At 66.7% G+C, this 55757-nt stretch carries 55 protein-coding genes and 2 tRNA genes (1 of these 57 running past the window's edge); 24 read left to right on the top strand and 33 right to left on the bottom strand.

The genetic code is table 11. The features are described from left to right. The 8 genes from KUV62_RS21665 to KUV62_RS21630 all read right to left on the bottom strand — a co-directional run. Nucleotides 1–1018 carry the 5' portion of a DUF4297 family anti-phage-associated protein gene (locus KUV62_RS21665; RefSeq protein WP_222605841.1) on the bottom strand. It extends 230 nt beyond the left edge of the window, so only the first 1018 of its 1248 coding nucleotides appear in the window; it begins with the start codon at nt 1016–1018; the stop codon falls past the left edge of the window. 1285 nt (nt 1019–2303) lie between these two features. Continuing rightward, the gene (locus tag KUV62_RS21660; RefSeq protein ID WP_222605840.1) at nt 2304–3671 is read right to left on the bottom strand and encodes a methyl-accepting chemotaxis protein; all 1368 of its coding nucleotides are present in this window, start codon (nt 3669–3671) and stop codon (nt 2304–2306) included. A 77-nt stretch (nt 3672–3748) separates the two neighbouring features. Then, nucleotides 3749–4747, bottom strand: coding sequence for an LLM class flavin-dependent oxidoreductase (locus tag KUV62_RS21655; RefSeq protein ID WP_222605839.1), 999 nt, complete (start codon nt 4745–4747; stop codon nt 3749–3751). A gap of 116 nt (nt 4748–4863) precedes the next feature. Then, on the bottom strand, nt 4864–5652 hold the full coding sequence (locus KUV62_RS21650) for an FAD binding domain-containing protein (protein WP_222605838.1): 789 nt from the start codon (nt 5650–5652) through the stop codon (nt 4864–4866). Nucleotides 5653–5761: 109 nt separating this feature from the next. Then, nucleotides 5762–8125 (bottom strand): xanthine dehydrogenase family protein molybdopterin-binding subunit, encoded by a 2364-nt coding sequence (locus KUV62_RS21645; protein ID WP_222605837.1) that lies wholly within the window; start codon nt 8123–8125, stop codon nt 5762–5764. 114 nt (nt 8126–8239) lie between these two features. Next, nucleotides 8240–8725, bottom strand: a complete 486-nt coding sequence (locus tag KUV62_RS21640) for a (2Fe-2S)-binding protein (RefSeq protein ID WP_222605836.1) — start codon at nt 8723–8725, stop codon at nt 8240–8242. A gap of 98 nt (nt 8726–8823) precedes the next feature. Further along, nucleotides 8824–9357 carry a CoxG family protein gene (locus KUV62_RS21635; protein ID WP_222605835.1) on the bottom strand — a complete coding sequence of 178 codons (534 nt, stop codon included), beginning with the start codon at nt 9355–9357 and terminating at the stop codon, nt 8824–8826. Nucleotides 9358–9561: 204 nt separating this feature from the next. Further along, entirely contained in the window at nt 9562–10044 is a 483-nt protein-coding gene (locus KUV62_RS21630; RefSeq protein WP_222605834.1) for a hypothetical protein, read from the bottom strand. A gap of 82 nt (nt 10045–10126) precedes the next feature. On the opposite strand from KUV62_RS21630, the gene moaA reads away from it, so the two are divergent. The 6 genes from moaA (at nt 10127) to KUV62_RS21600 (ending at nt 15629) form a co-directional block, all read left to right on the top strand. Then, nucleotides 10127–11131, top strand: coding sequence for a GTP 3',8-cyclase MoaA (gene moaA / locus KUV62_RS21625; protein ID WP_222605833.1), 1005 nt, complete (start codon nt 10127–10129; stop codon nt 11129–11131). 270 nt (nt 11132–11401) lie between these two features. After that, complete coding sequence (locus tag KUV62_RS21620) at nt 11402–11854, top strand: GNAT family N-acetyltransferase (RefSeq protein ID WP_222605832.1); 453 nt, start codon at nt 11402–11404, stop codon at nt 11852–11854. After that, nucleotides 11854–13233: a DUF2927 domain-containing protein gene (locus tag KUV62_RS21615; RefSeq protein WP_222605831.1), complete on the top strand. Its 1380-nt coding sequence runs from the start codon at nt 11854–11856 to the stop codon at nt 13231–13233. The genes KUV62_RS21620 and KUV62_RS21615 overlap by 1 nt, the downstream gene beginning before the upstream one ends. Further along, nucleotides 13230–13397, top strand: a complete 168-nt coding sequence (locus KUV62_RS21610) for an apolipoprotein acyltransferase (RefSeq protein WP_222605830.1) — start codon at nt 13230–13232, stop codon at nt 13395–13397. The genes KUV62_RS21615 and KUV62_RS21610 overlap by 4 nt, the downstream gene beginning before the upstream one ends. 208 nt (nt 13398–13605) lie before the next feature. After that, nucleotides 13606–14790: a vWA domain-containing protein gene (locus KUV62_RS21605; RefSeq protein WP_222605829.1), complete on the top strand. Its 1185-nt coding sequence runs from the start codon at nt 13606–13608 to the stop codon at nt 14788–14790. Next, entirely contained in the window at nt 14787–15629 is an 843-nt protein-coding gene (locus KUV62_RS21600) for a BadF/BadG/BcrA/BcrD ATPase family protein (protein WP_222605828.1), read from the top strand. The genes KUV62_RS21605 and KUV62_RS21600 overlap by 4 nt, the downstream gene beginning before the upstream one ends. 80 nt (nt 15630–15709) lie before the next feature. On the opposite strand, the gene KUV62_RS21595 is transcribed toward KUV62_RS21600, so the two are convergent. Beyond that, nucleotides 15710–16363, bottom strand: coding sequence for a glutathione S-transferase family protein (locus KUV62_RS21595; protein ID WP_222605827.1), 654 nt, complete (start codon nt 16361–16363; stop codon nt 15710–15712). A 103-nt stretch (nt 16364–16466) separates the two neighbouring features. Here KUV62_RS21595 and KUV62_RS21590 point away from each other — a divergent pair, with 103 nt between their 5' ends. Next, nucleotides 16467–17678 carry a polyhydroxyalkanoate depolymerase gene (locus KUV62_RS21590; protein WP_222605826.1) on the top strand — a complete coding sequence of 404 codons (1212 nt, stop codon included), beginning with the start codon at nt 16467–16469 and terminating at the stop codon, nt 17676–17678. A gap of 236 nt (nt 17679–17914) precedes the next feature. Here KUV62_RS21590 and KUV62_RS21585 read toward each other — a convergent pair. Together KUV62_RS21585 and soxR are read right to left on the bottom strand one after the other, a co-directional pair. Beyond that, nucleotides 17915–17990: transfer RNA gene (locus KUV62_RS21585), tRNA-Val, on the bottom strand. A 34-nt stretch (nt 17991–18024) separates the two neighbouring features. Continuing rightward, nucleotides 18025–18522 carry a redox-sensitive transcriptional activator SoxR gene (gene soxR / locus KUV62_RS21580; protein ID WP_261395827.1) on the bottom strand — a complete coding sequence of 166 codons (498 nt, stop codon included), beginning with the start codon at nt 18520–18522 and terminating at the stop codon, nt 18025–18027. A gap of 73 nt (nt 18523–18595) precedes the next feature. Between soxR and KUV62_RS21575 the strand changes: the two genes are divergently transcribed. After that, entirely contained in the window at nt 18596–18814 is a 219-nt protein-coding gene (locus KUV62_RS21575; RefSeq protein WP_222605825.1) for a hypothetical protein, read from the top strand. 2 nt (nt 18815–18816) lie between these two features. Next, a complete protein-coding gene (locus KUV62_RS22760; protein WP_261395826.1) occupies nt 18817–18939 on the top strand; it encodes a hypothetical protein in 123 nt (40 codons plus the stop codon). A gap of 56 nt (nt 18940–18995) precedes the next feature. On the opposite strand, the gene KUV62_RS21570 is transcribed toward KUV62_RS22760, so the two are convergent. Both KUV62_RS21570 and KUV62_RS21565 read right to left on the bottom strand, forming a co-directional pair. Beyond that, nucleotides 18996–19070: transfer RNA gene (locus tag KUV62_RS21570), tRNA-Val, on the bottom strand. A gap of 109 nt (nt 19071–19179) precedes the next feature. Beyond that, on the bottom strand, nt 19180–19662 hold the full coding sequence (locus KUV62_RS21565; RefSeq protein ID WP_222605824.1) for an HU family DNA-binding protein: 483 nt from the start codon (nt 19660–19662) through the stop codon (nt 19180–19182). A 177-nt stretch (nt 19663–19839) separates the two neighbouring features. Between KUV62_RS21565 and KUV62_RS21560 the strand changes: the two genes are divergently transcribed. The 8 genes from KUV62_RS21560 (at nt 19840) to KUV62_RS21525 (ending at nt 28012) form a co-directional block, all read left to right on the top strand. Then, nucleotides 19840–20535 (top strand): HAD family hydrolase, encoded by a 696-nt coding sequence (locus KUV62_RS21560; RefSeq protein WP_222605823.1) that lies wholly within the window; start codon nt 19840–19842, stop codon nt 20533–20535. Then, nucleotides 20532–21479, top strand: coding sequence for a sugar-binding transcriptional regulator (locus KUV62_RS21555; RefSeq protein ID WP_222605822.1), 948 nt, complete (start codon nt 20532–20534; stop codon nt 21477–21479). The genes KUV62_RS21560 and KUV62_RS21555 overlap by 4 nt, the downstream gene beginning before the upstream one ends. Nucleotides 21480–21585: 106 nt before the next feature. Beyond that, nucleotides 21586–22890, top strand: coding sequence for an ABC transporter substrate-binding protein (locus KUV62_RS21550; RefSeq protein WP_222605821.1), 1305 nt, complete (start codon nt 21586–21588; stop codon nt 22888–22890). Nucleotides 22891–23030: 140 nt separating this feature from the next. Then, the gene (locus tag KUV62_RS21545; protein ID WP_222605820.1) at nt 23031–23897 is read left to right on the top strand and encodes a carbohydrate ABC transporter permease; all 867 of its coding nucleotides are present in this window, start codon (nt 23031–23033) and stop codon (nt 23895–23897) included. Between the two features lie 13 nt (nt 23898–23910). After that, nucleotides 23911–24741, top strand: a complete 831-nt coding sequence (locus KUV62_RS21540) for a carbohydrate ABC transporter permease (RefSeq protein ID WP_222605819.1) — start codon at nt 23911–23913, stop codon at nt 24739–24741. A gap of 18 nt (nt 24742–24759) precedes the next feature. Further along, nucleotides 24760–25761, top strand: coding sequence for an ABC transporter ATP-binding protein (locus KUV62_RS21535; protein WP_222605818.1), 1002 nt, complete (start codon nt 24760–24762; stop codon nt 25759–25761). Further along, nucleotides 25758–26531 (top strand): L-iditol 2-dehydrogenase, encoded by a 774-nt coding sequence (locus tag KUV62_RS21530; RefSeq protein WP_222605817.1) that lies wholly within the window; start codon nt 25758–25760, stop codon nt 26529–26531. The genes KUV62_RS21535 and KUV62_RS21530 overlap by 4 nt, the downstream gene beginning before the upstream one ends. A gap of 14 nt (nt 26532–26545) precedes the next feature. Next, a complete protein-coding gene (locus tag KUV62_RS21525) occupies nt 26546–28012 on the top strand; it encodes a mannitol dehydrogenase family protein (RefSeq protein WP_222605816.1) in 1467 nt (488 codons plus the stop codon). Between the two features lie 329 nt (nt 28013–28341). Here the strand turns inward: KUV62_RS21525 and KUV62_RS21520 are convergent, their stop codons facing one another. The 8 genes from KUV62_RS21520 to KUV62_RS21485 are packed head-to-tail and all read right to left on the bottom strand — an operon-like array spanning nt 28342 to nt 34288. After that, nucleotides 28342–29415 (bottom strand): DUF1513 domain-containing protein, encoded by a 1074-nt coding sequence (locus tag KUV62_RS21520; RefSeq protein WP_222605815.1) that lies wholly within the window; start codon nt 29413–29415, stop codon nt 28342–28344. A gap of 4 nt (nt 29416–29419) precedes the next feature. Next, entirely contained in the window at nt 29420–30403 is a 984-nt protein-coding gene (locus tag KUV62_RS21515) for an imelysin family protein (RefSeq protein ID WP_222605814.1), read from the bottom strand. Then, nucleotides 30404–31948 carry a di-heme oxidoredictase family protein gene (locus KUV62_RS21510; protein ID WP_222605813.1) on the bottom strand — a complete coding sequence of 515 codons (1545 nt, stop codon included), beginning with the start codon at nt 31946–31948 and terminating at the stop codon, nt 30404–30406. Then, nucleotides 31920–32405: a bacterioferritin gene (gene bfr / locus KUV62_RS21505; protein ID WP_222605812.1), complete on the bottom strand. Its 486-nt coding sequence runs from the start codon at nt 32403–32405 to the stop codon at nt 31920–31922. Before bfr ends, KUV62_RS21510 begins: the two co-directional genes overlap by 29 nt. Next, on the bottom strand, nt 32371–32649 hold the full coding sequence (locus KUV62_RS21500) for a bacterioferritin-associated ferredoxin (RefSeq protein ID WP_222605811.1): 279 nt from the start codon (nt 32647–32649) through the stop codon (nt 32371–32373). The genes bfr and KUV62_RS21500 overlap by 35 nt, the downstream gene beginning before the upstream one ends. 14 nt (nt 32650–32663) lie before the next feature. After that, on the bottom strand, nt 32664–33923 hold the full coding sequence (locus KUV62_RS21495; protein WP_222605810.1) for an imelysin family protein: 1260 nt from the start codon (nt 33921–33923) through the stop codon (nt 32664–32666). A 57-nt stretch (nt 33924–33980) separates the two neighbouring features. Further along, complete coding sequence (gene hemP, locus KUV62_RS21490) at nt 33981–34142, bottom strand: hemin uptake protein HemP (protein ID WP_222605809.1); 162 nt, start codon at nt 34140–34142, stop codon at nt 33981–33983. Next, complete coding sequence (locus tag KUV62_RS21485; RefSeq protein ID WP_222605808.1) at nt 34139–34288, bottom strand: hypothetical protein; 150 nt, start codon at nt 34286–34288, stop codon at nt 34139–34141. The genes hemP and KUV62_RS21485 overlap by 4 nt, the downstream gene beginning before the upstream one ends. A gap of 517 nt (nt 34289–34805) precedes the next feature. Here KUV62_RS21485 and KUV62_RS21480 point away from each other — a divergent pair. Next, nucleotides 34806–35489, top strand: coding sequence for a PRC-barrel domain-containing protein (locus KUV62_RS21480; protein WP_222605807.1), 684 nt, complete (start codon nt 34806–34808; stop codon nt 35487–35489). 46 nt (nt 35490–35535) lie between these two features. On the opposite strand, the gene KUV62_RS21475 is transcribed toward KUV62_RS21480, so the two are convergent. Beyond that, complete coding sequence (locus KUV62_RS21475; protein ID WP_222605806.1) at nt 35536–36036, bottom strand: hypothetical protein; 501 nt, start codon at nt 36034–36036, stop codon at nt 35536–35538. Then, nucleotides 36023–36715: a helix-turn-helix transcriptional regulator gene (locus KUV62_RS21470; protein WP_222605805.1), complete on the bottom strand. Its 693-nt coding sequence runs from the start codon at nt 36713–36715 to the stop codon at nt 36023–36025. The genes KUV62_RS21475 and KUV62_RS21470 overlap by 14 nt, the downstream gene beginning before the upstream one ends. 765 nt (nt 36716–37480) lie before the next feature. On the opposite strand from KUV62_RS21470, the gene KUV62_RS21465 reads away from it, so the two are divergent. From KUV62_RS21465 to KUV62_RS21450, 4 genes are all read left to right on the top strand, one after another. Beyond that, the gene (locus KUV62_RS21465; protein WP_222605804.1) at nt 37481–39733 is read left to right on the top strand and encodes an MSCRAMM family adhesin SdrC; all 2253 of its coding nucleotides are present in this window, start codon (nt 37481–37483) and stop codon (nt 39731–39733) included. A gap of 123 nt (nt 39734–39856) precedes the next feature. Then, entirely contained in the window at nt 39857–42148 is a 2292-nt protein-coding gene (locus KUV62_RS21460; protein ID WP_222605803.1) for a hypothetical protein, read from the top strand. Nucleotides 42149–42164: 16 nt separating this feature from the next. Further along, nucleotides 42165–44471 (top strand): type I secretion system permease/ATPase, encoded by a 2307-nt coding sequence (locus KUV62_RS21455; RefSeq protein ID WP_261395824.1) that lies wholly within the window; start codon nt 42165–42167, stop codon nt 44469–44471. Continuing rightward, nucleotides 44464–45807 carry an HlyD family type I secretion periplasmic adaptor subunit gene (locus KUV62_RS21450; protein ID WP_222605802.1) on the top strand — a complete coding sequence of 448 codons (1344 nt, stop codon included), beginning with the start codon at nt 44464–44466 and terminating at the stop codon, nt 45805–45807. Before KUV62_RS21455 ends, KUV62_RS21450 begins: the two co-directional genes overlap by 8 nt. Nucleotides 45808–45823: 16 nt before the next feature. On the opposite strand, the gene KUV62_RS21445 is transcribed toward KUV62_RS21450, so the two are convergent. The 5 genes from KUV62_RS21445 to KUV62_RS21425 all read right to left on the bottom strand — a co-directional run bounded on the left by KUV62_RS21445 (nt 45824) and on the right by KUV62_RS21425 (nt 50106). Then, entirely contained in the window at nt 45824–46558 is a 735-nt protein-coding gene (locus tag KUV62_RS21445; protein WP_222605801.1) for a gamma-glutamyl-gamma-aminobutyrate hydrolase family protein, read from the bottom strand. Next, on the bottom strand, nt 46555–47526 hold the full coding sequence (locus tag KUV62_RS21440) for an amidoligase family protein (RefSeq protein ID WP_222605800.1): 972 nt from the start codon (nt 47524–47526) through the stop codon (nt 46555–46557). Before KUV62_RS21440 ends, KUV62_RS21445 begins: the two co-directional genes overlap by 4 nt. Further along, the gene (locus KUV62_RS21435; protein ID WP_222605799.1) at nt 47510–49285 is read right to left on the bottom strand and encodes a sensor histidine kinase; all 1776 of its coding nucleotides are present in this window, start codon (nt 49283–49285) and stop codon (nt 47510–47512) included. The genes KUV62_RS21440 and KUV62_RS21435 overlap by 17 nt, the downstream gene beginning before the upstream one ends. A gap of 63 nt (nt 49286–49348) precedes the next feature. Then, nucleotides 49349–49903 (bottom strand): RNA polymerase sigma factor, encoded by a 555-nt coding sequence (locus KUV62_RS21430; RefSeq protein WP_222605798.1) that lies wholly within the window; start codon nt 49901–49903, stop codon nt 49349–49351. After that, complete coding sequence (locus KUV62_RS21425; protein ID WP_410000885.1) at nt 49900–50106, bottom strand: NepR family anti-sigma factor; 207 nt, start codon at nt 50104–50106, stop codon at nt 49900–49902. The genes KUV62_RS21430 and KUV62_RS21425 overlap by 4 nt, the downstream gene beginning before the upstream one ends. 78 nt (nt 50107–50184) lie before the next feature. Between KUV62_RS21425 and KUV62_RS21420 the strand changes: the two genes are divergently transcribed. Beyond that, nucleotides 50185–50985 carry a response regulator gene (locus KUV62_RS21420; protein ID WP_222605797.1) on the top strand — a complete coding sequence of 267 codons (801 nt, stop codon included), beginning with the start codon at nt 50185–50187 and terminating at the stop codon, nt 50983–50985. Nucleotides 50986–51168: 183 nt separating this feature from the next. On the opposite strand, the gene KUV62_RS21415 is transcribed toward KUV62_RS21420, so the two are convergent. The 5 genes from KUV62_RS21415 to KUV62_RS21395 all read right to left on the bottom strand — a co-directional run bounded on the left by KUV62_RS21415 (nt 51169) and on the right by KUV62_RS21395 (nt 55134). Beyond that, a complete protein-coding gene (locus KUV62_RS21415) occupies nt 51169–51333 on the bottom strand; it encodes a DUF1328 domain-containing protein (RefSeq protein ID WP_222605796.1) in 165 nt (54 codons plus the stop codon). 80 nt (nt 51334–51413) lie between these two features. Then, nucleotides 51414–51602: a PLDc N-terminal domain-containing protein gene (locus KUV62_RS21410; RefSeq protein WP_222605795.1), complete on the bottom strand. Its 189-nt coding sequence runs from the start codon at nt 51600–51602 to the stop codon at nt 51414–51416. Nucleotides 51603–52002: 400 nt separating this feature from the next. Beyond that, on the bottom strand, nt 52003–53400 hold the full coding sequence (locus KUV62_RS21405) for a TRAP transporter large permease (protein ID WP_222605794.1): 1398 nt from the start codon (nt 53398–53400) through the stop codon (nt 52003–52005). Then, nucleotides 53400–54032: a TRAP transporter small permease subunit gene (locus KUV62_RS21400; RefSeq protein ID WP_222605793.1), complete on the bottom strand. Its 633-nt coding sequence runs from the start codon at nt 54030–54032 to the stop codon at nt 53400–53402. Before KUV62_RS21400 ends, KUV62_RS21405 begins: the two co-directional genes overlap by 1 nt. Before the next feature lie 88 nt (nt 54033–54120). Beyond that, nucleotides 54121–55134 (bottom strand): C4-dicarboxylate TRAP transporter substrate-binding protein, encoded by a 1014-nt coding sequence (locus KUV62_RS21395; RefSeq protein WP_222605792.1) that lies wholly within the window; start codon nt 55132–55134, stop codon nt 54121–54123. Nucleotides 55135–55560: 426 nt separating this feature from the next. Here KUV62_RS21395 and KUV62_RS21390 point away from each other — a divergent pair. Beyond that, the coding region (locus tag KUV62_RS21390) for an acetyl-coenzyme A synthetase N-terminal domain-containing protein (protein ID WP_222605791.1) at nt 55561–55757 on the top strand (197 nt) is incomplete at its 3' end.

Below are 55757 nucleotides of genomic sequence, written 5' to 3'. Positions count from 1 at the left end.
AGGGCGATCCGCGGTATGGGTAACCATCTACGAAAACGGTTCCAGTATCAAAAAGCTCATTCTTCACTTGCAAGATGAGTTTTTCATCCGCGCCGCGTAGCAGGATGAATGGCGCGTAGCGCTCGGAATTCTGGATACGGCGCTTTTTAGCAGAACTCCAATTATTACCAATTGCTCTGAGCTGGTCGCAGACGACCGAGCCGTCAGTCGCCCCATCGCATTCGATGCAGAAAACACGGACGACTCCTGCACCGTTTGTAGGCGAGAAATAGAGGTGTTTCATGTGCTTCGCATATTCGCTTGCTTCCTTCTCTCGGAGAAGCCAACGATTATGGACAGCTTGGGAGCCTTTCAGCCGTTCCTGCAGATCACGACGGGTGGTCTTGCGGTCGTTGTGATCTTTTTTCGTCGCTAGTGTCGCAATGTAATCGAGGGCCGCTGGATAATGAAAGCCTTCGGCCTCAAACGCTGAGACGCCTTGGTTTTTCCGTATTGCTTCGATGACAATGTTGCGATGCTCAGAAAATTCCGTCGAGATTTGTATGCTGAAGCTTTTGCAGAACGCCTCAATCAAATCGTCAGGCGCTATCGTACCGTCGAGTAGCGACTTTTTCTCATATGTTTTCGTGCCGTCAGCAGCTTTCACTTCCTTCCGGTATTCCATCACCGATTTGAAGCGCTCGACGGAAAGCTCACCAATTGCGATCTTAACTTCTGAAAAGTGCCCGTACAGAAGGTATTTTCGGCCCGCCCGCTGTGCTTCTTCGAGCCCATGGAAATGAACAAAGAGCTTATGCAGCGGATCACGTAGTACCGAGTCTGTCAGGTTCTGCTCCGCGTAGTATTTTACTTGGCCGTAAATCACGCCTTCATCGGTATAGCGGTCGAAATCTTCAATGCCCTCTACGACAACAATCTCGTCTAGGCCCGCGTTCAGGATTTCGAGCAACGCTGCGTCAAGCTGGTAGAAATACCCCCTAATTGAAGCTGTTGCTTCGCGTTTTTTGTCGACTTCCAACATCCCAATCCCGAATCGGCCCCTCAATTGACGTTATAGGGTTATAGGAGAGAAGAAGCGAGGGTGCGAGTGATCAGAATTGCCCCAACGGGACTGGTCCGAATATCGTGAAGGCGTCAATTGTGGCCGGGAGCTTCTCGGGTGGCGAGCCGAGCAGCGCATTGCCATCAATCGAAGAACCAAAGGCCGGTCATACACCAACTTTTAAAGTGGACCGCTCCGGTGGGGCTGATCACCCGAGGTGTTTGATCCCACGGTTTGATGGTGCGATCCTATCTTTGGATTGGAAGGATGCCGTGTGGGACAAGTTCGTCATGGAAGCGCCACGACAACACAGGCTGTCCGAGTAGCAAAACAGCGATCGCATGCTTCGCTCGCGCACCTGAGCCGAGAACTGGGGTTAACCCCAAGGCCGTCGCAAAGTGGCGGAAACGGGCAACGGTCGAAGACATGAAGACAGGACCATGCCAGCATGAATGGCTGCTCTGCTGTGTTTGCTGCGACGGCAAGGCTGTATTCTCACTGACTGCTCTCCTCCAGTAGCACCATCATGCGATGGTCTCTACTGCCTCTCGTGCTGCACCCGCAAACGGCGGCAATGTCCGCGAAGTATGACTTAGCCCATGCCTCGGCTTCGCAACCGCGGAGAATGGCCGTTCTTGGGAAGCTGCGCCGCAGCGGATGACGGTGGGACGGGCGTCTGGAAAGGGCCGGAACCAGACTTGCCTCGCGCCAGGCACGAAGGTCGGCTCTGGGCCGGGAACGACGGATGCTGCTTCCTGGTAGGTGTACGGATCGCTGCGGTGCCACAGGTCCGCTTCGAGCTCATGCCTCCCATTCTGTGTTATCCGAGATGCGCGCCTCGGGCCGAAGTTAGGCGGCGAACGTCGCGCGGAGATGCGGTAAATCCCAACGAAAATGTGGTCCACTTCGGTGCTAACCCATTGATCTCAATGGCGGCAACTCTCTCATGCCGTGGTCCACACTACCATTGTTTTTAAAAGGTTTTTCGAAATTTCTGGCATCCCTGCCGGGCCTACCAGATAGTTCTGCCTCAGGCGCTTCGGTCAAGACGCAGCGAGCAGGCATCCTGTATCACATCGGCCTTCGGTTTCGGCAAGCCCGCTGTCCCACGAGAACCAGTTCCGGGCCCCGTCCCCGCCCGCCTGTTCCGGATCCGGAGCCACGAGCTCAACGGCTCGCTGAGACGCTTAGAATGCGCGGCCCGCCAGCCCAGGACTGCAAATGCAAGGATCGGGCGACGCCGTGCGGCGCCGACGCGCCGCTACCAGCCCGCATTGGCCACCTTCGGTTCCACGGCGCGCTGCGGCATCGGCTCGGCCTCGAGACCGGCGATCCGGAAGACGCGCACCCCTTCCGACAGCGTCCGGCTGTTTTGCGTCAAGCTGCGAATGGCGCTGGCGGTCTGGTTGACCATCGCGGCGTTCTGCTGGGTCACCGTGTCGAGCTGCGAGATTGCGGTGTTGATCTCGCCCAGCGTCATGGTCTGCTCGTTGAGCCCGTGGACCACCTCGCGGATACGGTCGGAAATCCGGTCGACCCCGGAGAAGATATTGCCCAGCTCGCCGCTGGCGCGGCCCACCAGCTCGACCCCGGCCTTCACATGGATGCCGCTTTCGCTGATCAGCGCCTTGATCTCCTGCGCCGATTCCGCCGAACGCTGCGCAAGGGTTCGGACCTCGGAGGCGACCACCGCGAAGCCGCGCCCGGCCTCGCCCGCCCGCGCCGCCTCGACCCCGGCATTGAGCGCCAGAAGGTTGGTCTGGAAGGCGATGTCGTCGATCACCGAGATGATCTGAGAGATCGAATCCGACGAGGTCTCGATCCGTTTCATCGCCTCGGTCACGTCCTCGACCACCTTGCTGCTGCCCTCGGCCGCGCTCTTGGTCTCCTCCGCCTCGCGACCGACCTCGGTGGCGTAATCCGCGGCGGACTTGGCGTTGGCGTTGAGCTCCTCGACCGCGGCGGCGGTCTCTTCCAGGGTCGCCGCCTGTGTCTCGGTGCGCTGCGACAGCTCGTCGGAATTGTCACCGATCTCGGTGGCTGTGCTGTCGATCTCGCCCGACACGGTCTGCACCTGCCGGATCAGGCCGGAGATATGCTCGGCTGCGGCGTTGAAGGCATCGGCAAGCTCGCGCAGGCGATCCTGCGCGGTCAGCTTGACCCGGTGCGACAGATCCCCCGCGCTCAGCGCCTCGAGCCCGTCGGCAATGGCGCGGATCGCTTCGCGCTGGCCGGTGATCTCGGTGGCGATCTTGGTGATCCGCACCACCTCGCCCGCCTCGTCATAGACCGGCGCATAGGTGGCGCTGATCCAGATCACCTTGTCATCCTTGGTGATGCGCGGAAATTCGTCGGAGAAGAACTTGCCGGCGCGCAGATCCTCCCAGAATTTCTCGTAGGCCTCCGACTCCCGGTATTTCTTCTGCACGAAGATGCTGTGGTGCTTGCCGATCACCTCGCTCTCGTCGGGATATCCCAGAGCGTTCAGAAAATTCTCGTTGGCGCGCAGGATCGTGCCGTCAGGGGCAAAATGGATCACCGCCTGCGTCCGTTCGACAATCTGCAAGATGGCCTCGTCGCCCGTTACCTCGTGTTGGACCTTGTTCTTCGACGTGCGGGAAAACCACATCCCAGCGCTCCTTCAGGCAACTCCTGCAAGAGCCAATACCCACAAGACCTTTCCAGAGCCTGAACGGGCGCGCGGTTTTACGCTGCCCGCGCCGCCAGCCCCTGCAACGCGTCCATCGCGATGGCATAGCTCAGCTGCCGCGCCTTCGGATCATGCATCGCGCTCGACAGGATCAGCTCGTCAGGCCGGTAGCGCTCGATCAGCCGCTCGAGCCCCGCCGCCACCTGCGCCCGGTCGCCTGTCGCGCTGACGCTCAACGCCTGCTCGACCATCGCCACGTAGCGTGGATCGGCAACGGAATTGATGTCGTCGACCGGGTGCGGCAGCTTGCCGGGACGGCCGCTGCGCAGGTTGATGAAGGCCTGCTGCTGCGAGGTCTTGAGCCGCAGCGCCTCGGCCTCGGTCTCGGCCGCCCAGACATTGGCAGCGAGCATGAAGCGCGGCCTGTCGGTGATGCCGGGCTGGAAGCGGTCGCGGTAGATCTCGACCGCCTGATCCAGCGCGTCGGGGGCGAAATGCGAGGCGAAGGCGTAAGGAAGCCCGAGATGCGCCGCGAGCTGGGCGCCGTAGAGCGACGAGCCGAGGATCCAGACGGGCACATGGGTGCCCTCGCCCGGCACCGCGCGCACCGGCTGGCCCTCGCTGGCCTCCTGAAACAAGCCGATCAGCTCGACCACGTCCTCGGGGAAGCGATCCGACGAGGTGTGGTTGCGGCGCAGCGCCATGGCGGTGATCTGGTCGGAGCCCGGCGCCCGCCCGAGCCCGAGGTCGATGCGGTCGGGGAACAGCGTGGCCAGGGTGCCGAACTGCTCGGCGATCACCAGCGGCGAGTGGTTGGGCAGCATGATGCCGCCGGCGCCGACGCGGATCTTGCTGGTGGCGGCGGCCACCTGCCCGATCACCACCGAGGTCGCCGCCGAGGCGATGCCGACCATGTTGTGATGCTCGGCCAGCCAGAAGCGGTGATAGCCCAGCCGCTCCACATGGCGCGCCAGATCGAGCGTGTTGTTCAGCGCGTCGGCGACGGTGCCGCCTTCGGGCACCATCGAGAGATCGAGAACGGATGCGGGGATCATGTGCGGCCTTTCTGCTGCGTGTCCTCCCGCATATAGGCATGCCTTGTTTCGCTTAAAGATGCAAAGACCCCCGACATGCGCATGCCGGGGGCCAATTCGCTTGAATTTATCGCGGTTTACGCGGCTGCCTTCACCGCCCGCTTGGTCAGCACCGCGATCAGGTGGGCGCGGTAGTCGCCGGAGCCGTGCAGGTCCGAGATCATGCCGTCACCCGAGAGCGACAGCCCGTCGAGCGCGTCGGCGCTGAACTTCGACGTGAGCGCCGTCTCGGCCTCGGACCAGCGGAACACGCCATCCTCGGAGGCGCCGGTCACCGCCACGCGCACGCCATCGGCGTATTTCGCCACGAACACGCCGACCAGCGCGAAGCGCGAGGCGGGCTGCTCGAACTTGATATAGGCCGCGGCCTCCGGCACCGGGAACCTGACCGCGGTGACGATCTCGCCCTCTTCCAGCGCGGTGGTGAACATGCCCTCGAAGTAATCGTCCGCCGCGATCTCGCGGGTGTTGGTGACGATGGTCGCGCCCGAGGCCAGCGCCGCCGCCGGGTAGCAGGCGGAGGGGTCGTTGTTGGCGAGGCTGCCGCCGATGGTGCCGCGGTTGCGCACCGCCGGGTCGCCGATATTCACCGCCAGATCGGCCAGCGCCGGGTAGGCGCCGCCCACCTCCGCCGCCACCGTGGCATGGGTGGTGCCGCCGCCGATGGTGATCGTGCCGCCATCGACGGAGACCCCCTTGATCTCGTCGATATTCTTCAGGCTCACCAGCACCGACGGCGCCGCGAGCCGCGCCTTCAGCGAGGGGATCAGCGTCTGCCCGCCGCCCAGCGCCTGCGCCTCTTCCTTGCCCAGCGCGGCCACCGCGTCGGCGACGCTGGTCGGGCTTTCGATCTCGAAGCTGTACATCTTCAATCCTCCTGTCGAAGGGTCTCCGGGCGCAGCGCCCTGCCCTTCTTCACGTTCCAAATACTCAACGATCCGGCGGCGCCGTCAAGCGATGCCGCCGGTAAGAGGCTCAGCCCTGCATCGCTTTCCACACCCGGTGCGGCGAAACCGGCATGTCGATGTGTTCGACATGGGTGTAACCGCCCGAATGCAGCGCATCGATCACCGCGTTGACCACCGCCGGCGGCGAGCCGATGGCGCCGGCCTCGCCGCAGCCCTTCACCCCGAGCGGGTTGTGGGTGCAGGGCGTGGCGCAGGAATGGTCGACCATGTAGAACGGCACGTCCTCGGCGCGCGGCATGGCGTAGTCCATGTAGGAAGCCGAGAGCAGCTGGCCGTTCTCGTCATAGACGCAGTTCTCGAGCAGCGCCTGCCCGATGCCCTGCGCCAGGCCGCCATGGACCTGCCCCTCGACGATCATCGGGTTCACCACGTTGCCGAAATCGTCGGCGGCGGCAAAGCGCTCGATGGTGACGCGGCCGGTCTCGGGATCGAGCTCGAGCTCGCAGGCATAGGCGCCCGAGGGATAGGTGAAGTTGGCCGGGTCGTAGAAGGCCGTCTCCTCCAACCCCGGCTCGATATCCTCGAGCGGGTAGTTGTGCGGCACGTAGGCGGCCAGCGTGACATCGCCCCAGGCCACCGACTTGTCGGTGCCCGCGACGGTGAACTGGCCGTCCTTGAGCTCGATATCGGCATCGGATGCCTCGAGCAGATGGCCGGCGATCTTCTTGGCCTTGTTGATGATCTTCTCGGTGGCGCGGACCATGGCCGAGCCACAGACCGCGAGGCTGCGCGAGCCGTAGGTGCCCATGCCGAAGGGGATCTTCGAGCTGTCGCCATGCACGATGTCGATCATGCTCTCGTCGATGCCAAGCATCTCGGCCACCACCTGCGGGAAGGCGGTCTCGTGGCCCTGACCGTGGGAATGCGCCCCCACCATGACCGAGATCGACCCGGTGGCGTTCACCCGCACCGTGGCGGCGTCATAGAGACCGGCGCGCGCCCCGAGCTGGCCCACGAGGTTCGACGGCGCGATGCCGCAGGCCTCGATATAGCAGTTGATGCCGAGTCCGCGGAGCTTGCCCTTGGCCTCGCTCTCCTTGCGGCGGGCTGCAAAGCCCTCGCGGTCGATCATCTCCTCGAGCTTGTCCATGGTCGCGGTGTAATCGCCGGTGTCGTATTCCACCGCTACCGGGGTCGCGTAGGGGAAGCTGTCGATGAAGTTCTGACGGCGCAGCGCGATCGGGTCGACGCCGAGCTCGCGCGCCGCCTTGTCGACAAGCCGCTCGAGCTGGAAGGTCGCCTCCGGGCGGCCCGCGCCGCGATAGGCATCGACCGGCACGGTGTTGGTAAACACCGCCTTCACGTTCACCTGGATCGCCGGGGTCTTGTAGTTGCCGGCCATCAGCGTGCCGTGCAGCCAGGTCGGCACCGAAGAAGAGAAGGTCGACAGATAGGCGCCCATGTTGGCCAGCGTGTCGGTGCGCAGGCCGATGAAGTTGTTGTCGGCATCGAGCGCCAGCTCGATCTTGGTCACGTGATCGCGGCCATGGGCATCGGACATGAACGCCTCGGAGCGGGTCGAGGTCCACTTCACGGGGCGGTTGATCTGCCGCGACGCGAAGGTGACGAAGGCCTCCTCGGCGTAGTGGAAGATCTTGGTGCCGAAGCCGCCGCCCACATCCGGGGCCACCACGCGCAGCTTGTGCTCGGGGATGCCGAGCACGAAGGCGCCCATCAGCAGCCGGATCACGTGCGGGTTCTGCGAGGTGGTGTAGAGCGTGCTCTCGTCATTGGCGCGGTTGTACTCGCCCAGCGCGACTCGCGGCTCCATCGGGTTGGCCACGAGGCGGTTGTTCACCAGCTCCAGCGTGGTCACATGCGCGGCGCTCGAGAAGGCCTCGTCGATGGCCGCCTGGTCGGAGCCGAACTGCCAGTCGTAGCAGAGGTTGTCGCTCAGGTCGTCATGCACCTTGGCGGCACCGGCCTCAAGCGCGGCCTTCATGTCGACCACCGCCGGAAGCTCGGCAATGTCGTAGACGATGGCCTCGGCGGCGTTGCGCGCCTCCTCGAGGCTCTCGGCCACCACCGCGGCGATGGGATCGCCCACGTGGCGCACCTTGCCCTGGGCCAGCACCGGGTGGGCCGGCTCCTTCATCGGCTCGCCGTGCTTGTCGGTCACCTGCCAGCCGCAGGGCAGACCGCCGATCCCCTCGAAATCCTTGCCGGTGAAGATCCGCACCACGCCGGGCATCGCCTCGGCATCGCTCGTATCGAGACTGTTGATGGTCCCGTGCGCCACGTCCGAGCGCAGGAACACGCAATAGGTCTGGCCGTAGGTGTTGATGTCGTCGGTGTACTGACCGGCGCCTGTCAGGAAACGCACGTCCTCGCGGCGTTTCTGCGAGGCTCCGATGCCATGATCCTTGGGCATGAAAACTCCTCCCTGGGTGTGGCGGGCAGCCCCCGCCTTGGCAAATCCCTGCCGGACGCCGCGCCCCGGCGGGTCCTCCACCCGCCGATCCGGCCTTTCCGGTCGTTCGCTAACTTACTCGGCGGCGATACCGCTCACGTCCTGCCCGCTCGCCGCCAGGATCGCCTTGACGATGTTGTGGTAGCCGGTGCAGCGGCAGATATTGCCCTCGAGGTAATCGCGCACCTCGTGCTCGCTGGGCTTGGGGTTCTCCTTCAGGAGCGCTGCCGCGGTCATCACCATGCCCGGCGTGCAGAAGCCGCATTGCAGGCCGTGATGGTCTTGGAACGCCTGCTGGATCACCGACAGCGAGCCATCGGCATTCGCCATGCCCTCGATCGTGGCCACCGAAGCGCCTTCGGCCTCGGCTGCAAACATCGTGCAGGCCTTCACGCTCTTGCCATCCACGTGAATCACGCAGGCACCGCACTGGCTGGTGTCACAGCCCACGTGGGTGCCCGTCAGGTGCAGTTCGTCGCGCAGAAATTCGGTCATGAGCGTGTTGCCCGAGACCTCTTTCGAGACGGCCTTGCCATTCACCGTCATCGTCACCTTGGTCATCAAGTCCTCCCTGGGTGTCCCTGTCTGTTGTCCTTTGGTGGTCGCGGGCTCCTTGCCTGCCCGCGGTGTCGTATCGAATGCGCTTCAGGCAACCGGCCTCAGTTCGAGACCATTCGCTTGAACCAGCCCTTCTTCTTGCCCTCTTCCGCGGCCTCGCCTTCGGCTTCCGGTGCGGCATCGGGATCGGCCGGCCCTTCGACCGCGTCCTGAAGGTTGGTGAAGAACTGGTCCGCCATCTTCTTGGCGAAGCCGTCGATGATGCGGCTGCCGAGCTGTGCCAGCTTACCGCCGACCTTGGCTTCGACCTCGTAATGCAGCTCGGTGATGCCATCGCCCTTGTCGGTCAGGGTGACGTCGGCGCCGCCCTTGGCGAAGCCCGCCGCGCCGCCCTTGCCCTCGCCCGACAGCGTCAGGCTCTCGGGCTCGTTGCGGTTCGACAGCGCAACCTGTCCCTTGAAGGTCGCCTTCACCGGGCCGACCTTCTGCACCACGGTGGCCTCGAAGCCCTCTTCCGGCGAGCCGGTCATCTCGGTGCAGCCCGGGACGCATTGCTTGAGAACCTCCGGGTCCAGGATCGCGGCCCAGACAACCTCGCGGGGCGCCTTGATCTCGCGCGTGTCGCTCATGTGCATGGTGGGGTCCTCCCTTCCTCTCCGGGCCCCACAGTACACGTTGCCTGTCGGGGGCATATAAGACCAATGGCTAAGACCATCGGCATGTCTCGCGCCGGCCCCTTCCGCGGGGGTCCGGCCCTGTGCCGGCAGCATGGACAATGGCCTTCTCGCTGCCAAGCGGATTCGTGAAATCTGCCGGGGGCTTGCTCCCCGCAGGCGCGGTCAGCCTCCGGCGTAGACCTCGACCGTGGGCAGATCGGTCAGCGGTGCCTCGATCAGCCGCATGGCGGCCAGCGAGATGCGGCTGCCGGCGGTGGCAGGGCCGTCGATGGGGCGCAGGGTGACCTGGGCCGACTTGCCGCTACCCGGAAACACCACGCGGCCGTCGCGCTCGCTGCTGACCAGCGGCGTCTCGAGCCAGAAGCCCGGCTTCGAGGGATCGCCAAGCGAGACCACGGTTGTGCCGAGACGGCTCTCTCCACCCGAAGACGGCGCCGCCGCAGCGGCACGCTCCTCGGCGCTGGTGGTGTCGAACTCTTCCTCGGTGCGGGCCCCGACGGGCGGGGCGATGCCGCCGGCGGGACGCGCTTCGGGACGGGCGGCCTCGGTCGAGGCGGCGGCGACGGGCTCTTCCTGCTGGGCCGGGGACATGGTCTGGCCACAGGCGGCGAGGAGCAGGACGGGGAGAAGGGAATACGCTTTCATACCGGCAGCCTAGGACCAATATCCGGGGCTGACAATCGCGTCCGTCCTTGCCGAGCGGCGCAATCGCGCCTAGGTTTCGCGGATGGAAAAGCTCATCGATCCCTTCGCGCGCCCGATCTCCTATCTGCGGGTCTCGGTCACCGACCGCTGCGACTTCCGCTGCGTCTACTGCATGTCCGAGAACATGAGCTTCCTGCCCAAGAAGGAGCTGCTGACGCTGGAAGAGCTCGACCGGCTGTGCTCGGCCTTCATCGGCATGGGGGTCGAGAAGCTACGCATCACCGGCGGCGAGCCGCTGGTGCGGCGCGATATCCTGAAATTCTTCCAGTCGATGACTCGGCATCTCGACTCCGGTGCCCTGCGCGAGCTGACGCTGACCACCAACGGCTCGCAGCTCGAGAAATTCGCCAAGCCGCTCTACGAGGCCGGCGTGCGGCGGGTGAACATCTCCGCCGACACGCTGAACGAGGAGAAGTTCGCCGAGATCACCCGCTGGGGCCGCCTGCCCCAGGTGCTGCGCGGCATCGACGCAGCGCAGGAGGCGGGGATGCGGGTCAAGCTCAACGCGGTGGCGCTCAAGGGCTTCAACGAGGACGAGCTGTTCTCGATGACCGAATGGTGCGCCGAACGCGACATGGACATGACCTGGATCGAGGTCATGCCGATGGGCGACATCGGCAACGAGGACCGGCTCGACCAGTACTGGAAGCTGACCGACCTGCGGGCGCGGCTGGCCGAGCAGTACACCCTCACCGACCTGCCCGAGAGCACCGGCGGCCCGGCGCGCTACGTGCGGCTCGAGGAGACCGGGCAGAAGATCGGTTTCATCACCCCGCTCACGCATAATTTCTGCGAGAGCTGCAACCGGGTGCGCCTGACCTGCACCGGCGAGCTCTTCATGTGCCTGGGCCAGGAAGACAATGCCGACCTGCGCAGCGCCCTGCGCAACCACCCTGGCAGCGATGCACCGCTCGAAGAGGCGATCCGCGCCGCCATCGAACGCAAGCCCAAGGGCCACGATTTCGACTACTCGCGCCAGAGCGTCGACGGCCGCGTCTCGCGCCACATGAGCCACACCGGCGGCTGATTCCCGCGCCCGAAAAATCTTCGCAGGAAGATTTTCCACGCCCCCCGTCGTGACAGATTTTTCGTCCGAAGGATCTTGGTCCCCGGTCTCGGCGCGCGCGCCCGGGGACTGCCCCTCTTTCAGCTTCGCTCCCTTCGGTCACACGAGCGGCGAAATCCGCCGGCCCCGCGGAAGGGCGTTGGGTCGCGCGGCGCTTTGTGCCTATACTCGACACAATCCGGGCGCGAGACCCGCACCCGAGCAGTGATCAAAGACAGGCAAGACCCACAGATGACCCAAGACACGGTGACCGTGCGACCGCTCCGGGCGGCTGACGAAGACAGCTGGCGCAAGCTCTGGACCGGCTACCTGACCTTCTACGAATCCTCGGTGAGCGAGGAGGTCTACCAGACCACCTTCGCCCGCCTGCTCGACGATGACGACCACGAGTTCCACGCGCTGGTGGCCGAGAGCGACGGCGAGCTGGTCGGGCTGGTGCACTACCTCTTCCACCGGCATTGCTGGCGGGTCGAGAATGTCTGCTACCTGCAGGATCTCTTCGCCGCCCCCGAGGCGCGCGGCAAGGGCGTCGGCCGGGCGCTGATCGAGGCGGTCTATGCCGAGGCCGACAAGGCCGGATCGCCGAGCGTCTACTGGCTGACGCAGGACTTCAACCACACCGCCCGGCAGCTCTATGACCGGATCGGCACCCTGACCCCCTTCATCAAGTACCAGAGGCCCTGATGCGCCGGCTGCTGTTTCCGGTGCTGATGTGGCTGGCCTCCTGCATGCCGGTCGCGTCTCCGGAGACGGCGAGCCGTGCCGCCGCCTCGCTGGGCGATCTCGGCCCCCTGCCCGCGATGAAGAGCTTCGCCCAGGCCCATCCGGCGCCGCCGGCGATCTCGAATGCCGATCTCGGCCGCGACGTGCTGGAACTGGCCTTCGCGCTGGAATCTGGCCGCGCGCTGGAGCAGTTCTCGCGCTTCGAGACGCCGGTCACCGTCGCCGTGCAGGGTAAGGCCCCACCGACGCTGGGGCCGGATCTCGACCGGCTGCTGCAGCGCCTGCGCCGCGAGGCCGGGATCGAGATCTCCCGTGTCAGCGGCACCGAGGCCAACATCACCCTCGTCCCCGTGCCGCGTGACGAGATCCGCCGCCACCTGCCGCAGGCCGCCTGCTTCGTGGTGCCGAATGTCGGCTCGCTGAAGGAATACCTCTCCGCGCGCAACAGCCGTCGGGTGAGCTGGACCGCCGTCACCCGCCGCGAACGCGTGGCGATCTTCCTGCCCGCCGATGCCGCGCCGCAGGAGCTGCGCGATTGCCTGCACGAGGAGATCGCGCAGGCGCTCGGTCCTCTCAACGATCTCTACCGGCTCGGCGACAGCGTGTTCAACGACGACAATGTCCACAACGTGCTGACCGGCTACGACATGACCGTGCTGCGGGTGTTCTACGATCCCGCCCTGCGCTCGGGCATGCGCCGCGACGAGGTCGCCGCGCGGCTGCCGGCGATCCTCGCCCGCGCCAATCCCGGCGGCGCGCGCCAGCAGGCCCGCCGGCTCTCCGCCACGCCGCGCGACTGGAGCGCCGCGATCCAGACCGCGCTCGGCCCCGGCGCGGGCTATGGCGCGCGGCTCAAGGCGGCCTCGACGGCGCTGGCGATCGCCGAGCGCGAAGGCTGGACCGATCACCGGCTGGGCTTTTCCTTCTATGCCAAGGGACGGCTGTTGCAGGGCAGCGATGCCGAGGCGGGGCGGCGCGCCTTCCTGCGCGCGCAGCAGGCCTTCGAGCGCGCCCCGGACACGGCGCTGCACCAGGCCTACGTGGCCGCCCAGCTCGCCGCGTACGAGATCCACGACAACCGCCCCGAGGCGGCGCTGGCGCTGACCGCGCCGCATCTCGACACCGCCATGCGGCACGAGAACGCGGCGCTGCTCTCGACGCTGCTCCTGCTGCGCAGCGAGGCGCTCGACCTCGCCGGGCGGGCCTCCGAAAGCCGGCTGGTCAAGCTGGACTCCCTGGCCTGGGCACGATACGGCTTCGGCCCGGACTGGGCCGTGGGCGCCAAGGCGCGCGAGATCGGCTCTCTCAATCCGCTTAAGGGAGGCAGGGGCGCAGGATGATCGTGATAGCCGGGGTTCTGATCGGGGCCATCATCGGCGGGCTGACCGCCAAGCGCCGCAAGGGCGATCTCGCCGATATCGCGCAGTTCGTCGTGGTCTACGGCATTGCCTTCGGCCTGGCCGGGTTGATCGTGACCATCGTGATCGAGAAACTCGCGACCTGAGCGGGGCGGCCTGCATCGCTCTCAGGGGCGCTGCCCCTCTGACGCCTGCGGCGCCATTCACCCCGGGATATTTCTGGCCAGAAGAAGCTGCAGGGAGCGCGCTGTTTCTGAGGTGCGGCGCGGGAGCGCGTTTTTCCGCGGGGCGGCGAGGCGGTGGTTGCGACCGGGGCCGCTTCGCGTAGGATGAGCGCAGACCAGCGGAGCCCCCATGTTCGTACCGTTCTTCGAAACCCTTCGCGCCGCGCAGGTGCCGGTCTCGCTACGCGAGTACCTGACCTTTCTCGAGGCCATGAAAGCGGGCCTGGCGACCTATGACGTGGAGGGGTTCTACTACCTCGCGCGCAGCGCCATGGTGAAGGACGAGCGCCATCTCGACCGCTTCGACCAGGCCTTTGCCCACAGTTTCAAGGGGCTCGAGGAGATTGGGCTGGAGCAGATGCTCGAGGCGGTGGAACTGCCCGAGGACTGGCTGCGCAAGATGGCCGAGAAGCACCTCACCGAGGAAGAGAAGCGCGAGATCGAGGCGCTGGGCGGGTTCGACAAGTTGATGGAGACGCTGCAGGAGCGCCTGCGCGAACAGCAGGGCCGGCACCAGGGCGGCAACAAATGGGTCGGCACTGCCGGCACCTCGCCTTTCGGCGCCTATGGCTACAACCCGGAGGGCGTGCGCATCGGCCAGCACGAGAGCCGCCACAAGCGCGCGGTCAAGGTCTGGGACAAGCGCGAATTCCGCAATCTCGACGACAGCGTCGAACTCGGCACGCGCAACATCAAGGTGGCGCTGAAGCGGCTGCGCCGCTGGGCCCGCGACGGCGCGCAGGAGGAGCTCGATCTCGACGGCACCATCCGCGCCACCGCCGAGCACGGCTATCTCGACGTCAAGACAAGGCCCGAGCGCCGCAACGCCGTCAAGCTGCTGCTGTTCTTCGACATCGGCGGATCGATGGATCCGCATATCAAGGTGGTCGAGGAGCTGTTCTCCGCGGCGCGCACGGAGTTCAAGCATCTCGAGCATTACTACTTCCACAACTGCCTCTACGAGGGCGTGTGGCGCGACAACCGGCGGCGCTGGGACCAGCAGACCGCGACCTGGGACGTGCTCAACACCTACGGCTCCGACTACAAGTGCATCTTCGTGGGTGACGCCTCGATGAGCCCCTACGAGATCGCCTATCCCGGCGGTGCCAACGAGCACTGGAACCAGGAGGCCGGGCAGGTCTGGCTCGAGCGGGCGCGGGCGCAATGGCCCGATCACCTCTGGATCAACCCGGTGCCCGAGCGGCACTGGCCCTATACCCAGAGCATCGGCATGATCCGCGAGATCTTCGAGGAGCGCATGGTGCCGATGACCCTGGAGGGGATCAGCCGCGGCATGAAGGAGCTGTCGCGATGATCCTTGCGGTGGATGGCGGCGGCTCGACCTGCCGGGTGGCGCTCGAACACGCCGGCAGCCGGCACGTGGTGAGCCTCGGCGCCGCCAACGTGACCAGCGATTTCGATGGCGCGGTGGCGCGCATCTCCGAAGGGCTGCAGGCGGTGGCGCAGGCAGCGGGGCTGAGCCCGGAGGCGCTGCGCGCCTGCCCGGCCTATCTCGCGCTGGCCGGGGTCACCGGCGAGGCGCTGGCGCAGCGGGTGGCGCGCGCCCTGCCCCTCGATCACGCGGTGGTCGAGGAGGATCGCCGCGCATCGGTGGTGGGCGCGCTTGGGCGGGCCACGGGCTGCGTCGCCGGGCTCGGCACCGGCAGCTTCCTCGCCCGCCAGGACGGCGACAGCTTCCGCAGCATCGGCGGCTACGGGCTGGTCCTGGGCGACGAGGCCTCGGCGGCCTGGCTCGGCCGGGAGATCCTGATCTACACGCTGCGCGCCCATGACCGGCTCGAGGCGCAGACCCCGGTGACCGAGGCGCTGCTCGAGGATCTCGGCGGTGCGCCGGGGGTCATCGCCTTCGCCGCGAGCGCCACGCCGGAGCGCTTCGGCCAGCTCGCGCCGCGGGTGACGCAGGCGCCGGAGGATCCGGCAGCGGCGCTGCAGATGCGTCGCGGCACCGCCTACGTGGCGACCGGGCTCAACGCGCTGGGTTGGCGCCCCGAGGAGCCGATCTGCCTGATCGGAGGGGTCGCGGCGGCCTATGCGGACTGGCTGCCGCGCGAGATGGCCGAGGCGCTGCGAGCGCCCGAAGGCAGCGGGCTCGACGGCGCTCTGGCGCTGGCGCGGCGGCTGACCCCGGCCTGAGGCACCGGACATCTTCCATCAGGGAGAGAGAAACAAGACCGCCCGTGCCGGAGACCCGAAAGCGTGCGCCCCCGCGCGCCTCAGAACTCGACCTCGAGCTCCTCGATCTCTTCCGGCTCGGCCAGTGCGCCGGCGATCCAGTCCTGCATCGGGGCCCAGTCGAGCACCGTGTCGATATAGGCTTCGAGCCGGTCATCCAGCGTCACCGCGTAAGTGCGGAAGCGGGTGCAGACCGGCGCATACATCGCATCCGCCACGGTGGGACGGCCGAACAGGAACGGTCCGCCATAGGTGTCGAGGCAATCGTGCCAGATCGCCTTCACCCGCTCCACATCAGGGCGCGCGCCGGAGAAGATCTTGAAACGCTCGTGTCGGGCCTTGAGGTTCATCGGCAGCGCCGAGCGCAGGTTGTAGAAGCCCGAATGCATCTCGCCGGCGATCGCCCGGCAATGGGCCCGCCGCACCACGTCTTCGGGATAGAGCTTCGCCTCCGGAAAACACTCGTTGAGATATTCCGCGATCGCCAGCGTGTCCCAGACCTGGACCTTGCCGTGGGTCAGGCGCGGCACCCGCACGGTGGGTGAAAGCAAAAGCAATTCCTGCCGCATCTCGGCATCGGTTGGATCGACCGGCGCCTCGTCGAAATCGAGCCCCGACATCTTGCACAACAGCCAGCCGCGCAACGACCAGGAGGAATAGTTCTTCGATGAAATCGTGAGCGTTGCCGTGACCATGCTCCCCCCGTTCCTGACGTGATGCTGCACTGCGTCATGATTTTTGTCGCATGGCCCCCGGGTTCTGGCTAGCGTTTTTGCAACGAAGGAGGGTCAGACTGCCGTGCTCTACGCCACCTACCAGGGACTTGATGATTTTATCGCCCCTTTTCGCACCGCCGCGCTCACCGCGCTGGCCTTCGCCCCCAGAGGCGCCGGCCCCTTCGCCGATCTGATCCGCAAGAACGCCGCGCTGGCCGAGATGGTCTCGCGCTTCCAGCTCACCCACGAGCGGCCGGGCTTCGGCATCTCCTCGGTCCGGGTGGAGAACCGCGACGTGCCGGTGACCGAGGAGGTGGCGCTCGACCTGCCCTTCGGCAACCTGCTGCACTTCCGCAAGGATATCGACACAGCGCAGCCGAAGGTGCTGGTCACGGCGCCGCTCTCGGGGCATTTCGCCACCCTGCTGGCGGGCACCGTGAAGACCCTGCTGCGCGACCACGACGTCTATATCACCGACTGGAAGAACGCCCGCGACGTGCCGCGCGATGCCGGCGATTTCGGCGTCGAGGATTACATCGACTACGTCATCCGCTTCATGGAGACCATCGGCCCCGGCGGCCACGTGCTGGCGGTCTGCCAGCCCTGCGTGCAGGCGCTGGCCGCGGTGGCGGTGATGTCGGAGGATCGCAACCCGGCGACGCCGCGCTCGATGACGCTGATGGCGGGCCCTGTGGATGTGCGCGAGAGCCCGACCACGGTCAACGAGCTGGCGCAGGAGAAACCGCTGGGCTGGTTCGAGCGCAACGTGATCTCGACGGTGCCGTTCCGCTACCCGGGCGCCGGGCGGCGGGTCTATCCGGGCTTCGTGCAGCTCACCGCCTTCATGTCGATGAACATGGAGCGCCACCAGTCACAGCACCGCAAGCTCTACGATCATCTCGCCGCAGGCGAGGACACCGAGGCGCGCCGGATCAAGGAGTTCTACGACGAGTATTTCGCGGTGCTCGACCTGACCGAGGAATTCTACATCGAGACCATCGACCGCGTGTTCCAGCGCGCCGAGCTGGCCACCGGCGATTTCAGCTTCCGCGGCCGCAAGGTCGATCCGTCGAAGATCCGCAACACCGCGCTGCTCACCGTCGAGGGCGGGCGCGACGACATCTGCGGGCTCGGCCAGACCACCGCGGCGCATGATCTCTGCTCGACGCTGCGGCCGCATCTCAAGCGCCATCACCTTCAGGCCAACGTCGGGCACTACGGTGTCTTCAACGGCCGCCGCTGGGAAAACGAGATCTACCCGGTCGTACGCAACATGATCCTCGCGATGGAGTGAGCCTCTTGCGGTTTGCGCCGGAGCAAGCGCATCGGGCGGTATGGGTGTGAGCGATGGCCGCTGCAGAGGCAGCATGGCCACTGTGCGACTGCGCCTGGCGATGCGCCTGCTCAGATCGCGCCGCGCGCCTCCCGCCGGAACGTGGCGCCCTGCGACTGCGGAGGGCGGCGCACCCGATTCATCTGACCGCATGCGCCCAGAAGGGCGAGCGTCAGGGGCCGGTGCATCGGAGGGAATGGTGGGTGATGAGAGACTCGAACTCCCGACATCTTCGGTGTAAACGAAGCGCTCTACCAACTGAGCTAATCACCCGGCCCGCGCGGTTTAGCCAAGCGCGCGGCGCAGTTCAAGTCGCTTTGCGCCGCCGGCGCTCACGCGCGATCCAGGTGCGCGGCCCCGGCCCCTCGCGGCCCTTGGCATCGCCGGGATTGTAGAGCGGACAGGTCTCCATCGACAGACAGCCGCATCCGATGCAGCCGTCAAGATCGTCGCGCAGCGCCTCGAGCCGGGCGATGCGGGCGTCGAGCTCGCTGCGCCAGTCCTCCGAGACCGCCTGCCATTCCGCCTTGTTCGGCGCCCTGCCCTTCGGCAGCCGTGCCAGCATGGTACGAATCTCCGCGAGCGGAATGCCCAGCGATTGCGCCACCCGGATCACCGCCACCCGGCGCAGCTCTCGGCGGTCGTAACGACGGTGATTGGCGGGGGTGCGCCAGCTCTCGATCAGCCCCTCGGATTCGTAGAAATGCAGCGTCGAGACCGCGACACCGGCGCGGGCGGCCATCTCTCCGACCGAGAGATCATTGGGGCGGACGGGCGCGGCGCGACCGCGGGCAGATGACGACATGGGCGCTTGACCTCAAGTGAACTTGAGGAAGCACAGTGATCGATATCGACCGAATCTGCAAGGAGACCCGCCCATGACGACCCCGACCCGCATCATCGGCCTGCGTCCGATCCGCCTGCGCTTGCGCCTGCTCGCCCCGCTCCAGACACGGCTGCGCGCCCGCCGCGCCCGCAGACGGCTGGCGCAGCTGCGCCGGAGCCCGGCCCTGGCCCGCGACATCGGTCTGCCGTCCGAGCCGCCGCCCAACACCCCGCACCGCACCATGCCCCGTGACCTGAGAGAAAGGTGGTAACCATGCCCAGCATCCTGAAACGGCTCGCCGCGCTCTACCGCGCCCCCACGCGCTGCGGCGCGCTCTGCCGCGAGGTCGCGGAGGAAACCGCCCTGATCGCGCGCGATGCCGCACGAAACGCCTGAGCCAAAATGAAAAAGGGCGCGCTCGATCCGATCGGAGAGCGCGCCCTTCAGAAGAATGGTGGGTGATAAGAGATTTGAACTCCTGACATCTTCGATGTGAACGAAGCGCTCTACCACTGAGCTAATCACCCGGTAGCGGGTCTAATAAGAGAAGCCGCCGAGAGGTGCAAGAGGGCAATTTCAGGATTTTCGGCGAAAGTCCCTCCGCCCGCCCGATGCCGTCGCGGCAGGGCACGAGGCTCAGTCCCCGGCGTCCTGCGCGGCCTCGCCTTGGGGCCCGACTCCGCTGCTCTCGGGGCAGCACGGCGCGTTCTGCCGCAGCCTGGCATGGATCACCCGCTTGCCGCCGCGTGTCTTCACGTTGGCGACCTTGAGCTTGCCGAGCGGCTCGAGCCGCAGATCCCGGCCCTCGGCGAGTGCGCTGCCCAGAATCGCCAGCGCCGCCTCCACCGCCGGCTTGGCGTCGCGCCTCCTGACACCGCTGCGCGCGACCACCCGGTCGAGCAGCTCCTTCTTCTCGAGCACCTCTGGCGCCTCGGCGGACGTGGCCTCATCAGGGTCGGACGGCTCCGAGACCGGCTCCGGCCGCGCTGCCCCACGCGCTGCGCCGGCCCCGGCCCCCGACGTGACCTCCCGGACCAGTTCCGGCACGAACTCCGGCGGGAACTCGGACACCCGCTCAGGCTCGGGCGGGGTGAGAGGCGGTCTGCTGCTGCGTGTCATGGCGGATCCCGTGAGGCTTGAGTTGACGCACCCATAAAACTCTCGATCTGAGAATCTTATCCAACTCCACGCCGCATGAACAGGGCGCCCCGCCGCCTTGCGCGCCCCGGCGCCCCGGCACGCGCGCTCTGGCGCCGGTCGCGGCGCTCGGCTACACCCCGGACAAGGGGGAGCACGATGCCAGAGATCCAACTCGTCATCTTCGATTTCGACGGCGTGGTCGTCGACAGCGAGGTCATCAGCGCGCGGATGCTGGTGGCGGAACTGGCCGAATACGGCGTCGAGATCGACCTGCCCTACGTGGCGCAGCATTTCCTCGGCCGAAGCTACCCGGTGGTGCTCGAGCAGATCCGCCGCGAATTCGCCATCACCCTGCCCCAGGGCTTCGAGGCCGATTACCGCGCCCGGCTGGTGGCGGCCTTCGGCAAGGAGCTCAAGGTCATGCCCGGTCTGACCGAGACGCTGGAGGCGCTCACCGTGCCCTATGTCATCGCGACGAGTTCGAGCCCCGCGCGGGTGGCGCAATCGATGGAGATCGTCGGGCTGACGCGGTATTTCGAGGGGCGCATCACCACCGCTGCCGAGGTGACCCATGGCAAGCCGGCCCCCGATCTACCGCTCAGGGCGGCGGAAAAGGCCGGTGTCGCGCCGGAGAATTGCCTGCTCCTGGAGGACTCGCTGGCCGGGATCCGCGCCGGCCTGGCGGCGGGCATGATGGTCTGGCAATTCACCGGCGGCAGCCATTTCAAGGGCATGGAGCCGCCTTCGGCGCCGGATGCCCAGCCACATCAGGCATTTGCCAAATTCGCCGAGCTCGCGCATCTTGCCCCGCAGCTTCTGAAAATCGGTGCAGACGGAGGGACCGGCGCATGAGTGACGACAGCGAGGCATCCGCCGACGACATCGCCGCCCGCGCCGGCTGGCTCTACTATGTGGGCGGCCTGCGGCAGGACCAGATCGCGCAGGAGCTGGGCATCTCGCGGCAGCGGGCGCAGCGCCTCGTGGCGCGCGCCATGGCCGAGGGGCTGGTGCGGGTGCGCATCGACCACCCGATTGCGGAATGCCTCGAACTGGAGCGGGCGCTGCGCCGGAAATACGGGCTCGACCGGGTCCGCGTCGCGCCCGGCATCGGCTCGGATCAGGATGCGCCGCGCGCCATCGCCCCCTTCGCCGCGCCCGAGCTCGAGCGGGTGTTCCGCGATCCCGAGCCCAAGCTCGTGGCGCTCGGCACCGGGCGGATGCTGCGCGCGGTGATCGAGGAAATGCAGGTGATCCCCGCCAGCCACCACCGGGTGGTTTCGCTGATCGGCAACGTCTCGCCCGACGGCTCGGCCTCGTTCTACGAGGTCATCATGCGCATCGCCGACAAGACCGGCGCACCGCACTACCCGATGTCGGTGCCGGTGATGGCCCGCGATGCCGAGCATTTCGAAATCTACCGCAACCTGCCCCATGTGAAGAGCTCGCGCGCCCTCGGTGCGCAGGCCGACCTGACCATCGTGGGAATCGGCCAGATGGCCGAGGACGCGCCGCTCTATGTCGACGGGTTCATCACCGCCGAGGAGCTTCAGGCGGTGCAGGAGGCCGGCGCTGCGGGCGAGATCTGCGGCCATATCTTCGATTCGGACGGAACCTATATCGACCATCCCGTCAACAATTTCATGGTCGGCTCGCGGGTGCCGGTGAACGGCAATCCGGTGATCTGCATTGCCGGCGGCCCCAGCAAGATCAAGGCCTTGGCCGCGGCCCTCAAGGGCCGACTGATCCAAGGACTGATCACCGACGAGCACACTGCCGCCGCTTTGCTCAGCAGATAAGCCATGCACTGCACGCAAATCAGGCTTGACAAGACTCACCCCCTCATGTGAGCTTTTACTCACTTCTTGAGCATATGCTCATCTTGAAGGTTTTGGGAGGACTACCATGTCTAATTCGTTCCGCGCCCTGATGGGCGCGTGCGCCATTGGTGCGCTTGCGACCGCCGCCTCGGCGGAAACGATCACCGTCGCGACCGTGAACAACGGCGACATGATCCGGATGCAGGGGCTGATGGATGAATTCAACGCCCAGTACCCCGACATCGAGGTCGAGTGGGTGACCCTGGAAGAGAACGTGCTGCGCCAGCGCGTGACCCAGGACGTTGCCGCCAAGGGCGGCCAGTTCGACGTCATGACGATCGGCACCTACGAGGTTCCGATCTGGGGCGCGCAGGGCTGGCTGGTGTCGCTGAACGACCTGCCCGCCGAGTGGGACGCGGATGACATCCTGCCCGCGATCCGCGGCGGCCTGACCGTCGACGGCGAGCTCTATGCCGCACCGTTCTACGGCGAGAGCTCGATGGTCATGTATCGCAAGGACCTGATGGACGCCGCCGGCATGGAAATGCCCGACGCGCCGACCTGGGACGACATCGCCAAGGCCGCCGAGGCGATGACCGACAAGGACAACGAGATCTACGGCATCTGCCTGCGCGGCAAGGCCGGCTGGGGCGAGAACATGGCCTTCCTGACCGCCATGTCGAATTCCTTCGGCGCGCGCTGGTTCGACGAGAACTGGACCCCGCAATTCGACAGCGAGGCCTGGGCCACCACCATCAACACCTACATGGACCTGATGAACAACTACGGTCCTCCGGGCGCCTCGACCAACGGCTTCAACGAGAACCTCTCGCTGTTCCAGCAAGGCAAGTGCGGCATGTGGATCGACGCCACCGTGGCGGCCTCCTTCGTGACCAACCCCAACGACTCCACCGTCGCCGAGCACGTGGGCTTCGCCCTCGCCCCCGACAACGGCCTCGGCAAGCGCGGCAACTGGCTCTGGGCCTGGTCGCTGGGCATCCCTGCCGGCACCGATGCCGAGGACGCGGCGAAGAAGTTCGTCGCCTGGGCAACCTCGAAGGAATACACCCAGCTCGTCGCCTCGAAAGAGGGCTGGGCCAACGTTCCTCCGGGCACCCGCACCTCGCTCTACGAGAACGAAGAGTACCAGAAGGTCCCGTTCGCCGAGATGACCCTCAACAGCATCAACGAGGCTGACCCGAACCAGCCGACCGTGGACCCGGTGCCCTATACCGGCGTGCAGTTCGTCGCGATCCCCGAGTTCGCCGGCATCGGCACCCAGGTCGGCCAGGAGTTCTCGGCCGCGCTCGCCGGCCAGCAGTCGGTCGAGCAGGCGCTGGAGAACGCCCAGGCGATCACCACCGACGAGATGGAAGCTGCCGGCTACTGATCCTTCCCCAAGGTAGCCTGCACAGGGAGGCGGCACCCGACTGCCGCCTCCCACTTTCCCCAACCAAGACCGCGTGACCGGCATGTCCTGCCGTGTCCCGCCCCGGCGGACCCGCTGTCCGCGCTCCAAGGAGGTATGCCATGGCGACCCAGCACGCTCGATCTGCCGCCCGATTGATGTTGGCGCCCGCCGTGATCCTGCTGCTTGGCTGGATGCTGGTGCCGCTGACCATGACGCTGGTCTTCTCGTTCAAGAAATACCTGCCGCTGCGCGGCGGCGACCTCGGGTGGGTCGGCTTCGAGAACTACGTCCGCTTCGTCACCTCCTCGGCCTTCTGGCCCAGCATCTGGGCCACGCTGATCATCGTCGGCGGCGTTCTCGTGATCACCATCGCCTTCGGCATCGCGCTGGCGCTGCTGCTCGACCAGCCGATGTGGGGCCAAGGCATCGTCCGCATCCTGGTGATCGCGCCGTTCTTCGTCATGCCCACCGTCTCGGCGCTGGTCTGGAAAAACATGTTCATGGACCCGGTGAACGGCCTCTTCGCGCATCTGTGGCAATTCTTCGGGGCCGAGCCGATCCAGTGGCTGAGCCAGGCCTCCCTGCCCTCGATCATCATGATCGTGTCGTGGCAGTGGCTGCCCTTCGCCACCCTGATCCTGCTTACCGCGATCCAGTCGCTCGACAGCGAGCAGATCGAGGCCGCGGAGATGGACGGCGCGCCGTGGACCTCGCGCTTCATCTACATCATCCTGCCGCACCTGAGCCGCGCGGTGACCATCGTGCTGCTGATCCAGACGATCTTCCTGCTGGGCATCTTCGCCGAGATCTTCGTCACCACGCAGGGCAGCTTCGGCACCCGCACGCTCACCTACCTGATCTACCAGCGCGTCCTCGAGAGCCAGAACGTTGGCCTCGGCAGCGCCGGCGGCATCTACGCCGTGATCCTAGCAAACATCATCGCGATCTTCCTGATGCGGATCGTCGGCAAGAACTTGGACGCCTGAGGAGGGACCAGACATGGCACGCGCAGTCACCACCCAACGCAAGGCGCTCAACACGCTCGCCGCCTGGACCGTTGGTCTGCTGATCTTCTTCCCGATCCTGTGGACCATCCTCACCAGCTTCAAGACCGAGGCCACCGCCATCGCAGACCCGCCGGTCTTCCTGTTCTTCGACTGGACGACCGAGAACTACTCGGCGGTGATGCAGCGCTCGGACTATGCGGAGTTCCTGTGGAACTCGATCGTCATCGCCGGCGGCTCGACCATCCTTGGCCTGATCGTCGCGATCCCGGCGGCCTGGTCGATGGCCTTCGTACCGTCGCGGCGCACCAAGGACATCCTGCTCTGGATGCTCAGCACCAAGATGCTCCCGGCGGTCGGCGTGCTCTATCCGATCTACCTGATGTTCATCAAGCTGGGCCTGCTCGACACCAAAATCGGCCTGACCCTCGTGCTGATGCTGATCAACCTGCCGATCATCGTGTGGATGCTCTACACCTACTTCCGGGAAATCCCCGGCGAGATCCTCGAAGCGGCCCGCATGGATGGTGCCTCGCTGCGCGACGAGATCCTCTATGTCCTGACGCCGATGGCGGTCCCGGGCATTGCCTCGACGCTGCTGCTCAACTTCATCCTCGCCTGGAACGAAGCCTTCTGGACGCTCAACCTCACTGCCGCCAAGGCAGCACCACTCACGGCCTTCATAGCGTCCTACTCCAGCCCCGAGGGCTTGTTTTACGCCAAGCTCTCGGCGGCTTCCACAATGGCCATCGCGCCGATCCTCATCATGGGCTGGTTCAGCCAGAAACAACTCGTCCGCGGCCTGACTTTCGGCGCGGTGAAATAAGACACGGGAGAACCTCTCATGGGACGCATCACACTCGACAAGGTGACCAAGAGCTTCGGTGAAGTGAACGTCATCCCGCCGCTCGACCTGACCATCAATGACGGCGAGTTCGTGGTCTTCGTCGGCCCCTCGGGCTGCGGCAAGTCCACCCTGCTGCGGCTGATCGCCGGGCTCGAGGATGTCACCTCGGGCCAGATCCGGATCGACGGCGAAGACGCCACCCGTATGGCTCCGGCGCAGCGCGGCCTCGCCATGGTGTTCCAAAGCTACGCGCTCTACCCGCACATGTCGGTGCGCAAGAACATCGCCTTCCCGATGAAGATGGCGGGCATCCCCGAGGACGAGCAGAAGCGCCGCATTGACAGCGCCGCCAAAGCGCTCAACCTCACCGACTATCTCGACCGCCGCCCCGGCCAGCTGTCCGGCGGCCAGCGCCAGCGCGTCGCCATCGGCCGCGCCATCGTGCGCGAGCCCTCGGCCTTCCTGTTCGACGAGCCGCTGTCGAACCTCGACGCGGCGCTGCGGGTGGGCATGCGGCTCGAGATCATGGAGCTGCACAAGCGCCTCGCCACGACGATGATCTACGTCACCCACGACCAGGTCGAAGCAATGACCATGGCCGACAAGATCGTGGTGCTGCGGGCCGGAAATATCGAGCAGGTGGGCAGCCCGCTGGAGCTCTACCGCGAACCGCGCAACGAGTTCGTGGCGGGCTTCATCGGCAGCCCCAAGATGAACATCTTCGGCGGCAACCCGGCCCAGCAGCACGGCGCCCAGAAGATCGGCGTCCGCCCCGAGCACATCGCCGCCTCGACCGAGGCCGGCACCTGGCAAGGCGTGGTTGGCGTGGCCGAGCACCTGGGCTCCGACACCTTCCTCCACGTGCACGAGACCGGCCTCGCCGAGACCATCACGGTGCGCGTAGACGGCGAGCTTTCGGTCAAGCATGGCGACCGGATCTTCCTGACGCCGGAAGCCGACAAGATCCACCGCTTCGACGCGCAGGGCCTGCGGGCATGAGCCGCCTCGCCGGCAAATGCGCGCTGATCACCGGTGCCGCGCGCGGCATCGGGGCCGCCTTCGCCGAGGCCTATATCGCCGAAGGCGCCAAGGTGGCGATCGCCGATATCGATTTCGCCCGGGCGCAGGAGACCGCCGCCGCGCTCGGCGAGGCCGCCGTCGCGGTCGAGATGGATGTCACCCGGCAGGAGAGCATCGACGCCGCCGTGGCCGAGACCGTGGCGCGGCTCGGCCGCATCGACATCCTGGTCAACAACGCTGCGCTGTTCACCGCCGCCCCGATCACCGAGATCACCCGCGAGGACTATATCCGCGTCTTCGACATCAACGTCGGCGGCACGCTGTTCACCCTCCAGGCGGTGGCGCGGCACATGATCGAGCACGGCATCAAGGGCCGGATCATCAACATGGCCTCGCAGGCCGGGCGCCGCGGCGAGCCGCTGGTGGCGGTCTACTGCGCCACCAAGGCGGCGGTGATCTCGCTCACCCAGAGCGCCGGGCTCAACCTCATCGGGCACGGCATCAACGTCAACGCCATCGCCCCCGGCGTGGTCGACGGCGAGCACTGGGACGGGGTCGATGCCTTCTTCGCGAAATACGAAGGCAAGGCGCCGGGACAGAAGAAACAAGAGGTCGGCGAAGCCGTCCCCTACGGCCGGATGGGTACCGCCCAGGACCTGACCGGCATGGCAATTTTCCTGGCCTCCGACGAGGCCGAGTACATCGTCGCCCAGTGCTACAACGTGGACGGCGGTCAGTGGATGAGCTGACGGAGGCGATCTGAATGAAACTCGACACCCCAACCCTCGACGCGCTCGACAGCCGCGTCGCCCGCCCCTCCTATGACCGCAGCGCGCTCAGCCACGGCATCGTGCATGTGGGCCTGGGCAATTTTCACCGCGCCCACCAGGCGGTCTATCTCGACGATCTCTTCGCCACCGGCCGCGATCACGACTGGGCGATCACCGGCGCCGGCGTGCGCGCCCCCGACGCCCGCATGCGCGATGCGCTGAAGGCGCAGGACTGCCTCTCGACGGTGATCGAGCGCTCGCCCGCGGGCGACCGCCCGCGCATCATCGGCGCGATGATCGATTTCGTCGAAGTCGATGCCGCCAACGCGCCGCTGATCGCCAGGATGACCGACCCGGCCACCCGCATCGTCTCGCTCACGGTGACCGAGGGCGGCTACTACGTCGATCCCACCACCGAGACCTTCGACCCGACGCATCCCGACATCGTCGCCGACGGCGAGACCCCCGACGCCCCGAAGACCGTCTTCGGCGCCATCGTCGCGGCGCTCCGGGCCCGCCGCGCGGCGGGCACCCCGCCCTTCACGGTGATGAGCTGCGACAACATCCCCGGCAACGGCGATGTGACCCGCGACGCGGTCACCGGCACCGCCCGCCGCTCCGACCCGGAGCTCGCCGACTGGATCGCCGCCAACGTCGCCTTCCCAAACTCCATGGTCGACCGCATCACGCCGGCCACCGGCGATGCCGAGCGCGCGCTGGCCGCCGAGTTCGGTCTCGAGGACCCGGTGCCGGTGACCTGCGAGCCGTTCCGGCAATGGGTGCTCGAGGACAATTTCCCGCAGGGCCGCCCGGCGCTCGAGGAGGTCGGCGTGACCTTCACCGACAAGGTGCACGAATACGAGCGGATGAAGATCCGCATCCTCAATGGCGGCCACGCCATCATCGCCTATTCCGGCGCTTTGCTGGGCTGCGTGCTGGTCGACGAGGCCATGGCACACCCGCTGGTGCACGCCTTCTTCCGCAAGGTCGAGGAGCAGGAGGTGCTGCCCCATGTGCACCCGGTGCCCGATTTCACCCCCTCGGAGTATCTCGAGCTGATCGACGAGCGCTTCTCCAACCCAGCGGTGAAGGACACCACCCGCCGCCTCTGCCTCGACGGCTCGAACCGCCAGCCCAAGTTCATCGTCCCCTCGATCCTCGACGGTCTGAAATCGGGCGCCTCGATCACCGGCCTGGCACTGGAATCCGCCCTCTGGTGCCGCTACTGCGCCGGCCAGTTCGAGGACGGCACCACGATCGCGCCCAACGATCCGATCTGGGACCAGCTCGTGGCGCTCTCGGCCGAGGCCAGGACGCGCCCCACCGCCTGGCTCGAGCAGCGCAGTGTCTATGGCGAGCTTGCCAGCAACGCCCGCTTCGCGGCCCTGTTCAGCGGCTGGCTCGAACGGCTCTGGGCCGACGGCACGCAAAAAACCCTCGAAGCCTACCTCGCGGACTGACCCGCCGCGCCCCCGTCTTCTCTGGTTGCAAAATACCTCGGGGTGAATTGTCCCGGACAGCGTCCGGGACAAGAGGGGCAGCGCCCCTCACCTCGCCACCCACGGCAGACCTGCGCCCGCCGCGTGCTCTCTGGCTCAGACCTCCGCCCGGGCCAACCGCCCCGCACCTCGCCCGCGGCCGGAGCCGCACCGCGCCGCGCGTCCCCCGGCAGACCTGCGCCCCGCGGCACACCACTCCGCATCTTCTCTGGTTCAAGAATACCTCGGGGTGAATTGCGCCGGACACCGTCCGGCGCAAGAGGGGCAGCGCCCCTCCACGCCCCTGATTTCTACCCGGCAATCGCCACAAGGTGGTTGTCCCAGGCCGCCTCCGCCCGCGCCAGCGGGCGCGCGCCGTCGCGCCCCACCAGCAGCACGCCGCCCAGCCCGTCGCTCGCCATGTAGCCCCCGGCATGGGAAGCGATGCCGCAGACATCCGCGCGCGACACCGCGCCGAGGAAGCGGCCAGCGTCCGAGAAGCGGTGGATCCGGCCGCCGCGCGGCGAGGTGATGGCGATCTCCGAGCCATCGCCGGAAAACGCCACCGAGCCGGCATAGCCGTCCATCGCCAGCTCATCGCCCAGAGGCGCCTCGCAGAGCACCAGCTCCTCGCCGCGGCGGTGCAGCGCCAGCAGTGGCGGCGCCATGCCCGGCTCGCCCTCCCACTGCATCGCAAAGCCCACCAGCCCGTCGGCACGCAGCGCCAGGTGGCGGATCGAGTTCTGATGGAACTCGGGCAGCTCGCGCAGCTCCAGCAGCGTGCCGTCGAGCGCGGTGTAGACGAGGTTCGGGCGCATGGTCGCTGTGTTGAGCTTGGCGCGGTCCCATTTGTCGGTCTGGATGCCGCCATTGGCGATCACCAGCGTCTGGTGATCAGGCATCACCCGCAGGTCGTGCGGCCCCACACCATGGCTGGCAAACTCGCCGATGCGCGCGTAGTCCGCCTGCGCATCCCAGATCCCGATATGGCCGGCGCTGTCCTCCACCGCCTGCTCGACGGTATAAAGCAGCCGCCCATCGGGCGAAAAGGTGCCGTGGCCGTTGAACTGGCGATCCTCGGGCGGGGTCAGCCGGTGCAGCACCGCGCCGTCGCGGCAATCGACCACCAGCGCGTAGGTGCCCGGACGACGGGCAAAGCCCACCGCCTCGGCGCGGCTCGGATGGGCGCATGCTGCGTGGCCGCGGGCAGGAAGCGGCACGCTGAAGGCGGTCGAGCCGTCCTCGCGCAGCCCGGCCAGCATATAGGCGCCGTCGGGCAGCCTGGCGGCGGCAAGATAGTTCGGATCGCCCACCGCCGCCCAGCCCACCGCCGGAGCGGCGCTGACGGCCAGCAGGCTGGCGAGGAAATGGCGGCGCGTGGTCATGGTCTCAATCCCCGTCCTGCGAGTTGAAGCCCGGCGTCAGCCCGAGCGGCACGCCGACCTCCTGCTCGATGGCGTCATGCAGCGCGCGGACCTGCTGCTGCACGATCTCGAGCCGCAGCCGCGCCGAGGGGTCCTCGATGTCCTGCAGCGCCGGGTCCGCGACCCGGTCGGCCACCTCGTGCAACCGCGTAAGCGCCGCCTCGGTGAGCGGCAACTCCCCGTCGACCAGCGTGTGGGCGAAGGCGCCCGCCGCATCGGCATAGAGGCGCACATTGCGCAGCGAACGCTCCGAGCGCCAGGCCTCGGCGCGAGTCGGGCGCGGACGGTCGAAGCTGCCGAGCGGGCGGCCCAGCCGGCTGTCGGCGGTGAATTCGAGGCTCGAGAGCACCTGCGTGTAGAGCGCCGTCAGCGCCTCGTCCTCGCTGAGATAGGTGGCGTTGCCTTCGGCCCCGGCGCTGCGCAGGACATCGGCATAGCCCTCGCGCCAGCCCGCCTCGAGCGCCTGCGCCTGATTGGCGAGATCGGCGCTCATGGTCTGCACCAGAGTGCAGGCGTAGCTGCCCGCCTCGTAGCCCGAGAACTCGGCATCGAAGAGCATCCGCTCGAGCGCGAAGAGCCCGCGCGCGGCAATCGAGACCTCGGCAAAGGCGCCCGGGTCGGTGCCGACCTCTTCTTGGGAAGAAATGAGCCGCGTCAACGTCTTGGGCGTGAAACCTCGTGCATCGGGCCAGAAGGCGACGGAGAGCGCGCCGGTCTCCGAGGGCCCCATGCGCACGTCGCCGATCGCGGTCCAGGCGTCGAAACTCGCGTTCCACGGACGGCGCAGCGCCGGCGCCGTGCAATCCGCCTCGGCGGTGACCGCGAGCGCCTCCGCGGCCTCGGCAAAGCCCGCGAAGCCGGGCAGGATGTGATCGCTCAGCGCCTCTTCGACCCCGGCCGCGGCGGGGGTGGCGGAGAGAAGCGCGCAGCACAGCAGGGAATAACGCATTCAGAGACTTTCCAGGTAGCGGATCAGGTCGGCACGGTCGGCGGGCGCCAGCGAGACGACCGCGTCGCGGGCGCCCTGCGCCTCGCCCCCATGCCAGAGAATGGCCTCGAGAAGCGAGCGCGCGCGCCCGTCATGGAGGAAGGTGGTATGGCCCGAGACCCGCTCGGTCAAGCCGATGCCCCAGAGCGGCGGCGTCTTCCACTCGCGCCCGGTGGCGCGGCCCTCGGGGCGGTGATCGGCCAGCCCCTCGCCCATGTCGTGCAGGAGCAGGTCGGAATAGGGCCAGATCAACTGGAAGCTGTGCTCCGGGCGATCCTCGAGCCGCGCGGTGACGAATTTCGGCGTGTGGCAGGCAGCGCAGCCTGTCTCCTGGAACAGCTGCTTGCCGCGCAGCACCTGCGGATCGTCGATGTCGCGCCGCGCCGGGACGCCGAGATTGGCGGTGTAGAGCACCACCGCATCGAAGGCCTCGGCCGAGATCTCGAGCCCGTCGAGATCGCCGCCATGCGGGGCGCGGCGGCAGGCGGGCTGCGCCTCGGTGCAATCGCCCCAGAGCTCAGGGCGCAGCGGCGTGGCGATGCCGATATCGCCGGCGAAGGCCGAGGCGCTCTGCTCGCGCACCGTGGCCTCTCCGCCCTTCCAGCCGAAGCGGCCAAGCATCGGCCGGTCATGCTCGCGCGACCAGACGATCGCCGGACGGCCGGAGATGCCGTCGCCATCGGCGTCGTCGGGATCGGCATTGGCGAGGATGTCCTCGGTGGCGATCGCCTCGAGCAGACCGAGCCCGATCATCTGCGGCGCCACGCGCGGGCTCAGCATCGCGCCCTCGCCCAGCGGGCCATAGCCGAGATCCGCCGCCGCGTAGCTGGGCCTGCGCAGGTGGGCCGTCTCACCGCCGGCAAGCGGCACCTCGATCTCCTCGTAGCGCACATCGAGCCGGTATTCCGCCGGGTGGCCCACGGTGGCGAAGTCCTGCAGCTGCTCGCCATAGACCGGGTCCGGCGCGGTGGCGATCCAGTCGGCGATGGCGGGCATCTCCCGAGCGGGATCGGCGGGCACCGAGACCCGCAGGAACATCGACACGGCGGTGTCCTCCGGCCCCTCCGGCGCATGGCCGCGACCGTCGCGCAGGTGGCAGGATTCGCAGCTGCGGGCGTTGTAGAGCGGACCGAGCCCGTCGGAGGCCAGCGTCGAGGAGGGCGACGACGTCCAGAGCTTCTGGAACAGCGCGTCACCGAGGGTGAAGGTCATCCGCTGCGCCTCGGGCAGATTGGTCGCGGGCTGCGCGAAGCCGCGCGCGTCGCGGCGCACCGGCACGGTGCCGGCCCCGGCGGGCAGCGCCTCGTAGGGCTCTGACGCATCGAATGACCGCGCCGGCGCAACCACGCCCGCGATGCGCGCGCGCTCGTCTTCGGTGCGTTGGATCAGGGGGAGATGGGGATCGCCGAGCCCGTATCCGGGCGTCTCGGCGGAAAGTGATGCGCCGCCCCAGAGCAGGGCGGCGCAGAGGGCGAGCTTACTCGGCCTCGTCCATCGGCATGGCATTGATGACCGCATAGCGTTCGTCACCGACCCGTTCGTAAAGTTCCAGTTGTGTCTCGAGGAAGTCGATATGGCCTTCCTCGTCGGCGATCAACTCCTCGAAGAGGTTCTTGCTGACATAATCGCCGACCTTCTCGCAGTGCTCGCGCGCCTCGATATAGAGCGTGCGGGCCTCGTGCTCGGCGGCCAGATCGGCCTCGAGCGTCTCCTTCGGGGTTTGCCCGATGCGGAGCGGATCGAGTTTCTGCAGGTTCGGGTGGCCGCCGAGAAAGATGATCCGCATGATCAGCTTGTCCGCGTGGTGCATCTCCTCGATGCTCTCCTCGCGGCTCTTCTTGGCCATGTGGCCAAGGCCCCAATCTTCCTGCAGACGGTAATGCAGCCAGTACTGGCTGACGGCGGTAAGCTCGGACCGGAGAGCCTTGTTAAGGTACTCGATGACCTTTTCGTCGCCCTTCATTGCGCTGTTCCTTTGTTTGTCCGTGGCCTCTCAGACCGCGAAGTTCCATGGGTACTTCGAGATTGTCGTTTGAGCGCATGGTTTGCAAGAAAAGCGGCATGCAGCCTCCGCAATCGGCCGCTTTTCCAAGGGCATGGTAAATCTTGCCCGGGGTGATGATCGTCCGCGCGTCGGCGGCGCGCATCCAGTCGATGGCGGCATGGATGTCGCGGTCCGAGATGTTCTGACAGCTGCAGACGATCATCGTGGGTAGTCCTGTTACTGGAAGACGGCGTTGGGATCGTCGAGGCTGTCGGAGCCCTCGAAGGCGACGCCCGAGAGATCCAGCGTCGAGACGACACGCTCGATGCTGCGGGTCTGGTCGATCAGACCGTTGACGCCCCCCATGATCAGCGCTTCACCCTTCTCGTCACCGAGCGCGAGCATCTGGTCATAGGCAAAGCCGCCCTCGGCCGCCTCCTTGATGGCGCCGAGCGCCGCCATGGTGGTGTCGAGCTTGGCCTTCATCTCCTCGTCGAGCGCGGCATCGCTCTCGGCCACGAGATCCGACAGCGACGGGCCCTCGACGGTCGAGCCGTCGATACGGGTGTAGCTGCCCAGGTAGACGTTCTGGATGCCCTTCCCGTCGTAGTAATGCGAGTTGTGGGTGTTGTCGGAGAAGCAATCATGCTCTTCCTCGGGATCGTTGAGCATCAGGCCGAGGCGCATCCGCTCGCCGGCCTGCTCACCGTAGGAGAGCGAGCCCATGCCGGTCAGCATCGCCACGATGCCGGCATTCTCGTCTTCCATCACCGTCTCGCGGGCCTCGCCGCCCTCGCCCCAGGCCGCAACCATCTCCTCGAGATCCGCGACCAGCAGGTCGGTCGCCGCCTTGAGGTAATCGCCACGACGATCACAGTTGCCGCCGGTGCAGTCCTCGCCGGTGACATAGTCGGTATAGGGGCGCTCGCCGGCGCCGGGCTCGGTGCCGTTGAGATCCTGGCCCCAGAGCAGGAACTCGATGGCGTGGTAGCCGCGCGCCACGTTGGTCTCGATGCCGTCGGCCTCGTTGAGCGTCTCGGCGATGAGTTCCGGGCTGATCTCGGAGGCGTCGACCTCCTGCCCCGCCAGCGTCACGCTCGGGTTGGCGATGATGTTGAGCGCGGCATATTCGTTTTCATCGGTGGCGCCACCGTAGGACTCGTCGACATAGTCGATCAGGCCCTCGTCGAGCGGCCAGGCGTTCACCTTGCCTTCCCACTCGTCGACGATGGCGTTGCCGAAGCGGTAGACCTCGGTCTGCTGGTAGGGGTTGCGCGACGCGAGCCAGGCTTCGCGGGCGGCGGTCAGCGTCTCCTCCGACGGCTCGGCGATCAGCGCATCGACGGCCTCTTGCAGGGCCTTGGCGGTGATCAGGCTGTCCTCGTAGCCGGCATGTGCAATGTCGGCATAGGTGTCGAGCACGGCGGATTTCTCGGTCGCGGCGAAGGCCGGCGCGGCCAGCAGCAGCGCGAGCGCGGTGGAGGTGGTGAACTTCATGGTCTGTCCTCGTTGGCGTGTCTTTTTTTGACGGTGTCTTGGTGGCTGACGATGGTCTTACTTGGTCAGGATCAGCTTGCCGGCCTTGGTGATCCGCAGCGTGTAGACCTGCCCGTCGAGCTCGATCTCAGCGATGTTACCGCCGCCGGTCAGGCCGCGCGCGACATGACGGGGGACGGCCGGAACGGCGCTGTCTGAATTGAACTTGGTTTCCATCATTTTATCATTTCCCTGCGTTCGATCCGGTCGAGCAGTGTTTCGAGGCTGGCATCTGCCGGCCAGAGCCCTCCAAGGACCAGGGAAATCAGGTCTTTGCTATCCGGGCGGAGGCTCGGGGCCTGATCGCGGGTCTGGCTCTTCGACATGGTCAGCCTCATTGAAGAAAGGTGAACAATCGGCTTCCCCGTCTCCTCGCCAGGGTGGCTTGATACGGACATATCTGAGCAAAAGAATCGGATAAGTCAACCTGACAAATCGAGTCAGCTTTTCTGGCGGGCGGATTTTCCGCCAAGGCGCCGCCGCGCCGGCGCCCGAAGCCCGCAAAGACAGCACGAACGACGCCGCGGGGGCGCGGCCCGGGCGTCAAAGCTCTGGGAAGAAAGTGAAAGGGCGGGGCGCCGGTTTTCCGGCTGCCCCGCCCTGCAAGATGGACCGGTCGCTGATCAGCGTGTGTCCCTGTCGCGATCCCGCGCACTTGTCAGCGCGTAGATCAAAACCGCTATCACCGTGAGACCGGCCAATCCCGCGATGAAGATATCTGCGGTCATGGGTGTCTCCGTTCGATGTTCACCCCCTCAACACGCCATGCGCTGGCTGGGTTCCGGAACTTCTGCATCCGGTTTCGAGTTGTTTCAGAAAATTCCAGCCGATCCGGGGATCCCCATGCTCTATAGCCTAACCGACCTGCTGTCCTGGCGCGTCTCGACCGGTGAGACCACGGCCTCGCTGACCGATGTCCTGTTCGATCCCGAGACCCGGCATCTGACCTATCTCGCGCTGTTTCGGGCCGGCGAGAACGGCAGCAGCACTCTCGCCGCCGCCTCCCTCCTGACGCCGCCGGATCCGCAGGATCGCACCCTGCATGTCACCATCACCGAGGAAGAGCTCGGCCGGGCCCCGCATTGGAGCGGCGGCAGCACCGAGCTCGACTCGCTGCTGACCGCCCTGCCCCCGCTGGTCATCGGCCCCTTCGGCGCCACCCACGCGCCGCTAGCGCTGACCGGCTTCTTGGGCGGCGAGGATGCGCCCGAGAGCGATCCCCGCGCCGAGGCCGCCATCGAGCGCTACCAGCGCCTGGGCCGCTGGCTCGACCGTCCGGTGTTCTGCCGCGATGCCGAGATCGGGACGCTCGTCGACATGCTTTACGATGCCGAGGCCAACCGCATCGATTATCTCGTGGTCGACAATGGCAAGCTCTTCGGAAACCACAAATACGCGCTGCCGTTCTCGTCCCTGGCCCATCGCGCGCCGGGATCGAAGGGTGGGCATCTGGTGCTGGATCTCGCCGAGCACGAGCTGACCGGCGCCCCGACGCCTGACGATCTTCTCGAGCGCAGCCCCTCCTGATCGCGCACCAGCGAAGCCCTCGGCGGCCGGGCTGTCACGGGCCCTGTCAGGCCGGGTAACCGCGCCGCCGGATCAGTTCCCAGATCTGCTTGTTCAGCGCCACCAGGTCGGCAATGGCCGTCTCGACGCGCGCGAGTTCGGCCTCGTCGACAGGATCTCTCCGGCCCATCCTCAGATCGGTCTTGCGGTCGGAGATGCGCATCAGGATGGTCTGCGCGTGGCCGCTTTCCGGGTCGAAAGAATAGATGCAGTGGTTGAAGTGGTTGCGGATCCCCGACAGCCGCGACAGCGCCCGTGACCGGCTGAGGATGTCGTCGCGCTCCTCGGCGCTGCGCCGGTCCATCTTGGCCAAGCGCTCCACCAGATCGATGCGGGCCCGCGTGGTATTGAGCGTCAGGAAGATCACCACCGCGGTCTCCTTGTCGACCCCGGCCAGCCCGGCGATCAGGTGGATCAGCAGGCTTTCGGTATTGGTCCACATGTAGTTCATCTCGCCGGTGCGCAGCAGCAGGCGCTCGAACTGGCGCTGGCTGTCAGCGGGCAGCATTTTGCGCCAGGGCGAGGAAGTACATGTTCGCCGCCGCCGTTCGGTTCGACACGCCGAACTTGCCGAAGAGATTGTGCATGTGCAGCTTGACCGTGTGCTCGGTGATGCCGAGCTGGCGCGCGATCTGCTTGTTGCTGCTGCCATCCGAGACCAGCGCCAGGATTTCGCGTTCGCGATCGGTCAGGCGCGAGAAGCGCCGTGCCGTCTCAGGGCCATCGGCGCCCGCGCCACTGTCGGGCGCGGCCTCCTCGGGCGCGAGCGTGGCGGGGCTGTCGGGTGCCTTTGCCCTGGTCTCGAGGGAGGCGGGCCTCTCGGGCGCGCCCTCCCCGCCTGACTGGCCGAGGACGCCATGCGGCACGAAATACTCGCCGTGAAACAACATCCGCATGGAAGACAGCAGCACCTCGAGCGGCGCGTTCATCGCGAGGTAGCCGATCATCGGCCCCTCGACGGCGCGGTTCCGGTCGAAATGCCTCCGGGCCGCCTGCACGTTTCGGTAGCCGAGCGCCAGCATCGCCGAAGGGTTGATCGCCTGGTAGGCCTCCGGGCGCTCGAGCAGATCATCGGCGAGGTCCTCGTCGACGATCACCAGCCGCAACGCACCGCAATCGGCCGCGAACCCGGCGAGCTGCTCGAGCGACGCGGCCTGCAGGCACGGTGTGCGAAACTCCAATTCCATGTGGCTACAGGTCTGCGAGGTGCAGAACAAAGCCCCTCCGATGACCGCGATCCCGGCCCGCTGAGCAGCCTGCTCCATCGATGCCGACATTTGGAGACGTCTGAAATCCATCTTGCCCCCTGAAAAACCACCGACTGCGATACGTGATTGAAAAACACTTGCAGAAGGCGACGGCACCAAAAAATGCCTGAGAAAGTATCAACTGAACCGGAAATCGTCGGTTCACGGAAAGAAATCTTCGAAATTCGCCAGACGCCTCTCTGTGCGCAAAGCTATCAAGGCTAGAATTTCGCCCTTTGCCGGACGCTACGTCAAGGTTCTAGAACTTTTGAGCTAGGACCCGCTTGGTGGGCCCGGATGCACGGTTTGCAAGCTAAAGCATACTAGCCATCGGTTTGGTAAACCGCAGGCATCCACCGGGATGTGCCGTCACCGGCAACAAACTCTGCCTTTCTTAACAGATCGTTAACCTCACAGAAACGCGACCTGCCCGTCAGGTGAATGGTCAGCACGGGTCCGCTCTGAGACCCTTATCCCTGCGGCGACCTCACTGCCCATGGTCAATTTCGGACCGGGCCGCCGCGTTCCAGGCACAACCTATACGTGTGCCGCATCTAGGGAGGAGGTTCCAGACCAGAGAGAATCGGACCGTGCGGAAGCGGTTCGAGATGCCCCAAGCTTCCGCGATTCGTGAAATCCGGGTGCCCGAATAGCGCTTTTGAGATGAGTAGCGCTCAGGATGCCCAATTTTAAGGAAAATTTACCATGCATAAGAGCGATCGTCAGTCAGTGAACGTCGTGGATTTTGAAGAGGTCAATGTCGACAGCATCGATGCCGATTTCGAAACCACGATCGAAGTGGACGAAGCCGAGGTCAACGCGGATCTCAATTCGCAGGAACAGTCTCAGGACACCTCGGTCGACACCACGGATACCAACAGTCAGGATCAGGGTCAGGGTCAGGGTCAGGATCAAGGCCAGGGTCAGGACCAGGGCCAGGGTCAGGACCAAGGACAGGGCCAGGATCAGGGCCAAGGGCAGGATCAGGGCCAAGGCCAGGATCAGGACCAGGCCCAATCGGTCGACAACACCAACGGCAACAATGACAACTCGAACGCCAACGAGGTGAATATCGACTTCGGCGGCGGCGAGTGGATTCCGCGCGATGACGACTGGGTCGACATCGACCTGAGCGAGAGTGCCGAGCTCGACGGTGACGTGCTCACCGCCAATGGCGACCTCTCGAACAACCCCGGCGACGACATCGACATGTCGGGCGCGCTGGCGGGTGCGGGCAATGACATGGCGTCGATCAACTTCCAGACCTCCGAGCTGGAAGACAACGACGTCCTCCACAGCGCCTCGCTGGCCAATAATGCCGGCTTCTACCAGAACGGTGATGCCAATGGCGGCAACGCCAGCGCCGAGGAAGGCATCGGTGCAAGTGCCGCCGGTGGCGGCTCCGGTGAAGGCGGCGTGAACTGGGGCGGCAAGGGCGACGGCGCGAATGCCGTTGGCGGCGCCTCCTGGGGCATGGGCGGCACGTCCGGCGCGGCTGAAACCGACAGCGATGGCGGCACCGGCGGCGACAGCGGCGATGCCGAGGGCCTTGCGCTCGGGGTCGGCCTGTCCGGCGCCTCGACGGACAGCACCAGCGAAGGTGGTGACGGCGGCGAGGCCGATAGCGACTCCGAGAACGCGGTCGATGTCGCCAGCGATGCCGAGAATGACGGCGAAGGCGGTGACAGCGGCGACGCCGCATCGCTCGGCGTTGGTCTCGGGTTCGGCGCGGCCGAGGCGGAAGCCGAAGGCGATGCCGACGGTGGCGACAATGACACCGACAGCGACAACGACACCGACACCGAGGCCGAGGCGGATGCCGAAGCCGAGGGCGCCGATGGTGGCGATGCCGGTGCCATCGGTCTGGGTCTGAACGGCTCGTCGAGCGAAGGCGAGACCGAGTCCGACGATGTCACCAGCGGCGACAATGACGCCGATGCCGATGTCGATACCGACGCCGACAACGATGCCGAAGGCGAAGGTGGCAACAGCGACGATGGCGGCTTCTCCGAACTCGTCGAGGCGGCCATCGCGGCGCTCTACGAGGACATCTCCGGCGACGAGGATGGCAACATCAACGACTCCGGCGATAGCGCGGATGCCGCAAGCGGTGGCAGCGACACCTCCACCGGCGGCGACACCAGCGGCGGCGATGGCACCGGCGGCACCGCCGACAGCGATCAGGCGGCGCAGGGCAACGGTGACCAGACCTCGGGCGATCCGTCCGTGTCGCAGACCGGCGGCGACGTCTCCTCGAGCGCTGACAGCACCCAGGACACCGCCGCGAGCGGCGGGGCCGGAGGGGCCAACGGTGCCGATGGCATGGCGGACGGCTCTGCCGACACCAGCTCGGCCACGGATGGCACCGGCGGTGCCGGCGGCAGCAATGACGCCACCGTCGATGCGGCGGGCACCGGCGCCGGCAGCGCCGACAGTGCCGGCACCTCCGGAGACGGCGGCTATGCCGACGTGTTCTCCCAGTCCGACACCGACGGTACGGCCGACAGCATGGCCGAAGCCATCGCCGGTTATGGCGGCAACGCGATGACCGACGATGACGCCTCCTCGGCCGGCTCGGGCGACGCAAGCTCTGCCAATGACAGCGGCATGGGCGGCGCCGGAGGCTATGCCCACGCGATGGGCGGCACCACCGGCCATGCCGACGGCATGGGCTACGGCGGCGATGCCACCGGTGGCGCGGTCGCCGGAGGAGATGCAGCCGGGGCCAACTCGGGTGCGGGCGGTGCTGGCGGCGATGCCGGCATGTGGGGCTCGGGCAATGGCGATGACGGCTACGTCACCGGCGAGTCCTACGCCTCGGCCGCCGCAGTGGTCGACACCTCGGCCTTCAACCAGTCGATCGTGATGGGCGCCAACGTGCTCGGCAACTCGGTCGACATGACGATGGTCGGCGGGTCGATGTCCTCGTCCTACGCGGGCGACGATTCCGAAGGCTGAAGACGCCATCTCACGGAAACCAAGCGTTTGGGCCTTCGGGCCCGGCGCACCCTCTTTTTTCAAGAACACCTTTTTTCACCACGCATCCCAGATGCGGACACATGATCGATTGGGTTTTCAGCAATGATCGCGGATCGGACAACCGACGCCATCGCACATTTCATCGGCCTGTTCGGCCAGAAGATGGAAGAGCTGCGCAATCGCGAGGCCTACGACACCTTCGCCGCCCTGCGAGACGAGCCAGACCTGGGGCCGATCGATGTGCTCGACCTCGAGATCGAGCAGAAGTTCTCCCTCAAGGACAGCGACAACACCATCAACCATTCGGTGCCCCCGACAGCACCGAAGGAGGTCGGCGCACTCACCCCCGCCCCGGCGGCTCCGGCAAACCCCGGCCTCACCGCCACGGGTTTCGGCGTGCCGACCTCCACCCAGCCAGACGGCCCGCTCCTGATGAGCGCGCATCACGGCGCCCAGAGCGTCGGGATCGTGGCGCGCGTCGAAGGCCCGCAGACCGGCGATCTGCCCTATGCGACCCCGGGCTCGATCCTGACGATCAGCCAGCAGACGCTGAAGCTCTCGGACAATGACCAGCTCGGCCAGGGCGTGTTCCGCGATCCCGAAGACCACGCGGAGGCGCTCGAAGCGCTTGCCGAACAGGCCCTGGAGCTGCAGGTTTCCGCAGACCTCGCGCCCGGCGAGATCCCCGACGGCGCCACCGTCGAGGCGCTGCGCGAGGCGCTCGACGCCTTTACCGAGAGCGACGACCCAGCGGTCGACAGCACCGTGCTGCGCGCCGAGGCCGGGCCGGTCAGCGTGGTCAATGGCGATGACACGCCCGAGGAACTGCCCGGCTGGAGCGAGATGCTGCCGGCGCATCACCGACCCGAAGAGGAGGAGGAAGCCGCGAGCGAGGCCCCGACGGCGCGCGACCTGCCATCCGAATACACCCCCAACCGCGATTTCGACGAGGGTCACAGCCTGATCACCGGCGGCAACCTGCTGGCCAACGAGGCCTTCCTCGCGGTGTCGCTGGTCGACGCGCCGGTGATCGCCGTCGGCGGCAGCTGGCAGAGCCTCGATGTGGTCAGCCAGGTCGCCGTGCTGAGCGACCGCGACACCGGCGAGATCACCGAGGCGGCTCCGTCCGAGGTCTACCAGAGCGTGACCGTCACGCAGACCGCCAACCCGGCCAGCTGGCACGCCGGGCGCGATGCCACGGGCGCAGGCCCGCAGAGCATCCGGATCGACTACGTGAAGGCGGATCTCTTCATCTCGAACCATGTCGAGCAGACCATCGAGATGCTCGACAACGATCTCTTCGCGATGTCCTTCACCGGCGCCAGCTCGGCCTTCATCCTCGGCGACAACACCATGATCAACGCGACCACGCTGATCACCGCCGGGCTGGCCTATGACCTAATCCTGATCGGCGGGAATTACCTGCAGGTCGACATCATCAAGCAGACGCTTGTGCTGAGCGACGATGACCACGTCACCAAGGCCACCGAGGTCGGCGGGACGGAAAGCGCGCTGCCGCCAGCGCCGCTGCCCGCGCCGGCATCGGCGGACGGCCCCGCCGCCCTGCCCGGCGCCATCGTCGAGACCGGCGAGGCGCGCGACGGCACCGCGACCTCCGGGCCCGACATCGCCATCGATCCCGCGCCGCCAGATAGCATCGACGGGATGGGCGAGCCGCTCCCAGCCGCGGCGGTGGCCCCCATCACGCCCCCCGAGCTCGAGGCGGAGTCCGGCCCGGAAAGCTCCGAACCTGCCGGGCCGGGACATGAGACAGCCACCGGCCCGGAGTCTCCCGAGCCCGCCGAACCCGCCGCGCCCGACAACCTTTTGGTCAACGAGGCGCGCCTGAGCACCTCCGGCGTCGACACCCATGCCGAGCTGACCGCGTCGCTCTCCGAGCTGGTGCACGACCCCGATCTCGACCTGCAGACACTGCAGCAGAAGCTGCTCAACGACCCCGCGCTTGCCGGGCTCGAGCAGGCCCGCGTGCTCAAGATCGATGGTGATTTGATCCAGGCGACGACGATCGAACAGACCATCATCGCAGCCGACAATGACGACATCCATCTCGGCCCGACCGCGCCGCCGGATCTCGAGGTCGTCGCCGGGTCGAACGCGCTGCTCAACGCCGCCACGGTCGCCACGATGGGGATCGATTCCACGGTCATGGCCGAGGCGGGCTATTCGGAGCTGCTGATCCACCAGGCCGGGCTGATCGACGAGGCCGAGACACCGCTGGACCCGGCGACGCAGGAGCTCGCCACCGAGGCGGTGGCTTTCCTGATGGACGATGCGGGCGACGGGGCGCTCCCCACCGACGCCCCGCTCGCCAACGCCTCCGCCGCCCCGCTCGGGGCGGATTCCCTCGACCTGATGGCCGCAACGGTCGTCTGAACCCCGGATTCCCAGCATGACAGCCGCCACGCGCAGAACCCCCGAGACCGAGGCCGACAGCGACGCGCCCGAGGCCGCCCCGCAAACCGCACCCGACGCGCCCCCCCTCCCGCCAAGCGAGGACGGCCCCGGCAAGGTGCTGATCCTCGATCGTCCGATGGTGGCCCCGCGTGCCCCCACCCTGCACGCTGCGGAGCCGTCGGACACGGAGGACGCGCCGACCGCGCCGCGCGCCGCCGCAGCAGAGCCGTCTGCGGAGCCCGTGCCCGACACCGGCCCCATCGAGGCCGAGGCCACGCCACTCCAAGCCGATCCCGCGCCAGCGGAGGTACCAAACGAGGCGCCCACGGAGCCCGCGGCCGCAGAGACCGTCACGGCAGCCAGGCCAGACGCGGTCGCCGAGGCCCCGACCGAAGCCGCTCCGCAGCCGGCGACGCCGCGCGACGGTGTGACCACCGCCCGCGTCACCGAGCCCGCGACACGCTCTCCGCGCGCCGGCATGGGCGAGACCATCGAGCGCAAGGGCAACGCGCCGATGAAGCGCGGCACCGGATCCGGCGGCCCCGGAGATCCGCGTGATCCGTTCCACCGCCGCAGCGATCCCGAGCGCCATGACAGGATGCTCCGCAAGGCGCGGCAGGCGGTCGGGCGCAACCTGATGGTGGTGTTCGTGCTGACCATGGCGACCAACGTTCTGGTGCTCGCCATCCCGATCTACCTGTTCCAGATCAGCGACCGGGTGCTCACCAGCCGCTCGACCGACACGCTGGTGATGCTGACGGCGATCATCGTCGGCGCGGTGGTGTTCCAGTCGATCTTCGACGCGATCCGGCGCTACATCCTGATGCGCACCGCCGTCGAGGTCGCCTCGCGGCTCGGCGCCCCGATCCTGCGCGCCGCCGCCCATGCCTCGCTGCACGGCACCGGGCGCGAGTACCAGACCCTCGGCGATCTGCAGACCGTGCGCGGCTTCCTCGTGTCGCCGACGCTGCTGGCGCTGCTCGACGTGCCCTTCGCGCCGCTCTTCATCCTGGCAATCTTCCTGATCCACCCCGATCTCGGGATGATCGTCGTGGTCACGGCGGCGGTGCTGGCGGTCATCGCGCTGATCAACCAGCGCGCCACGGCGGCGCTGTTCGGCCAGGCCAACATGGCGCAATCCAAGGCCAACCAGCATCTCGAGTCGATGGCGCGCAACAGCCAGGTGATCAACGCCATGGCGATGATCCCGGAGGCGGTTCGGATCTGGGGCCGCGACACCGCCGCCTCGCTCGGCGCGCAGGTGCGCGCGCAAGATCGCAACGTCTCCTTCGCCGCGGTTTCGCGCACGGTGCGGCTGCTGACCCAGGTGGCGATCCTCGGCTGGGGTGCCTTCCTGTCGCTCGACGGCTTCCTCACCGGCGGCATGGTGATCGCCGCCTCGATCATCGCCGGCCGCGCCTTCTCGCCCATCGAAGGTGCGATCGAGGGCTGGAACACCGTCATCATGACCCGCGGCGCCGCCGGCCGCATCGGCGCGCTGATGCGCGCCACCGAGAACAAGTTCGAGAAGCTGCGCCTGCCGAGCCCCGAGGGACGGCTCGACGTCGAGCGCCTGCTCTACGTGCCGGGAGGCACCAAGCAGGTGGTGCTCAACGGCATCTCCTTCTCGCTCAACCCCGGCGAGACGCTGGCGGTGATCGGCAATTCCGGCGCCGGCAAGACCACGCTGGGCAAGATGCTGGTGGGCTCGATCCTGCCGACCTCGGGCAACGTGCGGCTCGACCTGATGGACATCCGCAACTGGGACCCGCGCCAGTTCGGCGAGAATATCGGCTACCTGCCGCAGGATGTTCAGCTCTTCCCCGGCACCATCAAGGACAACATCGCCCGGATGCGCGCCGATGCCAGCGACGACATGATCTATCACGCGGCGAGCCTTGCCGACGTGCACAACATGATCGCCTCGCTGCCGCATGGCTACGAGACCCGCGTCGCCGCCGATGGCGCGCCGCTCTCGGGCGGGCAGAAGCAGCGCATCGCGCTGGCCCGCGCCTTCTATGGCAACCCGCGGCTGGTGGTGCTCGACGAGCCCAACTCGAACCTCGACGTGGCCGGCGACAAGGCCCTCGCGCGGGCCGTCCAGCACGCCCGCGAGCACGGCATCACCGTGATCGTGATCACCCAGAAACCGGCGCTGCTGTCGGTGGTCGACAAGATCATGCTGCTGGCGGATGGCGGCATCGCGCTTTTCGGCGCCCGCGAGCAGGTGCTGACGAAACTCAACGGCCCCAAGACGCCCCCGGGCGGTCCGGGCCCGGCAAGGACGCTGAAGAATGAGTGAGCTGCAGATCTACGACCCCGAAACCGGCTGGTATGCCGAGGTGCCGCGCTCGATCCGGCGTCATGCGATCATCGGAATCCTGCTGATGGCGCTGGCCTTCGGCGGTTTCGCCTACTGGTCCTTCACCGCGCCCCTCGCGGCGGCGGTGATCGCGCCGGGCAGCTTCGTCGCCACCGGGCGCAACAAGATCGTCCAGCATCTCGAGGGCGGCATCATCCAGCGCATCTTCATCGAGGAAGGCCAGAAGGTGCGGCAGGGCGACGAAATCCTGATCCTCGACCAGACCTCGGCGGAGGCCAACGAGCGCGAGCTGTTCCTGCGCGAGATGCGGCTGCAGGCCACCTCCGACCGGCTGCTGGCGGAGTATCGCGAGCTCGACCGGCTGCGCTTCACACCGGCCCTGCGCAATGCCGCCGAGAGCGACGGCGAGATCGCCGCCCTGCTCGACAGCCAGCAGCTCACCTTCGAGATGACACGCAAGTCGATGCTCAACGATATCGCCCTGCTCGAGCGCAATATCGAGGCGCTGAAGATCCGCGACCGGGGCTTCAGCGAACAGCTCGCCTCGCTGCGGCTGCGCAGCGAGATCCTGCAGGAGGATATCGAGGCCAAGACCGGGCTGCTCGAGGGCGGGCTGATCCGCAAGTCCGAGCTCAACGCCCTGCGCCGGGTGCAGGCCGAGGCTGACGGTCAGGTCGCGCGGCTGGCGGCGGAGGTCGAGGAGGTGCAGCAGATGATCCTGAAATACGAGGCCGAGATCGCACGCGCCCGCTCGGCCCATCGCGAGGCCGCGCTCGAGGAGCTGGCCCCGATCGCCGCCGATCTCGAGAGCGTGCGCGAGAAGGCGCGCAAGGCGCGCAACGTGCTCAGCCGCTCGGTGGTGCGCGCCCCGGTCTCGGGCACGGTGGTGCGGCTGCACTACCACACCGAGAACGGCGTCATCGAGCCGGGCCGGGCCATCGCCGAGATCCTGCCCGCCGACGCGCCGCTGATCATCGAGACCCAGATCGCCCGCACCGAGATCGACAGCGTGAGCCTCGGGCAGACCGCCATCGTGCGGCTCTCGGCGCTCAACCGGCGCACCACACCGGTGCTCAACGGGGTTGTCGATTACGTCTCCGCGGATGCGCTGCGCGAGGAGATCGCGGGCATCCCGCAGGAGGTCTATCTCGCGCGCATCTCGATCACGCCGGAAGAGCTGAGCCGGGCGCGCGGGCTGGTGGCGACGCCGGGCATGCCGGTCGAGGTGATGATCCAGACCCAGGAGCGCACCTTCTTCGACTACCTGACGAAGCCGATCAGCGACAGCTTCACCCGCGCCTTCCGGGAGCAATAGGCCGCGCGCCGAGGGGTCAGCCCCAGAACGGCGCGTCGGCCTCGCGGGCCTCGGTCTCGGCCGCGGCGAGCTGCGCATCCCGACCGTGCCGGGCCTTGGCCGCTGCCACCAGAGAGCGGAACAACCGGCGGTGGGCGCGCCGGTAGATCAGGTGCTCCGGGTGCCACTGCACCCCGAGGGCAAAGGGATCGCTCATCCGCTCGATCGCCTGCACCATGCCGCCATCGTCGCGCGCGGCGACCTGCAGCCCCTCGCCCAGACGGTCGACGGCCTGGCTGTGCAGCGCGTTCACGTAGAGGCATTGCGCCTTGGCCGAGCGCGCCAGCAGCGTATCGGCGCCGATCTCAACCTTCTTGCGTGGCAGGATGGTGCGGATCTGGCGCGAGTCGTAGACCTCGTAGGCATCCTGGTGCAGCGTGCCGCCCAGCACGACATTGAGCATCTGCGACCCGCGGCAGATGCCGAGGATCGGCAGGCGGCGCTCGAAGGCTCCGCGCAGCACGCCGGATTCGAGATCGTCGCGCGCCGGGTCGAGCCGGACGCCGAGCCGGAGCTCGCCGCCGTAGAGCGTCGGGGCGATATCGTCGCCGCCTCCGATCACCACACCGTGCACCGCGTCGAGATCGACATTCCGATAGCCAGCCTGCCAGCGCAGCGCCCGCCCGCCCGCGAGCCAGACCGCCAGCGCCATCAGCGGGAACACACGCCAACCCGAGCGGCGCGACACGGTGACCCCGATCAGCGGCCTCAAGGCGCGGCGCTCTCGAGCATGGTGGCAACGCGGCGCGCCCAGTCGGAGCGGATCGAGGTCAGCGAGTCGCGATGCTCGCGCCAGGCCAGCTTGAGTCGCTGCAGCAGCGCCCGGTCGGCGGCGACCCGCTCGACCAGCACCCAGCGGTTCCACTCCAGCGCCAGCGACCAGCCGGGCTCGTCGATGCGGCAATCCGGCAGCCGCCAGTGATAGGTCGGGCGCGGCTGGATCTGAGTCATGTCCATCACCCGCGCCACGCGCGGCTTGTCGATCTGGGCGAAGAGGCAGAGCATGTCGAGCCCGTGATTGCGCGACGGCGCGAGCTCGAGATAGGTGTCGATCAGGCTGTCCATGTCCGACGGTCCGTCATCCGCCGCCAGCCGGTCGATCAGGCTGCGGGGATAGGGATCGACCCAGGGCAGCATCCGGCGCGAGAGATCGATGCCGGCGCTGCGGCGCAGGTGATCCTCGAGCAGCGCGTAGGCGGTCAGCACCGGCGCAATGGCCTCGAAGCTCAGCGCCGCGGCCTCCGGGTTAAAATGCACGCCGAACCCCAGCAGCACGCCGCCGCTGGTGCCGGTTGCCCCGGCCTTCGCCAGCGCCTCGAGCGCCGCGTCGAGCTCGGGGATCTGGTCGATCTGGATGGGATCGCTGACGATTTCCACCGGCACCACCGTGCGGGCCAATTCGCGCAGCGGCTTGCCGATGCCGTCGCGGTCCATCTTGTTGAGCGGCGCGCTGTCGAGATAGCACTCGAAATCGCCGAGCCCGGTGCCGGTCACCGACCATTCGCCCGGCTTCTCCTCGTTCGCCGCGCCGCCGAGCGCATCGGCCAGCACCCGCGCCGCCTTCTCCTCGGTCAGGCCCGAGAACTCGACTTCGACCCCCACCCTCCGCCGCGCGCCCTCTGCATTGCAGGGCTGCGGAAGCGGCATCAGCTCGGGCGGGGTGTTAGAAGTCCGGGACATCGGGCACCTTTGTCGGGAGGTCTTCGTCGGCTTCGAAATCCTTGAGGGCAAAGGTCACGTAGACGCGATACCTCCCACCCTCGCGCTCCTGCGTCAGCGAGCCGCCGAGCTGCGTGGTGAAGGCCTGGATCAGACGCGAGCCCAGCCCAGCCGGTTCCACCCGCATCTCGGGCTCCGACGGGCCATCGGGAGCAACGCTGTTGCTGATCTCCAGCATCGCCTTGCCGCCGCCCTGGTAGCGGAAACGCACCGACAACTCGGCCTGGGTCAGGCCCTCCGGCGGCGAGGCGTATTTCATCGCGTTGGTCAGCGCCTCGGCGGTCAGCAGCGACAGCGGCACCGCCTGATCGGGCACCGCCTCGATATGCTCGAGATCGGTGGTCACCTTGACCGGCTCGCCCGCGACCTCGGTCATGTCGGTCATCTGGCCGACCAGGTCGATCAGCAGTGCGCCGGCATCGACATGGCCGAGATCCTCGGTCTGGTAGAGGTTGCGGTGGATCGTGGCGAGGCTGCGGATCCGGTCCTGCAGGCGCTGGAGCACGAACTTGGTCTCGGCTTCGCCGGCCTGGCGGATCTGCATGTTCATGATCGACGAGATGAGCTGCAGGTTGTTCTTCACCCGGTGGTGAACCTCCTTCAGAAGGATGGTCTTCTCGCGCAAGGCGTTTTCCTGCTGCGCCTCGTCGCGCAGGATGGCGTCGGCCATGTCAAGGAAATCATCCTCCATCTCGGCCAGCTCCGCCGGCATCTCGAGATGGGTCCGGTGCTCGGGGATGCGGCGGGTGCGGGCAAAGATCCGCATCCGGCGCGACAGCCGCTTGATGTGCCGGATCACCAGCCGGTTGACCGCGAGGAAGGCCACGATCACCGAGGCCGCCCACATCAGAAGCGGCAGCGCCTTGGCGATGCCGTTGACGGTGATCGCCTCGGCCTCGGCATTATCGGGGCTCCAGATGCCAAGCGCGTAGACCATGCCCGGCACCAGCGGTGCGGCGGCATAGACGAGGGTATCGCCGTCGACGCTGCGGGCGGCGAAGCTCTGCGCCCGCGCGCCCACCAGCGAGGCGAGATCGAGATCGGCGGGCAGCTCGCCTGCGCTGCGCGCGAGGCCGTTGCGCGAGGTCAGAAGTTCGCCATCCTGATTGAAGGTCACGATGTCGTCGAAGCCGTTCGTCCCCCTCGATGCGCCGCCGGAAAACAGCTCGGACGGCACCGACAGCAGCACATGTCCGGCCAACTCGCCGCCGAGGAAGAACGGCTCGGCGACGACGATCACCGGGCGCCCGCTCAGCGGTGCCTCTTGGTTGAGCCAGGCGCGCGGGCCGGGATCCGCGACGATCGCCTGCATCCGTGGGAATTCCGCCACGTCGATGTCGCGCCCGCTCGAGCTGCACGGCACCTGGCCATCGACGGTCAGTACCAGGCCGTGGGAATAGCCCGGCGAGGCGGCAAGGTAGGAGCCCAGGCGCATCGAGCAGGTCTCGGCATCGCCGCCGGCGATCATCTCGTGCCCGAGCGTCGCACCGAGCGCCTGCGCGCCCCCCTGGGCGCGCAGCACGGTCTGACGCTCGCCCACGGCGGCGGCCTCGGTCAGCGCGACAAGCGAAAGCTGCGAGCGCAGGCGGGTCTCCTCCTGCAGCTTCGCGGTCTGGAAATAGGCAACGACGCCGAGCGGCACCAGAGCCAGCGTCAAAAACAGGATCATGCGCGCAGCAAGACCCATCGGGCGCAGGCGCGGCGTGGCTTTCTCGGTCATTCCTGCCCGTTCGTCTCTTGTCGTCATCGCCGGTCGGATAGCTCCGATCGGGCTCATCATCGTTTAGCGTGCGGCCGGACGGCCACCGGTCACCACGGCCATCGTCGCCTGGTCGGTCATCTCGAGCTTGTCATCCTCGTCGAGGTTGAGCAGCTCCGACAGACGCGCCCGGGCCCGGTTCACGCGGCTCTTGATCGTGCCCACGGCAACGCCGCAGGTCTCGGCGGCATCTTCGTAGGAGAAACCCTGCGCGCCGACAAGGATCAGCGCCTCGCGCTGTTCGTCGGTGAGCTTCACGAAGGCACGCCGGAAATCGGCCATTTGCAGGCGGCCGTCATGGGCGGGCTTCTCCGACAGGCTCTCGGTGAAGATCCCCTCGGCATCGGAAATCTCGCGCCCGGCCTTGCGGCGGTTGGAATAGTAGGTGTTGCGAAGAATGGTGAACAGCCAGGCCCGCATGTTGGTGCCGGGTTCGAAACTGGAGATCTTCGACCACGCCTTGACCAGCGTATCCTGCACCATGTCATCGGCGACCGCGCCATTGCGGGTCAGCGAGAGGGCAAAGGCCCTCAGGGCAGGAAGGTGATCGACGAGTTCATCCCGCGGATCGCCGCTCATTTGGCGTCTCCGCCGGTGGAATTTCCGCCTTCGTCCTGAGACTTCAACTGCGCGATAAGATCGAGGAAGCGATCCGGAACCTTCTCGTCAAGCATGTCCTGATAGACACGCCGGAGGTTCTCGTCGATGACCTCAGCCTCTTTATCGTTTTTCCGCGTGTGACCCATTTGATCCTTGCTCTTTTTCTCTGACGCGCCGTGCATTATTTTAAGCTCTTGCCGGAACCAATGCAGCAGTCAGGCGTTTGGTTCCCGAAAAAATCGAAAAAAAGGACGTTTGACATGTCAAAGGGTGACCTGAGCCAGGCCATCGGAGCAGCGCTTCCCTATCTGCGCCGCTACGCGCGCGCGCTGACCGGGAGCCAGACCACCGGCGACAATTACGCGGCCGCAACGCTCGAGGCGATTCTCACGGATCGCAGCGCCGCGTCGGAAGCGAGCTCGCCGAAGGTCGGCCTGTTCAAGGTGTTCCACGGCATCTGGGTCAGCACCGGCGCGCCGGTGGTCGAGGAAGGCTCCGGTGCCGTCGCCAAGGCGCATGACCGGCTGTCGAAGTTGACCACCAACAGCCGCGAGGCGCTGCTGCTTCACACGATCGAGGAATTCTCGATCTCCGAGCTTGCCGAGATCATGCAGATCGACCAGAGCGAGGCCGAGCAGCTCGTTATGCTGGCGCGCCAGGAAATGGCCGACGCGGTTTCGGGCCGGGTTCTCATCATCGAGGACGAAGCCATCATCGCGATGGATCTCGAGAGCATCGTCGCCGATCTTGGCCACCGCGTGACCGGCGTTGCCCGCACCCGCGATGCCGCCATCGATCTTGCCAAGCAGGAAACGCCCGACCTTGTCCTCGCCGACATCCAGCTGGCCGACAATTCCTCCGGCATCGACGCGGTGAACGACATCCTGCGCGAGCTGGGCGACCGTCCGGTGATCTTCATCACCGCCTTCCCCGAGCGCCTGCTGACCGGCGAGCGTCCGGAGCCGGCCTTCCTGATCTCCAAGCCCTATTCCGAGGACCAGGTTCGTTCGGCGGTCAGCCAGGCGATGTTCTTCTCCTCGACCGAAACGCTCAAGGCCTGACGTCTCTCTCGTCTCTCTCTGGTCTTGATGGAAGCGCGCCCCAGTGGCGCGCTTTCTTCGTTTGGCGCCCTGCCCTGACTGCAACTCCTGCGCCCGACCCGGAGCGCCGCGCAGAGAAAAGCCGCCGCGCCCGTGGCGGGCACGGCGGCGTTTGCGCGATATCGGCTCGCGATGCGAAGGCCGTCACGCCTTGCGGACGAATTTCATCACGAGGGTGACCACGAAGAGCACCAGGAAGATGAAGAACAGCACCTGCGCGATGCCTGCCGAGGCGGACGCGATGCCGCCGAAGCCGAACACGGCGGCAACGATAGCGACGATAAAGAACAGAATGGCCCAGTAAAGCATGACGAAATCCTCCGTTGGATGGTCTGACTTGGTTAATTGAAAGTTAAATTCCGAGCGCAGCGCCTGCGCTCAGGCCGCCTTCAGACGGTGGCGCGCGACGATTTCGGGCCGGCGATCAGCCAGATGATGAAGCCGAGGACCGGAAGGATCAGCACCAGAAGCGTCCAGAGCACCTTGGAGCCGGTGCTGGCGCCCGAGCTGATGATCGAGACGATGGCCCAGATGTCGAGCACGAGAATGATGAAGCCGCCAATACCTGCGAATTCCATGATGAGGTCTCCTTTGCGTGTCGGGTGCGGAAGACACAGCCCCTCCGAGCGGCGCCCATCGGGCTCCGCCGGAGCGCAGCGCTCCGAGAGATCAGGTCTTCCACTGGTTTGTTTGCTCCGGGGGGCAGCGCCGCCCGGTCGTTCTGCACGGTTAACGCGCAGTTGATGAAAATGGTTCCGCGAGGGTGCACGGGCGTCGTGGCGCAGCTCTTAGAAGTTAAGAATTCCCCAGAGCCGGAGGATCGCCCAAGGTGAGATCAGCCCTTCCCTTGGGGCAGATCCCCCGCGGCCGCCTCTTCCAAGCCCGGCCAAGGAAACGGCGCCGCCCGGCCTCCCGGGCGGCGCCGCAATCATTTCCGAAGACGCCCGCGCGGGCGGATGAGGCCGCGCGCGGACCCGCTCAGGCCAGCGAGGGCAGCCAGAGCACGATCGACGGGAACGCCACCAGCAGGCCGATGGTCACCGCGTCGGCTATGAAGAACGGCGTCACGCCGCGGAACACGTCCTGCACGCTGAGGTCGGGACGCACGCCGGCCACCACGAAACAGTTGAGCCCGATGGGCGGCGTGATCAGGCAGAACTCGGCCATCTTCACCACGAGGATGCCGAACCAGATCGCGCACATCTCGCCCGACATGCCGAAGGTGCTCTCCGCCGCCGAGACCGCCTCGCCGCCATTGAGCGCCATCACCGCCGGGTAGACCACCGGCAAGGTCAGCAGCAGCATGCCGATGGCGTCCATGAACATGCCCAGCACCGCATAGGCCAGAAGGATGCAGATCAGGATCACCATCGGCGGATAGTGCAGCGACGAGATCCAGTCGGCGAAGGCCGAGGGCAGATCGGCGAAGCCGAGGAAGCGCACGTAGATCAGCACCCCCCAGATGATGGTGAAGATCATGATCGAGAGCTTCGCAGTCTCGATCAGCGCGTCCTTCAGCTCGGCGCCCCGCATGCCGTGCAGCAGCGCCATCAGGAAGACGATGAACGCCCCCACCGCGCCGCCCTCGGTGGGCGTGCCCCAGGCATCGCCGAACGGGTTGTAGACGAAGAAGATGATGATCACGACCACCGCCACGATCGGCAGCGCCGGCGGCAGCGCGGCGAAGCGCTGGCCCCATGTGAAGCCGCGCACCGGCGGGCCGAACCCCTTGATGGTGAGCGCGAGCCCGATGATCAGCGCGCCGTAGACCACCGCCGAGAAGGCGCCCGGAATGAAGCCCGCAAGCAGCAGCTTGCCGACGTCCTGCTCGACGATGATGGCGTAGATCACCAGGATCGCCGAGGGCGGGATCAGCGAGGCCAGCGTGCCGCCCGCCGCCACCACGCCTGCGGCGAAGCGCTTGTCGTAGCCGATCTTGAGCATCTCGGGGATGGCGATGCGGGCAAACACCGCCGAGGTTGCCACCGATGCCCCCGACACCGCCGCGAAGCCCGCGGTGGCAAACACGGTCGAGACCGCGAGCCCGCCCGGCACCCAGGCCATCCAGCGCTTGGCGGCCTCAAACAGCGCCTTGGTGAGCCCGGCGTAATAGGCGAGATAGCCGATCAGGATGAAGGTCGGGATCAGGCTCAGCGCCTGGTTGGCGACCTTGCCATGCGGGATCTGTCCGGCGGTCTTGACCGCCACGCCGATCGCCCAGCCCAGCATCTCGGGATCGTAGCTGCGCTTGTCCCAGAAGATCCACACAAGCCCCACAAGCCCGGCAAGCCCCGCGGCAAAGGCCACGCGCATGCCCAGCACCACCATCACCAGCATCCCGCCGGTGACCCACAGGCCGATTTCAATCGAATCCATCAGTCGTCATGTCCCTGGATATGCGCGGCTTCCTCAGCCGCCTGTTCCGCGACGCTCTGCACCAGCGGCACCGCCACCGGCTGCTCGAGCCCGAGCACCAGCGCCCGCGTGTAGCCCCAGAGCTGCAGCAGCAACCGCAAGCTCATCACCGTGAAGGCCACCGGCACGATCAGCTTGGCCGGCCACAGCGGCAGGCCGATATCGATGGTGCTGTCGCGCGACCACATCGGCCGGGTCATGTCGAAGCTGCGGTCGAAATGCGCCCAGGAGCCCCAGACCAGCGCCAGCATCAGCACCAGGATGCCGAAGGTGGTCAGCCATTCCGCGGCCCAGAGCGCGCGGCCCTTTAGCTTGCCCACGACGATGTCCATGCGGATATGGCCACCCTGTCGCTGCACGAACGAGATGCCGAGGATCGCGATCAGCGGCATCGCCGTCTCGATCCAGTCGACATAGCCGCGCAGCGGCTCGTTGAAGAGATTGCGCCCGCTCACCGAGACCACGGCCAGCAGCATCAGTGCAAAGGCCCCGAGGCCCGAGAGGAAGGCAAAGACCGTCTCGAGCTTCAGCAAGCCCCGGTCGAGGCGGCTGAGGGTCGACGTGTCGCTCAGCACGGCGGAGGAACCAGCCATCGCAGCACCTTTCAGAAGTGAGAGGCCCCCGGATCAGCGACCCGGGGGCGAATGCAACGCCCCGTCACGCGAGGCGCAAGGAAGCGGCTCAGTTCGAGGCGCGCGTCTCTTCGAGGGTCGTGTTCACGAGATCGTAGAGCTCCTGCCCCGGCAGGCCCTGCGCGGTCATGTCGTCGATCCACTGCTGGTGGATCGGCATGGCGACCTCCTTGAACGCGGCGAGCTGCTCGTCGGAGATCATCACCTTCTCGACCTCCTTCTCGGCCAGGACCTCGTCCCACTTGGCCAGAAGCTGGCCGTAGTTCTCGAGGTAGTAGTCGATCGCCTCGGGCACCGAGCTGTCGAGCGCCTCGCGCTCCTCGTCGGTGAGCGCCTCATAGGCGTCGATGTTGACGACCACCGGGCAGTTCACGGTGCCGGGGTTGAGGTTGGCGGTCCACCAGTCGGCCTCGTTGATGGTGCCGAAGGAGAGGTGCGCGTGCTGCGCGAAGGCCACGGTGTCGACCACGCCCGATTCCATCGCCTGGTAGGCTTCCGACGAGGTCACCGAGGTCGGCACGCCGCCGACCGCCTCGAAGGCGCGGCCGAGGCCACCGGTGGCGCGCACCCGCATGCCGTCGAACTCGGCCAGCTCGTCGCGCGGCTCGCCGGTGCCGACGAGGTTGTATTGCGGCATCGGGCTGGTCATCAGCATGCGCGCGTTCCACTGCGCCATCTCGTCGGCGACCGCCGGGTGATCATAGACCGCGTGGCTCACCGCCACCTCCTCGTCGAGCGTCGACACGCCGAGGAAGGGCAGCTCGAGCACGGTGATCGCGCGGTTCTTGTCGGCATGGTAGCCGGCGCAGAACTGCGCGACCTCGAAGGCGCCGATCGAGATGCCGTCGAGATTCTCGGTGTTCTTGGACAGGCCGCCATAAGAGATGTTCATGGTGAACTCGCCGCCCGTCTTCTCCTCGACCAGCTCCGCCAGCTTGTGCAGGTGCTCGGTGAAGGCGCGGCGCTTGCCCCAGACCGAAACGTTCCATTCGGTCGCCATCGCCTCGGTGGCGAAGGCAAGGGTCAGCGCGGAGACGCACAGCGTCATGGTGGTCTTTTTCATCTAGGTCTTCCTCCCATTGGACGGCGGCTCGGCGGCCGCCTTGGCGCGGGAGGTTAGAGCATCAAGCGCCTGACGCAAGCCGAATGGCCGACTCGCTCAGCGCCCTTTCGTCCCGGCCTCCCGCCCGGATGTGTATGCAAAGGCATACCGGAACAATATGTCACACCCTATGGGCGAACCGATCCGGCGCGCTCTTGCTGGAACATCCTTTACACGGCGTCAACACGAGCCCGTTGAAACTAGGGCAAATTCCTTAAGATTTGCGAAGGAATTTACAGAAAGCCCCGCGCTAACGAAAATATTTTACAAATAAAAGCTGTTTTTTCCGTTACTTATTTATTTCTTTTCGGGCTCGCGTATGATCGGCGCAGGGATGGGAAATGCCGCACTGCGGCGTTCTGGAAATACGGATCTAGGGAGGATCTCATGAAAGACGATGCCCAAACCGCCGCTGCCGGCACCTACCCGCCTTCGTCCGAGTTCGCGTCCAACGCGCATGTTGATGCTGCGAAATACGACGAGATGTATGCCCGCTCGATCAGCGACCCGGAGGGGTTCTGGGCCGACGAGGCGCAGCGGCTCGACTGGATGGCCCGGCCGACCAAGATCAAGAACACCAGCTT

It is taken from the genome of Salipiger bermudensis (assembly GCF_019801965.1).
Taxonomy (GTDB): Bacteria; Pseudomonadota; Alphaproteobacteria; order Rhodobacterales; family Rhodobacteraceae; genus Salipiger; species Salipiger bermudensis_A.
This window is presented reverse-complemented; position numbering and strand designations above follow the sequence as displayed.

Coding starts and splice junctions, on each gene's coding strand:
- soxR (WP_261395827.1), bottom strand. CDS start 18,522: ATGTCGTCATCTGCCCGCGGTCGCGCCGCGCCCGTCCGCCCCAATGAT.
- moaA (WP_222605833.1), top strand. CDS start 10,127: ATGGAAAAGCTCATCGATCCCTTCGCGCGCCCGATCTCCTATCTGCGG.
- KUV62_RS21540 (WP_222605819.1), top strand. CDS start 23,911: ATGGCACGCGCAGTCACCACCCAACGCAAGGCGCTCAACACGCTCGCC.
- KUV62_RS21575 (WP_222605825.1), top strand. CDS start 18,596: ATGACGACCCCGACCCGCATCATCGGCCTGCGTCCGATCCGCCTGCGC.
- KUV62_RS21410 (WP_222605795.1), bottom strand. CDS start 51,602: ATGGAATTCGCAGGTATTGGCGGCTTCATCATTCTCGTGCTCGACATC.
- KUV62_RS21435 (WP_222605799.1), bottom strand. CDS start 49,285: ATGACCGAGAAAGCCACGCCGCGCCTGCGCCCGATGGGTCTTGCTGCG.
- KUV62_RS21545 (WP_222605820.1), top strand. CDS start 23,031: ATGGCGACCCAGCACGCTCGATCTGCCGCCCGATTGATGTTGGCGCCC.
- KUV62_RS21565 (WP_222605824.1), bottom strand. CDS start 19,662: ATGACACGCAGCAGCAGACCGCCTCTCACCCCGCCCGAGCCTGAGCGG.
- KUV62_RS21605 (WP_222605829.1), top strand. CDS start 13,606: ATGTTCGTACCGTTCTTCGAAACCCTTCGCGCCGCGCAGGTGCCGGTC.
- KUV62_RS21535 (WP_222605818.1), top strand. CDS start 24,760: ATGGGACGCATCACACTCGACAAGGTGACCAAGAGCTTCGGTGAAGTG.
- KUV62_RS21480 (WP_222605807.1), top strand. CDS start 34,806: ATGCTCTATAGCCTAACCGACCTGCTGTCCTGGCGCGTCTCGACCGGT.
- bfr (WP_222605812.1), bottom strand. CDS start 32,405: ATGAAGGGCGACGAAAAGGTCATCGAGTACCTTAACAAGGCTCTCCGG.
- KUV62_RS21485 (WP_222605808.1), bottom strand. CDS start 34,288: ATGTCGAAGAGCCAGACCCGCGATCAGGCCCCGAGCCTCCGCCCGGAT.
- KUV62_RS21520 (WP_222605815.1), bottom strand. CDS start 29,415: ATGACCACGCGCCGCCATTTCCTCGCCAGCCTGCTGGCCGTCAGCGCC.
- KUV62_RS21430 (WP_222605798.1), bottom strand. CDS start 49,903: ATGAGCGGCGATCCGCGGGATGAACTCGTCGATCACCTTCCTGCCCTG.
- KUV62_RS21635 (WP_222605835.1), bottom strand. CDS start 9,357: ATGCACATGAGCGACACGCGCGAGATCAAGGCGCCCCGCGAGGTTGTC.
- KUV62_RS21555 (WP_222605822.1), top strand. CDS start 20,532: ATGAGTGACGACAGCGAGGCATCCGCCGACGACATCGCCGCCCGCGCC.
- KUV62_RS21620 (WP_222605832.1), top strand. CDS start 11,402: ATGACCCAAGACACGGTGACCGTGCGACCGCTCCGGGCGGCTGACGAA.
- KUV62_RS21500 (WP_222605811.1), bottom strand. CDS start 32,649: ATGATCGTCTGCAGCTGTCAGAACATCTCGGACCGCGACATCCATGCC.
- KUV62_RS21525 (WP_222605816.1), top strand. CDS start 26,546: ATGAAACTCGACACCCCAACCCTCGACGCGCTCGACAGCCGCGTCGCC.
- KUV62_RS21415 (WP_222605796.1), bottom strand. CDS start 51,333: ATGCTTTACTGGGCCATTCTGTTCTTTATCGTCGCTATCGTTGCCGCC.
- KUV62_RS21400 (WP_222605793.1), bottom strand. CDS start 54,032: ATGGCTGGTTCCTCCGCCGTGCTGAGCGACACGTCGACCCTCAGCCGC.
- KUV62_RS21405 (WP_222605794.1), bottom strand. CDS start 53,400: ATGGATTCGATTGAAATCGGCCTGTGGGTCACCGGCGGGATGCTGGTG.
- KUV62_RS21515 (WP_222605814.1), bottom strand. CDS start 30,403: ATGCGTTATTCCCTGCTGTGCTGCGCGCTTCTCTCCGCCACCCCCGCC.
- KUV62_RS21465 (WP_222605804.1), top strand. CDS start 37,481: ATGCATAAGAGCGATCGTCAGTCAGTGAACGTCGTGGATTTTGAAGAG.
- KUV62_RS21660 (WP_222605840.1), bottom strand. CDS start 3,671: ATGTGGTTTTCCCGCACGTCGAAGAACAAGGTCCAACACGAGGTAACG.
- KUV62_RS21475 (WP_222605806.1), bottom strand. CDS start 36,036: ATGCTGCCCGCTGACAGCCAGCGCCAGTTCGAGCGCCTGCTGCTGCGC.
- hemP (WP_222605809.1), bottom strand. CDS start 34,142: ATGATGGAAACCAAGTTCAATTCAGACAGCGCCGTTCCGGCCGTCCCC.
- KUV62_RS21615 (WP_222605831.1), top strand. CDS start 11,854: ATGCGCCGGCTGCTGTTTCCGGTGCTGATGTGGCTGGCCTCCTGCATG.
- KUV62_RS21610 (WP_222605830.1), top strand. CDS start 13,230: ATGATCGTGATAGCCGGGGTTCTGATCGGGGCCATCATCGGCGGGCTG.
- KUV62_RS21640 (WP_222605836.1), bottom strand. CDS start 8,725: ATGACCAAGGTGACGATGACGGTGAATGGCAAGGCCGTCTCGAAAGAG.
- KUV62_RS21550 (WP_222605821.1), top strand. CDS start 21,586: ATGTCTAATTCGTTCCGCGCCCTGATGGGCGCGTGCGCCATTGGTGCG.
- KUV62_RS22760 (WP_261395826.1), top strand. CDS start 18,817: ATGCCCAGCATCCTGAAACGGCTCGCCGCGCTCTACCGCGCCCCCACG.
- KUV62_RS21510 (WP_222605813.1), bottom strand. CDS start 31,948: ATGCCATGCCGATGGACGAGGCCGAGTAAGCTCGCCCTCTGCGCCGCC.
- KUV62_RS21650 (WP_222605838.1), bottom strand. CDS start 5,652: ATGTACAGCTTCGAGATCGAAAGCCCGACCAGCGTCGCCGACGCGGTG.
- KUV62_RS21420 (WP_222605797.1), top strand. CDS start 50,185: ATGTCAAAGGGTGACCTGAGCCAGGCCATCGGAGCAGCGCTTCCCTAT.
- KUV62_RS21600 (WP_222605828.1), top strand. CDS start 14,787: ATGATCCTTGCGGTGGATGGCGGCGGCTCGACCTGCCGGGTGGCGCTC.
- KUV62_RS21495 (WP_222605810.1), bottom strand. CDS start 33,923: ATGAAGTTCACCACCTCCACCGCGCTCGCGCTGCTGCTGGCCGCGCCG.
- KUV62_RS21560 (WP_222605823.1), top strand. CDS start 19,840: ATGCCAGAGATCCAACTCGTCATCTTCGATTTCGACGGCGTGGTCGTC.
- KUV62_RS21655 (WP_222605839.1), bottom strand. CDS start 4,747: ATGATCCCCGCATCCGTTCTCGATCTCTCGATGGTGCCCGAAGGCGGC.
- KUV62_RS21425 (WP_410000885.1), bottom strand. CDS start 50,106: ATGCACGGCGCGTCAGAGAAAAAGAGCAAGGATCAAATGGGTCACACG.
- KUV62_RS21440 (WP_222605800.1), bottom strand. CDS start 47,526: ATGTCCCGGACTTCTAACACCCCGCCCGAGCTGATGCCGCTTCCGCAG.
- KUV62_RS21395 (WP_222605792.1), bottom strand. CDS start 55,134: ATGAAAAAGACCACCATGACGCTGTGCGTCTCCGCGCTGACCCTTGCC.
- KUV62_RS21530 (WP_222605817.1), top strand. CDS start 25,758: ATGAGCCGCCTCGCCGGCAAATGCGCGCTGATCACCGGTGCCGCGCGC.
- KUV62_RS21450 (WP_222605802.1), top strand. CDS start 44,464: ATGAGTGAGCTGCAGATCTACGACCCCGAAACCGGCTGGTATGCCGAG.
- KUV62_RS21630 (WP_222605834.1), bottom strand. CDS start 10,044: ATGAAAGCGTATTCCCTTCTCCCCGTCCTGCTCCTCGCCGCCTGTGGC.
- KUV62_RS21460 (WP_222605803.1), top strand. CDS start 39,857: ATGATCGCGGATCGGACAACCGACGCCATCGCACATTTCATCGGCCTG.
- KUV62_RS21645 (WP_222605837.1), bottom strand. CDS start 8,125: ATGCCCAAGGATCATGGCATCGGAGCCTCGCAGAAACGCCGCGAGGAC.
- KUV62_RS21470 (WP_222605805.1), bottom strand. CDS start 36,715: ATGGAATTGGAGTTTCGCACACCGTGCCTGCAGGCCGCGTCGCTCGAG.
- KUV62_RS21455 (WP_261395824.1), top strand. CDS start 42,165: ATGACAGCCGCCACGCGCAGAACCCCCGAGACCGAGGCCGACAGCGAC.
- KUV62_RS21595 (WP_222605827.1), bottom strand. CDS start 16,363: ATGGTCACGGCAACGCTCACGATTTCATCGAAGAACTATTCCTCCTGG.